Annotated in this window: 49 protein-coding genes (2 of these 49 running past the window's edge); 32 read left to right on the top strand and 17 right to left on the bottom strand. The window is 43.8% G+C overall.

Features of this window, described 5'->3' with window-relative positions:
- Nucleotides 1–2,417, top strand: the 3' portion of a protein-coding gene (locus AC1RM2_RS11650) for a glycosyl hydrolase (RefSeq protein ID WP_492985249.1). The gene continues 589 nt to the left of window position 1, outside the view; the window shows 2,417 of its 3,006 coding nt (coding positions 590–3,006); its start codon lies beyond the left edge, outside the window; its stop codon occupies nt 2,415–2,417.
- Nucleotides 2,418–2,479: 62 nt separating this feature from the next.
- On the opposite strand, the gene AC1RM2_RS11645 is transcribed toward AC1RM2_RS11650, so the two are convergent.
- From AC1RM2_RS11645 to AC1RM2_RS11620, 6 genes are all read right to left on the bottom strand, one after another.
- Nucleotides 2,480–3,025 carry a carboxymuconolactone decarboxylase family protein gene (locus AC1RM2_RS11645; RefSeq protein ID WP_492985248.1) on the bottom strand — a complete coding sequence of 182 codons (546 nt, stop codon included), beginning with the start codon at nt 3,023–3,025 and terminating at the stop codon, nt 2,480–2,482.
- A 23-nt stretch (nt 3,026–3,048) separates the two neighbouring features.
- Nucleotides 3,049–3,597, bottom strand: a complete 549-nt coding sequence (locus tag AC1RM2_RS11640; protein WP_492985247.1) for a carboxymuconolactone decarboxylase family protein — start codon at nt 3,595–3,597, stop codon at nt 3,049–3,051.
- A 76-nt stretch (nt 3,598–3,673) separates the two neighbouring features.
- Nucleotides 3,674–4,930 carry an MFS transporter gene (locus AC1RM2_RS11635; RefSeq protein WP_492985246.1) on the bottom strand — a complete coding sequence of 419 codons (1,257 nt, stop codon included), beginning with the start codon at nt 4,928–4,930 and terminating at the stop codon, nt 3,674–3,676.
- Between the two features lie 5 nt (nt 4,931–4,935).
- Nucleotides 4,936–7,701: a TonB-dependent receptor gene (locus tag AC1RM2_RS11630; protein WP_492985245.1), complete on the bottom strand. Its 2,766-nt coding sequence runs from the start codon at nt 7,699–7,701 to the stop codon at nt 4,936–4,938.
- Nucleotides 7,702–7,735: 34 nt separating this feature from the next.
- Nucleotides 7,736–8,296 (bottom strand): carboxymuconolactone decarboxylase family protein, encoded by a 561-nt coding sequence (locus AC1RM2_RS11625; RefSeq protein ID WP_492985244.1) that lies wholly within the window; start codon nt 8,294–8,296, stop codon nt 7,736–7,738.
- 236 nt (nt 8,297–8,532) lie between these two features.
- Nucleotides 8,533–9,060: a hypothetical protein gene (locus AC1RM2_RS11620; RefSeq protein ID WP_492985243.1), complete on the bottom strand. Its 528-nt coding sequence runs from the start codon at nt 9,058–9,060 to the stop codon at nt 8,533–8,535.
- Between the two features lie 183 nt (nt 9,061–9,243).
- Between AC1RM2_RS11620 and AC1RM2_RS11615 the strand changes: the two genes are divergently transcribed.
- The 3 genes from AC1RM2_RS11615 (at nt 9,244) to AC1RM2_RS11605 (ending at nt 12,292) form a co-directional block, all read left to right on the top strand.
- Nucleotides 9,244–10,755, top strand: a complete 1,512-nt coding sequence (locus AC1RM2_RS11615) for a glycoside hydrolase family 32 protein (RefSeq protein ID WP_492985242.1) — start codon at nt 9,244–9,246, stop codon at nt 10,753–10,755.
- Between the two features lie 131 nt (nt 10,756–10,886).
- Entirely contained in the window at nt 10,887–11,321 is a 435-nt protein-coding gene (locus tag AC1RM2_RS11610; protein ID WP_492985241.1) for a hypothetical protein, read from the top strand.
- Nucleotides 11,318–12,292 carry a wax synthase family protein gene (locus AC1RM2_RS11605; RefSeq protein WP_492985240.1) on the top strand — a complete coding sequence of 325 codons (975 nt, stop codon included), beginning with the start codon at nt 11,318–11,320 and terminating at the stop codon, nt 12,290–12,292. The genes AC1RM2_RS11610 and AC1RM2_RS11605 overlap by 4 nt, the downstream gene beginning before the upstream one ends.
- Nucleotides 12,293–12,357: 65 nt before the next feature.
- Here AC1RM2_RS11605 and AC1RM2_RS11600 read toward each other — a convergent pair whose 3' ends face one another.
- The 5 genes from AC1RM2_RS11600 to AC1RM2_RS11580 all read right to left on the bottom strand — a co-directional run bounded on the left by AC1RM2_RS11600 (nt 12,358) and on the right by AC1RM2_RS11580 (nt 19,399).
- Nucleotides 12,358–13,134 carry a GLPGLI family protein gene (locus AC1RM2_RS11600; RefSeq protein ID WP_492985239.1) on the bottom strand — a complete coding sequence of 259 codons (777 nt, stop codon included), beginning with the start codon at nt 13,132–13,134 and terminating at the stop codon, nt 12,358–12,360.
- 5 nt (nt 13,135–13,139) lie between these two features.
- On the bottom strand, nt 13,140–14,735 hold the full coding sequence (locus AC1RM2_RS11595; RefSeq protein ID WP_492988247.1) for an outer membrane beta-barrel protein: 1,596 nt from the start codon (nt 14,733–14,735) through the stop codon (nt 13,140–13,142).
- Nucleotides 14,736–16,299: 1,564 nt separating this feature from the next.
- Nucleotides 16,300–17,604 (bottom strand): amino acid permease, encoded by a 1,305-nt coding sequence (locus AC1RM2_RS11590; protein WP_492985238.1) that lies wholly within the window; start codon nt 17,602–17,604, stop codon nt 16,300–16,302.
- Between the two features lie 74 nt (nt 17,605–17,678).
- Complete coding sequence (locus AC1RM2_RS11585) at nt 17,679–18,335, bottom strand: DUF4276 family protein (RefSeq protein ID WP_492985237.1); 657 nt, start codon at nt 18,333–18,335, stop codon at nt 17,679–17,681.
- Between the two features lie 8 nt (nt 18,336–18,343).
- Complete coding sequence (locus AC1RM2_RS11580; RefSeq protein WP_492985236.1) at nt 18,344–19,399, bottom strand: AAA family ATPase; 1,056 nt, start codon at nt 19,397–19,399, stop codon at nt 18,344–18,346.
- Nucleotides 19,400–19,601: 202 nt separating this feature from the next.
- On the opposite strand from AC1RM2_RS11580, the gene AC1RM2_RS11575 reads away from it, so the two are divergent.
- From AC1RM2_RS11575 to AC1RM2_RS11565, 3 genes are all read left to right on the top strand, one after another.
- A complete protein-coding gene (locus AC1RM2_RS11575; RefSeq protein WP_492985235.1) occupies nt 19,602–21,374 on the top strand; it encodes a PQQ-dependent sugar dehydrogenase in 1,773 nt (590 codons plus the stop codon).
- A gap of 183 nt (nt 21,375–21,557) precedes the next feature.
- The gene (locus tag AC1RM2_RS11570) at nt 21,558–22,868 is read left to right on the top strand and encodes an amidohydrolase family protein (RefSeq protein ID WP_492985234.1); all 1,311 of its coding nucleotides are present in this window, start codon (nt 21,558–21,560) and stop codon (nt 22,866–22,868) included.
- Nucleotides 22,869–23,038: 170 nt separating this feature from the next.
- Nucleotides 23,039–26,995, top strand: coding sequence for a Pls/PosA family non-ribosomal peptide synthetase (locus AC1RM2_RS11565; protein ID WP_492985233.1), 3,957 nt, complete (start codon nt 23,039–23,041; stop codon nt 26,993–26,995).
- A gap of 54 nt (nt 26,996–27,049) precedes the next feature.
- Here the strand turns inward: AC1RM2_RS11565 and AC1RM2_RS11560 are convergent, their stop codons facing one another.
- The gene (locus AC1RM2_RS11560) at nt 27,050–27,511 is read right to left on the bottom strand and encodes an Lrp/AsnC family transcriptional regulator (RefSeq protein ID WP_492985232.1); all 462 of its coding nucleotides are present in this window, start codon (nt 27,509–27,511) and stop codon (nt 27,050–27,052) included.
- Between the two features lie 126 nt (nt 27,512–27,637).
- Between AC1RM2_RS11560 and AC1RM2_RS11555 the strand changes: the two genes are divergently transcribed.
- Nucleotides 27,638–28,861, top strand: a complete 1,224-nt coding sequence (locus tag AC1RM2_RS11555; RefSeq protein WP_492985231.1) for an aminotransferase class V-fold PLP-dependent enzyme — start codon at nt 27,638–27,640, stop codon at nt 28,859–28,861.
- A 10-nt stretch (nt 28,862–28,871) separates the two neighbouring features.
- On the opposite strand, the gene AC1RM2_RS11550 is transcribed toward AC1RM2_RS11555, so the two are convergent.
- The gene (locus tag AC1RM2_RS11550; RefSeq protein ID WP_492985230.1) at nt 28,872–29,591 is read right to left on the bottom strand and encodes a LytR/AlgR family response regulator transcription factor; all 720 of its coding nucleotides are present in this window, start codon (nt 29,589–29,591) and stop codon (nt 28,872–28,874) included.
- Nucleotides 29,588–30,637, bottom strand: a complete 1,050-nt coding sequence (locus tag AC1RM2_RS11545) for a sensor histidine kinase (protein ID WP_492985229.1) — start codon at nt 30,635–30,637, stop codon at nt 29,588–29,590. The genes AC1RM2_RS11550 and AC1RM2_RS11545 overlap by 4 nt, the downstream gene beginning before the upstream one ends.
- A gap of 186 nt (nt 30,638–30,823) precedes the next feature.
- Here AC1RM2_RS11545 and AC1RM2_RS11540 point away from each other — a divergent pair, with 186 nt between their 5' ends.
- A complete protein-coding gene (locus AC1RM2_RS11540; protein ID WP_492985228.1) occupies nt 30,824–33,040 on the top strand; it encodes a carbohydrate binding family 9 domain-containing protein in 2,217 nt (738 codons plus the stop codon).
- Nucleotides 33,041–33,074: 34 nt separating this feature from the next.
- Here AC1RM2_RS11540 and AC1RM2_RS11535 read toward each other — a convergent pair whose 3' ends face one another.
- From AC1RM2_RS11535 to metK, 3 genes are all read right to left on the bottom strand, one after another.
- Complete coding sequence (locus tag AC1RM2_RS11535; RefSeq protein ID WP_492985227.1) at nt 33,075–33,524, bottom strand: SRPBCC domain-containing protein; 450 nt, start codon at nt 33,522–33,524, stop codon at nt 33,075–33,077.
- Between the two features lie 200 nt (nt 33,525–33,724).
- Entirely contained in the window at nt 33,725–34,762 is a 1,038-nt protein-coding gene (locus AC1RM2_RS11530; RefSeq protein ID WP_492985226.1) for a YncE family protein, read from the bottom strand.
- A gap of 167 nt (nt 34,763–34,929) precedes the next feature.
- The gene (metK, locus tag AC1RM2_RS11525; protein ID WP_492985225.1) at nt 34,930–36,180 is read right to left on the bottom strand and encodes a methionine adenosyltransferase; all 1,251 of its coding nucleotides are present in this window, start codon (nt 36,178–36,180) and stop codon (nt 34,930–34,932) included.
- A 436-nt stretch (nt 36,181–36,616) separates the two neighbouring features.
- Between metK and AC1RM2_RS11520 the strand changes: the two genes are divergently transcribed.
- The 23 genes from AC1RM2_RS11520 to AC1RM2_RS11410 form a co-directional block, all read left to right on the top strand.
- On the top strand, nt 36,617–37,504 hold the full coding sequence (locus AC1RM2_RS11520; protein ID WP_492985224.1) for a diacylglycerol/lipid kinase family protein: 888 nt from the start codon (nt 36,617–36,619) through the stop codon (nt 37,502–37,504).
- 5 nt (nt 37,505–37,509) lie between these two features.
- The gene (locus AC1RM2_RS11515) at nt 37,510–37,845 is read left to right on the top strand and encodes a translation initiation factor (protein ID WP_492985223.1); all 336 of its coding nucleotides are present in this window, start codon (nt 37,510–37,512) and stop codon (nt 37,843–37,845) included.
- Between the two features lie 396 nt (nt 37,846–38,241).
- On the top strand, nt 38,242–39,078 hold the full coding sequence (locus AC1RM2_RS11510; RefSeq protein WP_492985222.1) for a MotA/TolQ/ExbB proton channel family protein: 837 nt from the start codon (nt 38,242–38,244) through the stop codon (nt 39,076–39,078).
- Nucleotides 39,079–39,165: 87 nt separating this feature from the next.
- A complete protein-coding gene (locus tag AC1RM2_RS11505) occupies nt 39,166–39,780 on the top strand; it encodes an ExbD/TolR family protein (protein WP_492985221.1) in 615 nt (204 codons plus the stop codon).
- Nucleotides 39,781–39,786: 6 nt separating this feature from the next.
- Nucleotides 39,787–40,332: an ExbD/TolR family protein gene (locus AC1RM2_RS11500; RefSeq protein WP_492985220.1), complete on the top strand. Its 546-nt coding sequence runs from the start codon at nt 39,787–39,789 to the stop codon at nt 40,330–40,332.
- Nucleotides 40,333–40,371: 39 nt separating this feature from the next.
- Entirely contained in the window at nt 40,372–41,202 is an 831-nt protein-coding gene (locus AC1RM2_RS11495; protein WP_492985219.1) for an energy transducer TonB, read from the top strand.
- 4 nt (nt 41,203–41,206) lie between these two features.
- Nucleotides 41,207–41,446, top strand: coding sequence for a hypothetical protein (locus tag AC1RM2_RS11490; protein ID WP_492985218.1), 240 nt, complete (start codon nt 41,207–41,209; stop codon nt 41,444–41,446).
- Nucleotides 41,439–42,356 carry a PstS family phosphate ABC transporter substrate-binding protein gene (locus AC1RM2_RS11485; RefSeq protein WP_492985217.1) on the top strand — a complete coding sequence of 306 codons (918 nt, stop codon included), beginning with the start codon at nt 41,439–41,441 and terminating at the stop codon, nt 42,354–42,356. Before AC1RM2_RS11490 ends, AC1RM2_RS11485 begins: the two co-directional genes overlap by 8 nt.
- 9 nt (nt 42,357–42,365) lie before the next feature.
- A complete protein-coding gene (locus AC1RM2_RS11480) occupies nt 42,366–44,063 on the top strand; it encodes a tetratricopeptide repeat protein (protein WP_492985216.1) in 1,698 nt (565 codons plus the stop codon).
- Between the two features lie 291 nt (nt 44,064–44,354).
- Nucleotides 44,355–44,723, top strand: a complete 369-nt coding sequence (locus AC1RM2_RS11475) for an NADH-quinone oxidoreductase subunit A (protein WP_492985215.1) — start codon at nt 44,355–44,357, stop codon at nt 44,721–44,723.
- A 120-nt stretch (nt 44,724–44,843) separates the two neighbouring features.
- Nucleotides 44,844–45,386: an NADH-quinone oxidoreductase subunit B gene (locus AC1RM2_RS11470; RefSeq protein ID WP_090651791.1), complete on the top strand. Its 543-nt coding sequence runs from the start codon at nt 44,844–44,846 to the stop codon at nt 45,384–45,386.
- A 2-nt stretch (nt 45,387–45,388) separates the two neighbouring features.
- The gene (locus AC1RM2_RS11465) at nt 45,389–45,892 is read left to right on the top strand and encodes an NADH-quinone oxidoreductase subunit C (RefSeq protein ID WP_492985214.1); all 504 of its coding nucleotides are present in this window, start codon (nt 45,389–45,391) and stop codon (nt 45,890–45,892) included.
- A gap of 64 nt (nt 45,893–45,956) precedes the next feature.
- Entirely contained in the window at nt 45,957–47,168 is a 1,212-nt protein-coding gene (locus AC1RM2_RS11460) for an NADH-quinone oxidoreductase subunit D (protein WP_492985213.1), read from the top strand.
- On the top strand, nt 47,161–47,685 hold the full coding sequence (locus tag AC1RM2_RS11455) for an NADH-quinone oxidoreductase subunit NuoE family protein (RefSeq protein WP_477360103.1): 525 nt from the start codon (nt 47,161–47,163) through the stop codon (nt 47,683–47,685). Before AC1RM2_RS11460 ends, AC1RM2_RS11455 begins: the two co-directional genes overlap by 8 nt.
- Nucleotides 47,686–47,689: 4 nt before the next feature.
- Entirely contained in the window at nt 47,690–49,048 is a 1,359-nt protein-coding gene (gene nuoF, locus AC1RM2_RS11450; RefSeq protein ID WP_492985212.1) for an NADH-quinone oxidoreductase subunit NuoF, read from the top strand.
- 181 nt (nt 49,049–49,229) lie between these two features.
- Nucleotides 49,230–50,219, top strand: coding sequence for an NADH-quinone oxidoreductase subunit G (locus AC1RM2_RS11445; protein ID WP_439699265.1), 990 nt, complete (start codon nt 49,230–49,232; stop codon nt 50,217–50,219).
- Complete coding sequence (gene nuoH, locus AC1RM2_RS11440) at nt 50,219–51,259, top strand: NADH-quinone oxidoreductase subunit NuoH (RefSeq protein ID WP_492985211.1); 1,041 nt, start codon at nt 50,219–50,221, stop codon at nt 51,257–51,259. The genes AC1RM2_RS11445 and nuoH overlap by 1 nt, the downstream gene beginning before the upstream one ends.
- 4 nt (nt 51,260–51,263) lie before the next feature.
- A complete protein-coding gene (locus tag AC1RM2_RS11435; protein ID WP_147053380.1) occupies nt 51,264–51,761 on the top strand; it encodes a NuoI/complex I 23 kDa subunit family protein in 498 nt (165 codons plus the stop codon).
- A 60-nt stretch (nt 51,762–51,821) separates the two neighbouring features.
- Nucleotides 51,822–52,319, top strand: coding sequence for an NADH-quinone oxidoreductase subunit J family protein (locus AC1RM2_RS11430; protein WP_090651869.1), 498 nt, complete (start codon nt 51,822–51,824; stop codon nt 52,317–52,319).
- Complete coding sequence (gene nuoK, locus AC1RM2_RS11425; RefSeq protein WP_090651799.1) at nt 52,319–52,648, top strand: NADH-quinone oxidoreductase subunit NuoK; 330 nt, start codon at nt 52,319–52,321, stop codon at nt 52,646–52,648. Before AC1RM2_RS11430 ends, nuoK begins: the two co-directional genes overlap by 1 nt.
- A 188-nt stretch (nt 52,649–52,836) precedes the next feature.
- Entirely contained in the window at nt 52,837–54,747 is a 1,911-nt protein-coding gene (gene nuoL / locus AC1RM2_RS11420; protein WP_492985210.1) for an NADH-quinone oxidoreductase subunit L, read from the top strand.
- Between the two features lie 22 nt (nt 54,748–54,769).
- Nucleotides 54,770–56,245, top strand: coding sequence for a complex I subunit 4 family protein (locus tag AC1RM2_RS11415; protein WP_492985209.1), 1,476 nt, complete (start codon nt 54,770–54,772; stop codon nt 56,243–56,245).
- A gap of 54 nt (nt 56,246–56,299) precedes the next feature.
- Nucleotides 56,300–57,671: the 5' portion of an NADH-quinone oxidoreductase subunit N gene (locus AC1RM2_RS11410; protein ID WP_492985208.1), read on the top strand. 11 nt of this gene lie beyond the right edge of the window; 1,372 of the gene's 1,383 nt are visible here — the first part of the coding sequence; its start codon is at nt 56,300–56,302; its stop codon lies beyond the right edge, outside the window.

The following is a 57,671-nucleotide window of genomic DNA, read 5'->3' as shown; positions in this document are numbered from 1 at the left end:
AAGATATAGATGAGAAAGCGTTGTATTACCGTGCGCCATACTCATCGGCTCCCGGTGTTAAACAGTTTTTGCCGTCGGTAACAGAGTATGCCGCCCAACCGGCAGGTGCTGCTATAGAAAAAAGTAAGATTATTGATTTAACCGGGAAACTTAAACCAGATGGTACACTGAATTGGGTTGCCCCCGAGGGTAACTGGACAATTATGCGCCTTGGCCGCCGTAATAACGGCGCTATAACCCGCCCCGCGCCGGTACCTGGTTTAGGGTTTGAGGCTGATAAAATGGATACAGTGGCTTTAAATGCCCACCTGGATAATTATGTTGGCAAGCTGCTGCGCAAAACCGGGATGCCAAAACCAACTGATGCTGGCGGCTTAAAAAGATTGCATATGGATAGCTGGGAAATGGGTTCGCAAAACTGGACGGGCCATTTTCGCGAGGAATTTATAAAACGGAGGGGCTATGATCCCCTACCGTATTACCCCGTTTATGCCGGCAACATTGTACAAAGCCAGGAAATAAGCGAACGTTTTTTATGGGATTTACGTCAAACCGCGCAGGAACTGGTATTAGAGAACCATGCGGGGCAGGTTAAAACCTATGCGCACCGTAATGGTATGCAGTTATCTATCGAGCCATATGATATGAACCCAACTGCCGATTTGGAACTGGGTGCGTTGGCGGATGTGCCTATGGCCGAATTTTGGAGTAAGGGACTGGGATTTAATTCGTCGTTCAGCGTTGTCGAAGCAACGTCGATAGGGCATGTGAACGGCAAATCACTGATCCCTGCCGAAGCTTTTACATCGCAGGATAACGAGGGCTGGAAGCAATACCCCGGAGCGATGAAGAACCAGGGCGACTGGGCTTTTGCGGCCGGTGTTAACCGTTTTGTATACCACACCTTCCAGAACCAGTTTTTGCCCGACTCATTGCGCCCGGGAGCAACCATGGGGCCATATGGGGTGCACTGGGACAGGAATCAAACATGGTGGCCTATGGTAGGTGGCTATCATGATTACATATCGCGCTGCTCGTACATTTTACAGCAAGGCCGTACAGTGGCCGATGTATTGTACTTAACGCCCGAGGGGTCACCGCATGTTTTCCGCCCGCCATCATCGGCAATGGACGGAGATGTGGTTTTGCCCGATAGAAAAGGTTATAATTTTGATGGATGCTCGCCGGGGCAGTTGTACACAGCAAGTGTTAAAAACGGGATGGTGGTGTTCCCGGGTGGGGCAACTTATAGGCTACTGGTATTGCCAGCGGTTAAAACCATGACCCCGGCGTTGCTGCAAAAAATAAAATCGCTTGTAAACGATGGCGCGGTGGTAGTGGGCATGCCGCCGGTAAAATCACCAGGATTATCGGGCTACCCGGCCTGTGATGCCCAGGTGAGCGATATGGCCAATGCAATTTGGGGAACTTTGCAGGAACCATCGGCACAAAAGGTACATACCTATGGCAAGGGAAAAATAATTTGGGGCGGCGAGATTGATAAATACATTAATGATCTTTATCCTGAATATGAGCTAACCGCCAAACTGCTCCTATCCATGGGCGTGGAGCAGGATTTTACAGCCGGCGGGCAGCTACGGTATACCCACCGTACGATGGGTGATACGGATATCTATTTTGTATCTAACCGCACAGACCGGATGGTAGAGACATCCGCATCATTCAGGACGGTAACCGGTACCCCGCAAATGTGGGATGCCATCACCGGCAAAATTACAAGGCTGCCAGAGTACAGCATAAAGGGCCAGCTAACTTCTGTACCTTTAAAATTTGCACCTTACCAAAGCTATTTTGTGGTATTTGTTAAAGGCAATATTACAGCATCTGCGGCCCATAAAAACTTTGGAGAAAATGCCATTGTTAAAATCTTAAGCGGTGCGTGGCAGGTGTCGTTTGATCCAAAATGGGGTGGTCCTAAAAATATTAAGTTTGACGAATTGACCGACTGGACATTACGACCAGAGGAGGGCATAAAATACTATTCGGGAACTGCTGTTTATCATAAGGAATTTGATTTGCCGGCCCAAGCCCCAAAAGCAAAAAAACTTTATATAGACTTGGGTGCCGTTAATAACATGGCCCGCATAAAATTAAATGGCCAAGATTTAGGCGTGGTTTGGACTGCCCCCTGGCGTGTAGAGATTGATAAATCGGCACTGAGAAAGCACAACAAACTGGAGATACAAGTAATAAACTTATGGCCAAACAGGCTTATTGGCGACGAAACAAAACCCGATGACGGCATTCAAAATGATGCCTGGCCGCAATGGCTGGTTAAAGGCCTGCCACGCCCAAGCGGAAGGTTTACTTTTTCGAGTTATAAATTTTACAGTAAAGATTCGCCTTTATTAAAATCAGGACTACTGGGCCCGGTAACCATCCAAGGCGAATTTTGAAAAAATAAATAAGGCCCCGCATTACACGGGGCCTTTGTGTTGTAAATCGGATCGGCTAAAAATCACTTTAAAATACTGCCCACATAACCTTCAACTGCCCTTTGCGGGGCGCGGTTAACATAAAATGATCTGTCTTGCGGAGCCCAGGTGCCCAGGCCATCTACATAACGGTTAAACATGCAAAAGGACGCGGCTATCAGCACCGTGTCGTGTATCTCTATATCTGTAGCGCCTTCGCTTCGGGCGGCATCTACCTGTTCAATGGTTACATTTTTGCCCCCTTTTTGAACACTACCGGCAATAGTTAATAAAGCTTTTATTTTAGGCGATATATCGGCGGATGTAAAATCAGTTTTAATAGCATCTATATCGTCTATACTACAGTTAAGATAGTGGCCGGCAACCGCGCCATGCACGTTCTGGCAAAAAAAGCAGTCGTTCAGGTACGATACATAGGTGCCTATCAACTCTCGTTCGCCTCGGGTTAGCGAGTTGTCTTCGCGCAGCAAAAATTCGGCAAGGGCATTCAACGGGGCCTCGGTTTCGGGCCGGTAAAACATCAGGCCTCTTATGCCTGGCAAGTCGTTATTTAATTCAATATGTGCCATGGTATATTTTTTATGGTGAATAATTATTGTTGAGGTTGCGGCGGTAAAGTATAACCTTTTGCCATCCGCACGCCCATTTCGGCATAAGCTTCGGGATCAGTAGGAGTAAGACTGGCAAGGCCATCAACATAACGGTTAAACATGCTGAACGACGCGGCAATCAGTACCGTATCGTGCAGTTCGCGGTCGGTAGCGCCAAGGTTTTTGGCGGCGTCGATATCGGCTTGCTTAACTTCGGTCCCCAGGATTTGCACTTTGCCGGCTATGTTTAACAGTGCTTTCAGCTTATCGCTTACCGGGGCTTCCTGCATATCGCTCAATACCTCGTCAACAATAAGGGCATCGTCTTCATACAGGCACCTTGCCGCGGCGGCGTGGCTGCTGTAGCAAAAGGTGCAGTTGTTGCGGTACGATACATATGCGGCTATCAGTTCGCGCTCAGCGGGCGATAAGGTAGATTCGCCCCGCAGTAGTATCTGCGCCAGCTCATATAAAGGCTTACCTGTTTCGGGCCTGAACATTACCAGCGAGCGGATGCCCGGAACGCCTTCGGGTACATTGATGTGTGCCATATTTTAATTAGTGAATTAGTGAATGACTGAATTATTGAATTGATTCTTTTATTTTTTTGCTTTAAGCCTTCGGCTTTCAGCTTTTAACTTCCCTTTTATGGCCAAATAATACTACCAGCAGGCCTACTATAAATACTAACGAAAAAATGAATATGGCATTGCCATAGCCGCCCAGTGCCGATACCAGTATGCCTACAAACAGTACGGCTGTAGCGGTAAATATTCTGCCGATGTTAAAGCAAAATCCAGTTGCCGTGGCTCTGATGCCGGTTGAAAACAACTGCGGTATATAGGCAGATAATACGCCCTGGCTGGCGCCGAAAAATAACGCCAGTACGCAGATCTCGGCATAAATGACAGGGCTGAAGGTGCTGTTGGTTTTAAACAACACGAACGATAAACCGGCACATACCGCAAAACAAATCAGCATCGACCGGCGTAAAGTAAGCAGGTTTACCAGCCATCCCGATAGGAAACCACCTGTTAGGCCACCCATACCCAAAAACATCATGCTCAGGCCACGCTCTTTGGGGGCATCATGAGTGGTAATAAGGCTTTGCACCCAGGTTGGCAGCCATGAAAATATGGCCCAAAGGCCTATTAACATCGTGCCAAAAGTTAGGGAGCCTACTACCAACTCCCGGCGATGGGCGGGTGATAGTAATTTATTTAGTGGGTTGTTGCGGTTGGCAATATCGTTACGATAGCTAAGCCAGTTTGGCGATTCGGATAAAATCCAGGCGCCTATCAACGCCAGGGCCAGCGGAATAACGCCGATAAGAAAACCTGACCGCCATGACGACACCACGTAATTGATAAGCCCGGCCGAAAAGATACCCACAGGGAAGGCGATGGACAGGATTCCGATAACAACGGCTTTGCTTTTGGCAGGCCAAACTTCGCTTATAAGGGTAATGGTTGTTACCAACACGCCACCTACGCCAAAGCCACTCATAAAACGGCAAAGTACAACGCCCCACCAGGTGGGCATTTGGCCTGTTAAAATGGTGAAGATGCCATAACAGCTAATGGCCATCAGTAAGGCGGTTTTACGGCCCATTTTATCGCTGATAACGCCCCAGGTAAAGCCGCCTAAGGCCCATCCAAAAATGAAGATGGCGTTAATATAGCCACTGATGGAGTTAATTTCATTTGGAGGCAAATTGCCCTGCAAATCTTTAACCACCACCGGCAGATAAACCGACATCAAAGTAGATACTGTACCCCCGAGGGCGCTGCTCAAAAAACAAATAGCAAATAGTATTACCCGGTAGGGTACGCTGATATCTGTTTGCGGTTTTGAACCCGGCTTATCAATTACAAGTGTGCTCATATTGTTTATTTTAAAAGGTCATCAAATACTATGGATACATAATAAATAGCGCCAATGGCCGGCGAACCGTACGACTGGTAGATATGGCGGTTAAAAATATTGCTGCCACCCAGCTTAACCGTCGATTTTAATTTGGGCAATTTTTTGCTGATCTGCGCGTCAACCATCGAGTAAGCATCTACACGGCCCGGGCGCGTTCCGTTAAAAGTACCGTACCAATCAAACGCGCTTTGCCAGTGCCAGGCCAGGTTAAAGCCAAAATTGTTGGCAAAATTGCTGTTGCCAAAAGTGGTATTGGTAGCCCATTTAGGCGTGTTAAAAGCTGCAATATTGTTTGGATTTGCGTTGCGCAGATTGAAAGTTGATAGCGTAGCATTGGCGCCCAGGGCATATCCTTTATCAAACAAATAAGTTAAACCGGCGCTTGCACCCTGTGCCGATACTTTATCGGGCGCGTTGGTGTATAGCTGAAAGGCATGCACCTTGCCACCGGGAATATCACTTGCCGATGCTGTGGTAACTTTACCATCGGCACCTAATATTTGGTCTTGTGGCTGTATTACTACTGTGTTAAGGATAAAGTTGGTGTAGCTGCTGTAGTAATAATTTACATCAACCAGTAATTTATCCATAATTAAACCTTTATAGCCCAGTTCAAAAGCCTTTTGCTGTTCTGGCTTAATGTAGGCCACATTTGATTTTTGCAGTAAACCTTTGTTTTGCTCAACCGCCTGCGGAAAAGGTGTTCCGCCGGCTACAGCCGCGCCAAATGCCGCACCGAACGCACTTACCGATGACGCGGTGAACGAGTTTTCATACACGTTTAACCCAGCGCTGTTTTTGGGTGCGCCACCTAAAATGGTGATAGGGCCTACGTTAAGGTGGATAAACTGATCAACCGGGGTAGGGTTCCGGAAACCGGTTTGGTACGATGCCCTGAAATTATGGGTTTTATCAACGGTATAAACTGCCGAGAAGCGGGGCGTAAAACTTCCTTTAAAGTTTTCGTTTTTATCATAACGGATAGAGGCCGTTAGCTTCAGATTATCGTCAAACAGTTTTTTGGCGGCCTGCATAAATGCGCCGTATTCGGCAATGGTTACGCGGTTGGTTTTATCATCAAACAAACTACCGTTGGTAAACATGCGGTAATCGCGGTAGCTGCCGCCGGCCAGCAATTCAAACACTTTAATAGCGCTCGAGAAATCATACTGCCCATCGGCATGGTAAAATTTACTTGCACTAAACACCCCGGCGCCGCTTAGGCCGTAGTTATGGATAGATACATCTTTGGCAGCGTTGAAGGCAGCTGTGCCCGGTAAAAAACGGCCCTGATCTGCAAAAGCCCGTGCTGCTGCATTATTGTGGGCGGTTACGCCGCTGGCGTTGCCGTTGTAAGCTGTTGAATAACGGGTAAACCAGGTATCGTCGGCTTTATCGGGCGTAACGGTGTTGCCGCTTAAATCCTGCACCCAATCGCGGTTTATGAACTGCGCCAACGAGCGGGTGTTGTATGAATCGTGCGAGTTTTCGGCTACGGAATATCCGCGGATAAAAAAGTTGCTGCCTTTCAGTTCTGCCCTGTGGGTTTGCAGTACAAAGTTATTCAAATCAAAACGGCTGCTGCCGGTATAGCTGGCAGTTCCTTTACCAAAGTTGTACTGGTAAATGGCCTCCAGGTTATTGCTGATGCGGTAATGTAAAGCGCCGTTTAACTTAAGGCTGTATACATTATAATTCATCAGGTTTTTTTCCTCGTAACCGGTTCTTGATACCAGGCCGATGCCGGGAAGGGTGCGCGATACTTCATCGCCGTAAATATTCAGCGCGTCGCGCCCGGGGTTATTGGGGCCCCGTTGGGCAACCGGGGTTGATGCGCTTACATCCGTATAGTTTTCGGCATACCAATCCCTGCCGGTTAAATACGAAGCGTTAATTTTCAAGGCAAATCTGTCATTGAAGGCTTTGGCGTATCGCGCAGCAAAATCATACAAACCCTGTGGTTTTACAGATGACTCACCAAAGTGGTTCATCCCCGTTTTTACCTGTACGGTTAAGCCCTGGTATTTGAAGGGGTCTTTTGTTTTTAACGACAATAAACCATTAAAGGCCACCGGGCCATATAGTGCTGATGCCGCACCTGGTATTACTTCGGCACTCTCGATATCAATATCCGATGCGCCAAAAAGGTTACCTACCGAAAAATTGAGGCCGGGCGTTTGGTTATCAACACCATCAACCAACTGCAAAAAGCGGCCGTTACCAGTGCTGTTAAAGCCACGGGTGTTCACCTGTTTGTAGGTTAAGCTGCTGGTTACCGCAGCTACTCCTTTTAAGCTTTGCAAGCCATCATAAAACGTGAATGAAGGATTTTCTTTAATAGCCTTCAGGCTCATTTTTTCGATACTAACCGGCGATTGTAATATGCTTTGGTTAATACGGGTAGCAGATGATACCACTTCGTTTAGTACGATGGATTTTTGCTGTAATTTGAGGCTTACTTCGCCGGTGGTTGTAACATTACTTTCTATTTGCTCATACCCTACGGCAGATATAATGAGCGTAAAGGGCGTCTTAATTTTATTGAGGTTAAGGCTGTAGTTACCCTTTGAGTCGGTAATGGTACCCGTTAGTTTGCCTTTAACGGTAATGCTGGCACCTACAACAGGCTGGCCGGTTGCGGCATCGGTTAGGGTACCCGTTATTTTGCTTTCCTGCGCAAACAGGTTGATTGTCGAGAGCATTAATATGATAAATAAAAGTTTTTTCATTGTGACTTGGTTTTAAATTAATTAGGATAATGATTTATTTTTTAAGGTGATCATAGCCCTGCGGCAGGCGGGTGTAACCATGGTTAACCAGGCGATCGGCCAGGATGTTATAGTACCCGGCATCGGCAGGCAACGCGGTGGCCAGGCCATCAACGTAACGGTTGTACAGGCAAAAAAGAGCAGCTATTAATACCGTATCGTGAATTTCGATGTCTGTCGCACCTGCGGCCTTAGCCCGGTCAATTTCGGCAGAGGTTACATTTTTACCACTTTGGCCGGTTAGCTTGGCAATGGTGAGCAGTGCTTTCATTTTTTCGTTCACCGGTGCGGTCTCGATGTTTTCTTTGATCTTTTGGGCGGTATCATTTTCGCCTAAATACAAGTCGGCAGCGGCGGTGTGGGCGGTAGTACAAAACTTGCATTGGTTGCCGTGGGATACAATGGTAGCTATCAGCTCGCGGTCGCCCTCGGATAGGGTCGACGGGCCGCGTAGCAAAATTTGGGTCAGGTCGCGAATAGGAGCAGCACTTTCTTTGCTGTACTCCAACAGGCCGGTAATGCCCGGTAAATGGGTTTCAAGAGGTATATAAGGCATGGTAATTTGAAAATTTGAGGATTTGAAAATTAACTACGTTGAGGGCTTTCCGCCGTTTGAAAATTGCCCGGAGAATGAGGTGCCGTTATTGATGTTTATACAACGTTGCTATCGCGTTTGTGCTCTGGCTAAATGCAAAAGCAGCAAACTGCGTTAAAGCGCGCAGGCAAATTCCAATAAAGACAAATCAATGGTACTAACAGCACCGTCCGGAAAAATGAATTAAAAAGAGGGGATTAGCAGGTGGCTTTTGGCGGTTGTTCAGGAATGTCCCGGTGGTAATAAACCAAGGGCTGTACGGGTTGTACAGGATTTTTCTGTAAGTTTTTTATAGGGCAATTAAACTCAATTTGTGCAAAAGAGAAACTTATATTTTCCTGCAAAATGGTTTTGCCGTAGGGTACGTGATCTTTTTGTGGTACCGGGATATCTTTAACGCCTTTGGCATTAACTACATTTTTATCAATATGTTGGGTAGTTTCGTAATTGGGGATGCACATCAGGTGTAAGCCGGTGCGTGTCATCTTCATTTTTACGTAGTTGTAGTTGGTGCTCCCAAACTGGATCTGCCCTGCAATGCTCTCAAAACCTTTCCAATCACGAATATTGGGGAGGTTAACGGGAATAATTATCTCGGTCAGATCTTTGACATTGTAAAGCCCTTTACGGGTTTGCTCGGTATAAAATTTATCTGTTTTGTAAACCAAATATTGATGAAATGCCAGCTGCCCGCCAATATTTAGCAGGTGAATGTTTAGTAACATTAAGGCAATAAATTTTTTCAATATGGTTTAAAGGCAAAAGACTTGTTTAAAGTTGTGACTTTAAAACAAGCTTTCAAAATTTTATTTAACAATAACGCGAATATTTGCGTTGTTTCTGCCCTATTTGCCCGGGAGTTAATTTTTAGTGTACTTTTATGCTGCCAACTTTATAAACAGCCACCTATGTTTAAATATTTTATCTGCTGCCTTGCCTTTTCGATGTTTGCTATTAAGGTGCTTGCCCAGCAAGCACCAACCCCGCAATGGCGGCCTGCGTACCACTTTACGCCGCCCACCGGCTGGACTAATGACCCTAACGGCCTCATCTTCCTGGACGGCAAATATAACCTGTATTATCAGCACAATCCTTTCGAAAATAAATGGGGGCACATGAGCTGGGGGCACGCCACCAGTACCGACCTGCTGCACTGGAAAAACCTGCCGGTTGCCATTCCCGAAATAGTGACCAAGGATACTTTAACCTATATCTACTCCGGCTCGGCAGTGGTGGATAAAAATAATACCAGTGGTTTTGGTAAAAATGGTAAAGCTCCGATAGTTGCCATTTTTACTGCCGATCAGCCCAAACAGAAAAAAGAATCGCAATATATAGCTTACAGTAACGATGGAGGCAAAAGCTATACCCAATACGCCGGCAACCCGGTTATCGATCTGAATAAAAAAGATTTCCGCGACCCCAATGTTTTCTGGCACGAACCAACCAAACAATGGATCATGACGGTAGCCATGGTTGACGAGCATATGGTAAGAATTTACGGCTCTAAAAACCTGAAAGAGTGGACAAGACTCAGCGATTTTGGCCCGGCTGGTTACACTAAAAGCGGCTGGGAATGCCCATCAATGGTGCCGTTGTTGGTAGATGGCAACAAATCGAAAATTAAGTGGGTGCTTTTTGTTTCGGCCTTTACAGACCGCGGTCCATCGATGCAATACTTTATTGGCGATTTTGATGGCACTACTTTTAAAAATAGTTATCCCGGCGCCGCAACCTTGCCGGTTGATGGTGGCGATGCTTTTTATGCTGCTATCCCCTGGCGTTTACCCAATCATAAAACTACTTTATTGGGTTGGTTGGTGCCGGGCAAACCAGATACCTATCCGTGGCGCGGTCAAATGTCTATCCCCCGCGATCTTTCCTTAAAAACTACAAGCCAGGGATTGAGGCTGTTACAACAGCCTACTGTCGATAGTGAAAAGAAACTTGATACAATGGCTGCCAGTGTTATTTTTAAAGATATCCAGATGAAAAAAAGCGATGTACAGTTGCCGGAAGTTGGCAACTGTAATGCTTATTGGATAGATGCCGAATTTGTTATGAGCACAGCTAAACTGGCCGGTTTTAAAATTGCACAAAACAAGGATATGCCAGACAATGATATAATTGTAGGGTACGATGCTGCTAAGCAACAACTGTTTATTGATTGCTCGAATGCCGAAAAAAACAATAAGCCAGCCGTTAATCACATTCAAACTATACCCATGCGGCCTATGAAACTCTTGAATACATTGGTGAAGATCCAGCTACTTGTTGACCGTAATTCAATAGAGATATTTGGCAACAATGGCGAAAAGGTTATTACGACGGCTTTTTACCCTGATGCAAAGTCTACGGGGGTATCAATATTTGGCGAGTACGTGGATGTGAGTTTAAAGATCCGACGAATGGATAAATAGCGCCAATAACAGAAACGACCCTGCCTCTCTTGTTAATTTTGTCAGATATTAAATTTTCAATAAATTTTGAAAATTTAATATTTTATTTAGATTTGTACTATTGAAACAGATGAAAATAGATAGCCGGTAAAATGAAAACCATAGGTTTTAGTATTCAGCAATTGATCTGGTTTGCAGGGTTGGCCCAGGTAGGGCTGGTGGTTGGCAGCCTGGCCATTCCCCGGGTTTTAAACTGGCGGTCCGAGCTGCTAAAAGTGCAGCCCCTGATTAAGCAAATGTTTTGGACTTATGCCGCATACATCCTGGTTATCAACCTTTGCTTCGGCCTGCTTTCGGTCCTGGCATTTAATGACCTTGTTAACGGCTCGCAGCTGGCAACATTGCTTACCGGTTTTATCGCGATATACTGGATCTCCAGGGTGTTGATCCAGTTCTTTTATTTCGACAGGACAAATTTCCCCAAAGGTAAATTGCATAAACTGGCCGAGGCGGTATTGGTTATTCTTTTTGTTTTCCTGAGTATTGTTTATAGCCGGGCCTGTTACTTTAACTATTTACAGTCATGATCACCGCGGCCGTACTATTATCCTTTTTTTATTTCGGCCTTACAAACGTTATTGTTGTACTGTTGGGTTATGCATTTATAAAATACAAAATGGTGTGGCAAAGCTGGGTTTTGCTGATTGTAAGTATCCTTATTGTTCACTTTATATTTTTACAGGCCAACCCAATTTTACGGATGCTGGCCATTATTGCCACAACCTTTACTGCAATGAAGGTTATTGCCGTTGCCCAAAGTTATAAAACCAAAAAACTTACCCTTCAATTTAATCAATGGCTGGTTTTTGCAGGCGGCTGGGCCGGTATGCGTGCCGAGCCTTTTGAAAACCTTGGGCAGGCACCCTTACCCAATGCCTGGGCAATGATTTGGTTTGGTGTAAGCCGGGTAATAGCCGGCGGGGTGCTTATTTTGCTGGGGCGCCAAATGGTATTGCTGCCATTAGGTGCACGGCCGGTTTACTTGTTAACCACCGCTTTTTTGCTGGTTGGGCTAAGTCTTATTCTTCACTTCGGGCTGTTGAGTATTAGCGCGGGTACGTGGCGGCTTAAAGGCGTAAATACCTATTACCTGTTTAAACAACCTGCCAGGGCCATGAGCCTGACTGAATTTTGGGGCAAACGTTGGAATATGGCTTTTAGCGAAATGACTTCCATAACCATCTTTCGGCCCTTGCGTAATAAAATAGGTCCAGGGGCAGCGTTAATGGTTGCATTCGGTTTCTCGGGCCTGTTGCATGAACTGGCGCTTAGTGTACCGGTAAATAGCGGGTATGGTTTGCCCATGATATATTTTATTATCCAGGGAATTATGGTACTGCTGGAAAAGGAATTGACAGATGGTGGTATTGCTTTTTTAAAATACCCGTTCACCGCCCGTTTATGGACATTGTTTTGGGTGATAGCACCAATGCCCTTGCTGTTTCACCCGCAGTTTATCAGGCAAATTGTGTGGCCGATGGTGGGGTTGCATGTGTAAAGTTCTAAAACGCAAACACCCCGCTATGCCGAGCATAACAGGGTGTTGCTTAAGTTTATGATAGGTTACAGGATAAAGGCTTTTAAATAAATATTTGATTGGTTGCCCCAGTTTTTCATTACATCGGTTAGGGTGGCAGTTAGTCCCTTACGGTCTACAGCCTTTCCTTTTTTAGGGGCTGCAAGGGCTTTATCGTCCACCGGTACTTCATTTACTTTGGTAGCAAACCAGGTTACGTTTTCGTGGGGAATGGCAAGGCCCAATATCATGCCTGGCAGGCCGGCAAATGATTCGGGACCACCCGGTACGGTAATGTCGTCGGTATAAAAAGCTACCACATAAACCGAATCAAGTACCAGCGCGTTTGCACGGCGACAGGTAAAACCGGCAATTTCGCGGGTTTCGGTAGTAATCTTCCAGTTTATTTTGCGTACGCTGTCTTTCACCAAAAACAGCGATTCAAAAACCTTTTTTTGGTCAATGCTGGTGTAGGTATTCAGGTCGGTTTGTACGGTATTATTTTGCCCAACCATCGGATTATCCAAAAAGAAAGTATTGCCCTGGCTCTCGGGCTCAATGGGGGTAAACAGGGTTTTGTTGTTGCCAAAGGCTAAAGTACTTTTCAGTTTCCTGAATTGAGGCTGCGTTTTTTTATAGGAGTCAAAAGCGGGCTGCAGCCAGGCTTCGTTGTCCTTATCAATTATCTTCTGAAAAACAGCGTACATGTTTACGCTTTTTTCATATTCAATAATGCCATTGGTAGTAAAGTGCTTGTTTTGGGCAAACAGGGAGCTGCTGCCAAGTACTAATAAAGCTGTTGTAAATAAAATAAACTTTTTCATGTAAATTATTTTTTAGCTGCTGGCGCGGCACCGCCGCCAACATGGTTAAAATCCCAAATAAGTGATAGCATAAAGAACCTGCGGATAGTAGTATACCGCTCCTGCGAAATCTGGTTGGCGTTACCTGTACGGCTGTATCCGGTATTCTGGTTCAGTAAATCGTTGCCGGCCAGGTATATTTTTATACTTTCATCCTTAAGGAAAGTTTTACCGATGGTTGCGTTCAGGATCGTTTTCCTGAAATCCTGGGGAAACGATTGTGTTGCCGCGTTGTATTGGTATGTAGCATCGGAGTTGATACTAAAGTGCAGGGGGAGGTAAATATTAAAGCCGCCGTTTGCCTGCAAGCCCCGGCCGTTGTTATTAATATTAGTTTGTAACGACGAGGAGTTAACCGTATAAGTAGGCCCTACCGAAGCCCACATATCATACTTCTTTTGTTTGTATTTGGATAGCCTGAAATCGAGGCTGTAAGTGTATGATTGTGTTTTATTTAAGGAGCTGGGACCATCGTTGTACTTAACAAAATTGTAATAAGTATTACCGCTTCCGTTAATACCTAAACCAGCGTTTACATCTACTTTGGGGATTTTTCTATCAAAGTAGGCACTTGCATACATATTTACTGTCTGGTTGCCGTTAAGGTTGGTGTACACATAGGTGTTTCTGCCATTTACCGTGGTAACGTTGCTTACAATAGGGTTGTAGGTATTGGAGTAAGAACCATATAACCAAATGGACTGCCCGCTGAGCACTTTATAAGAGTTATAGCTAAAATTTAAACGATTGGTGTATGATGGCCTTAAATTGGGGTTACCAATTGTTCTGTTTACCGGGTCGTTATTTACCAGTACGGGTTGAATTTGGTCAATGGTAGGTTGTGTTGTATTACCATTGTAACTCAATCGTACAGATTCCTGCTGCGAAAAGCGGTATTGGAATGTAGCCTGCGGAAACCAGTTTACAAAATTACGGGTCCTGTCAGGTATATTTCTGATCTCGTCTATTTGTTTAAAGTTTACCACCGACACTCTCGACCCAAAATTGAATGTGGCTTTTTTGCCTTTATAATTAAGGTTAAGCCCAAACTGGTTGGCCACCTGGTTTAATTTATAAAAGTTGCTCACCGTTGTGTCAAGTGTGGTATAGTTCCCGGCCCCCCCCGGATCGTTATAGGAGCGCCTGTCAGAACTGCTGTTGCTTAGGTTGATGCCGTAGTTTACCACCGCCGAAAGCTTTTTGGTAAGCGGTTCTGTATAGGTAAGGTTGGTATTTAACACGTTGCTTTTTATGTTTGATACCTTGCGCTGATCGATGATTGTATCCTGGGTTAATGTAGCAGTTGTATCATATGATTTTGTACGGGCATACAAATAACCCTTTGACTCGCTTTGGTTAAGCGATTCTGATACATTTAACGAAAACGTACGACCCACCTTTTTGAATTTTTTAGTATAAAAAGCGCTTGCGTTAAATATCTTCGATTTTACGTCATTATCAACATTACGCTTACTGGTGTTTTGTAACCCGCCGTTTGCATAATTGCTTACATAATCATATTTGGTATTGGTGATGGCGTCTTTAGATGTACCATCTACCATAAGCTTCAGGTTTTGACTGGTATCTATCTTAACCTGGTAGGTTAAATCCAGTTTTTGGCGGAACATGTGGTTATGAAAAGTTTGATCTGAGCTGTTGGTGTTAAATGTACCGTCGAAGTTATTTTGCGCTATAGTATTTTTGGTACCATCCACATTTAACGATCCTATTTTATAATTGCCGTTGATAGATTCCTTATCGCCATTCCATTTGGTATCGTAATGCGCGCCTGCCGATCTGGCTAACGGGATTCCCTCGCCATCAAATCTTCCGCTGAACGAATCCAGGTCGTCGCCACCACCGCCGTTAAAATATATCTCGCCGCCATCGCCAAATTCAAGGCCGCCGGTGCCGCCGTATTTGCTGTTATCGTCCCAGCCCAAACCTACCTTACCTGTATTACCTAAAGTTCCGTAAACAGAAAATTTCTGCTTGCCTTTAAAGCGATTAAATAAAATCTGCTCCTGGTAATATTTATCGGTACCGCCTTCGGCATCTATTTTACCAAAATAACCGTTCTTTTTATCCTCTTTAAGTTTAATGTTAATGGTTTTATTCTTCACACCATCGTCAATACCGGTAAATGCGGCCTGGTCGCTTTTTTTATCGTAAAGCTGTACCTTGTCTACCATATCGGCACGCAGGTTTTTGGTAACCAGGGTAGGGTCATCGCCAAAAAATTCTTCGCCATCAACCAAAACCTTACTTACGGTTTGGCCCTGGGCGGTAATTTTGCCATCCTTATCAACCTGTATTCCCGGAAGCTCTTTTAACAGGTCTTCTACTTTGGCGTTTGGTTGTACGGTAAATGCTTTGGCGTTAAATTCGGTGGTGTCGCCTTTTATTTTTACGGCCGCAACCTGGGCTTTTATAATAACCTCTTTAAGCAGCTGAGTTTTAAGTATCATGCCTATGTGGCCAAAATCGTGCGTAGTATGTGCCGAATCAAGGGTAAAACGCTCTACAAAATCGGCGTAGCCAGAGTAGCTTATCAGCAAAATGAATTTGCCTTTTTTTAGATCGCTGATGGCAAACTGACCATCGCTTACCCTGGTAAACTTTTGCAAAATGGAATCTTTGGCACTTAAAACAGCAACAGTAGCGTTGGTTAATTTAGAATTTGAAGCCGTATCGGCAACTCCGCCCTTGATAGAATAGGTATTTTGTGCAAAAACGGAAGCTGTACCAAACAGGAGTATTATTAGTGCAGTAATTGTGATTTTCATAAGGTTGTTTATGGAAACCAAGGTATAACTAAGTTTTTAGTAATCAAAACGATTTAACAATTGTACCTGTATATTTAACATTTAAAGCCAAAAATTTAACATTTATGACTTTTTTAAAGCCTACAAGCAATTGATTTCCATCTTAATAAACAGATACGGGTTTGCTGTGTAATAATATTATTACATTTTATTTAAAATACTGGTAATAAAACAGCAGGTATTAGCACTGCCGAGGTACAACGCAGGTTGCTGTACAAGGCAATAGGGTAAAGCGGTAGATGATAAGCTGAATTTTACCCCTTTTTACTGCTAACTTAAGATTGAATGAATTTAAGGGTATCTATTGCTCCTTGTTTTTTTGGTAGGCTACCCAAACGTAAAAAGGCACGCTCATCATCAGCAAAACAAAGCCGTAATAAACGGCATCTTTGCCGGAGCCAACAATATTCCATAGTGCGTAACCAAATGCTACTATGGCCAAAACCACAGCGCCAAGCCAGCCATCTGCCTGTTTGTTTTTTACCTTGATAATAAGATAGGATGCAGCCGATAACAGGTAAGGAATAAGCATCGACAGCAGCGAAAGCATCAGTAAAAACCTGAATTGTTCAACAAATCCTTTGGAGTAATTCATACTCATAAAAACAGAAACAAGCGTACTGCTAAGCAGGATGCCCATGTAAGGCACGCCCTTTTTATTTTGCTTGCTAAATATGGCGGGGAACAATTTATCCCTGGCAACGGCAAAGGGCATTTGCCCCTGCATCAGTGTCCACCCGTTAAGCGCACCAAAAGCGGCAATGGCAACACCTGCGCTTACCCAGTAGCGAATGTTGTTGCCGTAAATTATGGCAGCGGCATCGGCATAAGGCGTTTGCGACTTTGCCAACTCCGCAGCGGGAATAAGCCCCATTACGCTTACACTTCCTAAAATATATACCAATGTAGCAATTAACAGGCCCAGCAATGTTGCACGCGGCACCGTTTTTTGTGGGTTTTCCACACTCCCGGCAGGTATAGTGGCGCATTCAATTCCGATAAAAGAAAAAAGGGTCATGGCCGCGGTGGTGCTTATTGCACTATAGGTACTTGTACCGCTGCTATTAAACGGGCTAAAGTTTTTGGCCTGTAAAAAAAACAGGCCGCCAAATGCCACAAGCACCAGTGGTAAAATTTTGAGTATGGTTGTAACCAGCTGCCATTTGCCGCTGGTTACAACTCCGCGTGTGTTAATATAAGTAAGCAGCCATATAGCGCAAAGGCCGGTGGCTACCGCAGGCAGGCCGCTTGCCAGCGCCGGAAAAAACGTACTTAAGGCGCTCACCAGCGATTTGGTAATGGCCGCGCAGGCGCATGAGGTAGATAGAAAATAACCCCAGGCCACAAGGAAGCCTGCAAAATCGCCCAGTCCATAACGTGTAAAGGCGTAGGGGCCACCCGTAGCATGTGGCAGTAGCTTACTCATGTTACTGAAAACTTTTGCCAGGAAAAACGAGCCCGCTGCCGAAAATACCCAACCCAGCAAACCAATACTCCCGAAACTGGCCATAGCGGCGGGCAGTAAAAAAACACCTGCGCCTATCATATTGCCCGCCACCAGTGAGGTACTTGTCCATAAGCCTAATTTTTTTTCTGAGTTGGGCATTGCTGTAAATAAATTGAGGACGATAAGATAGGATTTTTATTAAATTTGAGGGCGAAAGCCATAATTCTCCATCGTTAGAGCGTTTCCAAAATGGACACCCAATTATGAAATCTCAAGCTTTTACTTCTGATTTTATTTAGCCCGATATTTTCGGCTATAATAGCGCCATATACAATTTTGTTATAACCTTTTATTAACCGGGACAATCTAAATGACGGCGCGTTTTGTGGAGTATCATTAATCATTTCGGGATTGGGGTAATTATTTATTGTATTTTCCAATTCATTTTTATTAATGAAATCGCCTTGTGGAATAAGGTTGTTGAATATTGTTATATCGTTAAATAGCAGCCCCTCGAATTCGTGTAATTGTATATAAGATATAAACCTATTATTTATTGCCTTATTAATGGAAGATTTCATTGAATTTTCTAAAAAAGTCATTCTCTCATTTTTGTCTATTATTTTAATTGAGGTATCCCATCCGGGGAAATTATGCTTCTCGTTGATTCCGTAGTAATCAATCAGTGTTGTCACAAATACACTTCTATCTTGTAAAAGATGAATCTCTATCTGTTTTTTTAAAGCATTCCACGGCACAATTCCACCAGCTGACTTTTTAATTGTTGGACAATGCAAATAAATACCTCTCGAATTGAAATGAGGTTGTAATACATCCTTACAAAATTCCTGCTCGGTTGGGCCTTCGCAAATTATTATGATCCTTTTCATAAGCTGATTTAAGGCTGGCCTCCTTCAAGAATATTTCTTTGCCATAATTCGCCTATTGAGTATTCCTCGAGCCAAATTGATAAATCCTCTTTTAAAAGCCTGTTAAACACGGTCTCGCCATTAACCTGGTTAACCGTTATAATACCATCAGCCTCAAAGTGATTTACAAGATCGGATGATTGTGTAGCAATAATTACCTGTGTGCCCCTTGCTGCTACGCTTTTAATCATGCCTGCTAATTTGGCTATGGCAAATGGATGCAAACCAAGTTCCGGTTCATCAATGATAATGCTACTGGGAAGTGTGGGTTGCATGAATAAGGTAACCAGGGCAATAAACCTAATTGTGCCATCAGAAAGATCAGATGCGCCGTAAATTGTTGAACTATACTTATCCTGCCATTGCAGTCGTAAAAAGCCTTCGTTATTGGGTTGAAGAAAAAAATCAGAAAAATACGGCGCGATACTTTGTATGGTTTTTATAATAAGATTATACACAATTTGATTCGCTTGCCGTATAGCGTAAAGGAAAGCAGCTAAGTTCTCTCCTTTTTCGTATAAAAAGTAACTGTCATTAAGTATATGACTGGTTTGATTGAAGGAGGATTTTCTACCGGTGTCATGAAAATGATATTTTTTGAACCCGTTTAAGTGTCCCCTTACATACTTAGCACGATATTTGCCATCGGTTTTAACGCTGGCTTCACTTTTATATAAAGAAACGTCCCATGGGTTTCCTAAGTACCATAAACTTTCCTTTGTGAAGATGAAGCCGTCATCACCATTTGTTATGGTGAATGAATAAGCATTCACCTCCTTATCAAAAGAAACATAAGCGCTAATTGACTCAGTAGCTTTGCTTCCCTGGTATAGCATTCTTTCCGGGCCGCCATTTAAACCGACATATTCCTTTAAAGTTTGATTATATAAGCGGTTTAAAAATTCAAAAAATGAAATAAAATTACTCTTGCCAGAGCCATTAGCTCCAATAAGTATGTTTATGGGCTTTAATTCTACTTTGGCTTCTCTTATCGACTTGTATCCTTTTATTTCAATATAGTCCATGAAGACAAATTTATTATTAAAATTCACTTGAAATCTAAAATTAATCTTTTTAAAGGTCTTATAAAAATCGCATGCTATGTTGAAACGGTTTTCTGTGTTGTCAATCTTAATATTTGATTTTTTCTTTAAACATTTCCCCTTCAAATTCCTTTTACTACCGGCAATACCTGCTGCCGATTCATAGTCGGCGTATGATTTCCGGATGAAGAAAAATATTTTTTTAGGAGTAAGAAAAACAGTTACGGTGCTTTTGGCCACGGCAATTGCGGCAATAACACTCGCTTTTGTTTTAGTTAAACATCCAGATAAAACGCTAACTGCCGATAAAAACAACGGCGGGCTATACCTGCCCGGTAATTTCAAGGCCGTCATCGCTATTGATAGCCTGGCCGGCAGGGCACGCCACCTGGCCGTAAATACCAATGGCGATATTTATATAAAACTCCGGTTTCCCGATTCTATCGGCGGCAACATTGCGGCAAGGGATACGGATCACGACGGCAAGGTTGATACGATTAAAAAATTTGGCAACTATGACGATAAAGGGCCTTATGGTACCAGTATGCGGGTGCATAAAGGCTACCTGTATTTCAGTTCGGAGGTAAGCGTTTACCGTACCAAATTAAATCCGAATACGTTGGTGCCCGATGGTCCGCTGGAATTGATATTACATGATGCCCACGGCGAGCATGAGCATGACGCCAAGCCCCTGGCTTTTGATGATGCCGGGCATATGTACGTTGCCTTCGGTGCGCCATCCAATGCCTGCCAGGAGCAAAACCGGGTTCCCGGTTCGCCGGGGATAAAAGGCTGCCCCTTGTTGCAGGAGTACGGTGGCATATGGCAATTTGATGAAGCCAAGCCCAACCAGCAGCAAAAAGATGGTATCCGTTACGCCACTGGCCTGCGCAGCGTGGTAGCCATGGATTGGAACACCGCAGATAATTGCCTGTATGTTGTAGCGCATGGCCGCGACGATCTGCGCCTGCTGTTCCCCCAAAAATTCAGCGCCTGGCAAAGCGCCGTTATGCCCGCCGAGGAGTTTTTGAAGATAAAACAAGGAACAGATGTAGGCTGGCCATACTACTATTACGACCCCATTAAACACAAAAAACTGTTAAATCCCGAGTATGGCGGCGACGGCATAAAAGCGGGCGATGGCGCAAAATATGCCCAGCCTTTGATTGCCTTCCAGGCGCATTGGGCACCCAATGATTTATTGTTTTACACCGGCAACCAATTCCCGACCAGGTATAAGAATGGCGCTTTTGTGGCTTTTCATGGTTCAACCAACCGCTCGCCATATCCGCAGGCCGGCTTTTTTGTGGCTTTTGTGCCCTTTAAAAATGGCGTACCGACGGGTAAGTGGGAGATATTTGCCGATGGTTTTGCGGGCCGTAACACCGTGGTAAGCGTAAGCGATGCGCTTTGCCGCCCCATGGGTTTATCCACAGGGCCTGATGGCTCATTATATGTGAGCGATACCGAATTGGGGAGGGTGTGGCGCATTTTTTACCAGGGCGATAAAACTAAATTTACCAGCGCCATGCTGGCTAAAATGGAGTTGCGTAAAAAGCTGCCCAATTTTAAAATACCCGATAAGGCACGCAATAATTTTGCAACCGGGATGCTTAAAGGCGGTGCAAAAATTTACACCACGCACTGTGCCAGCTGTCATCAAAAAAATGGCAAAGGCGATGGTAACCTTTTCCCGCCCCTGGGCGGATCGGAGTGGGTAACCGGCGGCAAATACATGGAAAAGGAGCCCGCCATAAGAGTGTTATTAAGCGGCCTTGAAGGGCCCGTTACCGTTAAGGGCAAGCCATACAACAGTGTAATGCCAAAGCACAATTTTTTGAGCGATGCAGAGATAGCCGGTGTGCTTACCTATATCAGGAGCAATTTTGGTAACAACAGCAGCCTGGTTACCGCATCTGAAGTTAAAAAAATACGGGCAACGTTGTCCGGTAAATAGCCTGGTGTTACCGCTGTTTTCGCGCTGTGGTTGCTAAGGCCACTTCTGCTGTTTCAAGCTGACTGCCGGCATGGGGTTGTAAAAAAGTAAACAAAAGAGGAACGCATTTTAAATGTTATCTTGCGTTGTCCCTAAGCTCGTTTTAAATAAGGCCGCAGGGAAGATAACCGCCTATATACTACAATGAAAAAACTCATCATCCTTGCCTTATCAGTCATCCCTTACTTTGCTTCGGCACAAACCATCCAGAAATACCTTATTAAAACGGGGAAGCTATTTGACAGCGAAGCCGGTCAATTTAAAACAGGACTGGATGTATTGGTTGACGGCAATAAAATAGAAGCGGTAAAAGCCGACAGGGATTTATCCGGTGAAGATAAGAAAGACCGCGAACTGATAGATCTTTCTAAATACACAATTCTTCCCGGCCTGATAGATTCACACACGCATTTGTTATTCAGGGAAGAGTTGCAGGCAGGCATGGATTTTTCAACTCTGTCTTTAGAGAAAGTGTTGACCCAGCAGGGCGATGCATACCGGGCGATATATGGTGCCGTAAGGGCAAAGGCTTATTTAGAAGCAGGTATAACATCTGTACAGGATTTGGGCAACTCGGGCAAGTTTGCCGATATCGCTTTGCGCAAAGCAATTGAAGACGGGTTGGTTGTTGGTCCGCGGATGAGTTGTGCGGGGCAGGGATTATCCAGCGAGGGCGGGCAGTTACCAGGCTTAATTTACCAGCACCGGAACATAGCTAATGACGAATACCGGATAATAACCAGCGCCGATGATGCCATACAGGCCGTACGCGAAAACGTTACCCAGGGTGCCAACGTAATTAAAATTTACTCCAACAATACCCCAAACCGTACTGCCCTTTCTGTTGATGAAATGCGTGCGATTGTAAAGGAGGCACATCGTTATAATTTGCGGGTTACCGCCCACGCAACGGATAATCAGGCAGTATATAACGCGGTAATTGCCGGAGTTGATGGCATTGAACACGGTTACAAGGTAAATGACAGCACCTTGATGCTGATGGCCAAAAAGAAAGTGATCCTGGTACCTACCGATGGCGATAGTACCATATATGCCAACTACGCTGCGATAGCCTATCCCGGCGATAAAAGTGTAGCACCCCAATTAAAAAAGATGACGGATGCCCAGGCCAACCGACTACAGCGCGCGTTAAAGTTTGGCGTTACAGTGGCCGCAGGGTCTGATGATTATATTGATGTGCATATGCCTTATTCCGCATTTTCCAAGCATACGCTTATCGGTTATCATGAAGAGGGGGTAAGCATCCCGCAACTGCTGCAGTTTGCCACTATTAATGCCGCCAAACAACTTAATATGCCTAACAAGATAGGCAATCTGAAACAAGGTTTCCTGGCCGATATTATAGCGGTAGATAGTGATGTAGATACAGATATTCACGCCATCATGAACGTACACTTTGTGATGAAGGACGGTGTGGTGTATGTTAATAAATAAACCGGGTGGATATTTATTTTATTTAATATTATCACAAATTAGTTGCTTATTCGTTATAGGTATCGCCATGCATTATGGTAAAAATTATTGTTGATAAACTTGAAATTTTATCAAAAACTATACTGTAATTTTCGGCATTACCAATACCTATGATATCCCAGAGCCAACTAATGGGTGCCTTTCGCCCAGACCTTATTAAAGATGAGACTATTGCCGATATTTTCAGAAATTCAGCTACACTATATCAGGATAAAACCGCGCTTATTTTTGGCGACAGGCAGCTAACTTACCGCCAGCTTGACCAATGGAGCAACTATATCGCACATTTTATAGCTTCCAAGGGAATAGGCAACGGCCATTCCATCGGTGTATGGCAATCCCGTGGGCTGGAGTTGCATGCGCTTATATTAGGCATAGTAAAATCGGGCGCGGCTTATGTACCGCTGGATAGGGAGATGCCCGAAGAGCGGCTACAGATAGTTTTGCAGGAAGTTGGTGCCTCGGCCTGTTTTAGCGACGGCTCGCCACAACTTTCCTGTCCCGTATTTGAAGTTCCCCTTTTTCAACAGGAGTATGAATATTTTACAGTACCTGCCGGCCCCACAGCTGATGACCGGGCTTACGTTTTATATACATCGGGCAGTACCGGCAAGCCAAAAGGTATCCCGATACTGCACCGCAATATTTGCCACCTCATCCGGTCAGAACAAAGCGTTATCAATATAACTCCCGAAGATAAGGTGTACCAGGGCTTCTCTGTATCCTTTGATATGTGGTGCGAAGAAACCTGGATCAGCCTTTTTGCCGGGGCTACCATCTGGGTGGCCGATGCTACAACTGCCAAATCAATCGACGAACTAAGCGAAACCTTAAAACAGCAACACATCACCATTTTACATGCCGTGCCAAGCTTACTGGCTGTTATTGATGACGATATACCGCTGCTACGATTGGTTAACGCAGGTGGCGAAGCTTGTACGACCGCGGTATTAAACCGCTGGAGCAAGCCAGGCAAAAATGTTTTTTATAACAGTTACGGGCCAACCGAAACTACGGTTACATCAACCATGGTAGCTTTAAAGCCCGGTGATGCCATTACAATAGGCGGTCCGCTGCCCAATTATAACCTGGCAGTTGTTGATGAGCAATTTAATATTTTACCTGTAGGCCAGCAGGGCGAGCTGATTATATCGGGCCCCGGTGTGTGCGAGGGATATGTTAACCGCCCCGAATTAACTAAAGAAAAATTCCTGGATAAGCCAGCCACGCTTGCTGGCCTGCCCGGCGACAGGATTTACCTGAGCGGCGATGCTGTAGTGATGCAGGCCGATGGCAGCATTGATTTTCACGGCCGGCTTGACGACCAGGTGAAGCTGCGCGGATACCGGATAGAACTGGGCGAAATTGAAGTACGCCTTAACCAGCTGGAAGAAGTAGCCACGGCCGCCGTTGCCTTAAAAAAAGATGCCTCGGGACAGGACCAGATGGTAGGCTATATTACCCTGAAAAATGGCCATACCCTGGAAGAGCACCATGCCCGTTTAAAACTGGCCGAAACATTACCGCCCTACATGGTGCCGCTGGTAATTGTTGCGCTTGACAAGTTACCCCGTCTGCCCAGCGGTAAAATTGACCGAAAGGGCTTGCCTGTACCTGATGCTCTTTTACAGGTAAAGGTGCAGGAAGAAATAAAAATAAATGCCGCCGACCCCATTGCCCTGAAGGTAATGGTCGGCCTTAAGCATATTTTCCCCGGCAGGGATATTACGTCCGAATCGGATTTTTTTACTGACCTGGGCGGGCACTCGTTGCTGGCCGCAAGCTTTTCATCATGGCTGCGCAAGGAGGCCGGCGTACAACATGCCTCACTTAAGGATATTTATACCAACAGGCCGGTTAAAAACCTCATCAACGCCTGGGAGCACGCCGAAAAGGAGAAAGAACAAAAGATTCATGTTAAAAAAGAGCTTTTTCAAAAGATACCCCCGTTACGGTACTTTTTATGCGGTATATCGCAGGGTTTTGCGTTGCTGGTTATCTATAGCCTGTTTGCCATACAAATTTTTATCCCTTATCTGGGTTACTACTATGTAGTAGCCGATACCGAAACCGGGCGCGATGATCGTACGATAGCTATTTTAATCGCTTTGTTTTTGTATTGTTTAGTGCCGCCGTTATTATCTTTTATGGCGATAGCTGCCAAATGGCTTTTATTGGGCAAGGTAAAGGAGGGCGATCATCCTTTGTGGGGATTTTATTATTTCAAATACTGGCTGGTTGATAACCTCATCAGGCTGTCGCCCGCGCAATTCATGAACGGGACGCCTATTTACCCGCTATACCTGCGTATGCTGGGTACGCGTATTGCTAAAGATGCGCAGCTGAGCTCAATCACCGTGGGTGCGTATGACCTGCTGGAAATTGGCGGCGATGCCAGCCTGAGCTCGGGCGTAGTACTGGATAATGTGACGGTGGAGAATGGGATGATCAAATTCCGCAAGATAAAAATTGGCGCTCATGCCTATATCGGCAGCAACGCGGTAATATCCGGCGGGGCCGAAGTAGAAGACTGGGGCGAACTCCAGGACCTGAGCCATCTGCAAAGCGGCAAAACCATTAAAGCCTTTGAAGCTTGGAAAGGCAGCCCGGCCGAAAAAACACACACAGCAAAACCCGAAGACCTGCCGCAGCCACTAAAAACGCCTTTTTTAAAAATCAAGACTTATGGCTTTTTGTATAGCCTGCTGCTAATTGTTTTCCCGATAGTAGTATTGCTGCCGCTGCTGCCGGTAATTGAGCTGCTGAACTACATGGACCTTAACTCGCCCGATTATAACTTTAGCTATTTTATACATGTGCCGCTGTTAACACTGCTATACATCGTCATTTATGCTTTTGAAACCGTGTTGCTTTCGCGGGTGCTTTTGTGGGGGATTAAGCCTGGCACCTACCCGGTTTTTAGCAGTACTTATGTGCGTAAATGGTTGTCAGATCAGCTTATCTCCGTAGCGCTGATTGTACTGCACCCGGTTTATGCCACGGTATTTGTTTCGTTTTTCTTTAGGATGCTGGGCGCCAAAATTGGCAAAAACACCGAGATCTCTACAGCAAGCAACGTAACCCATACCATGCTCAGCATCGGTAACGAATCATTTATTGCCGATGCAGTAACCCTGGGTGAAGAGGATATTCGTGCACAACGGCTTATTTTAAATAATACCACAATTGGCAACAGTAGTTTTGTGGGTAACAGCGCCCTCATCCCGCAAGGATATACCCTTGGCGATAATATGCTGATCGGGGTTTTATCTGTACCGCCAACTTTAGAGCAGCAGGCCGATAACCCGTTGGGCGATTGGTTCGGCTCGCCGGCCATTGCCCTGCCGCGCCGGCAAAGCAGCGGCGAGTATCCGCCATCGCTTACTACAACTCCATCATGGGCGCGCAAAATAGCAAGGGGAACCATCGAAGCTATCAGGATTATATTGCCGGAAACGGTTATCATTTGTTGCAGCGTATTGTTTATAGCCTATTTTCACGACCTGGTGAAAGATCGTAACGCATGGCAAATATTGGGGCAATTGCCAAAGCTTCCTTTTTATTACCTGAAATATATGGGGCTTCCCGCCCTGCTGGTTACGCTGGTATTAAAGTGGATATTTGTAGGAAAATACAAAACAGAGCAAAAACCCATGTGGACACATAAGGTTTGGCGCAGCGAGGCTATTACCAGTACTTACGAAGCCCTGGCCGTTCCCTTTATGCTCGATTTTTTAAGGGGGACTCCCTTTTTGCCTATGGTATTGCGCCTGTTTGGTGTTAAAATAGGTAAACGGGTATGGCTTAATACCACCGATATCACTGAATATGATATGGTAAGCATTGGCGACGATACCGCCCTGAACGAAGATTGCGGCCCGCAAACCCATTTATTTGAAGATAGGGTAATGAAGGTAGGAACCATACAGATAGGCGCGCGATGCAGCATTGGCACCCGCAGCATTATTTTGTATGATAGCCAAATTGGCGATGATGTAAAACTGGAGCCACTATCACTGATTATGAAAGGTGAACAACTGGCCCCGCAAACCGAATGGACAGGCAGTCCTATTAAAGCGCTGAATTAGATTTTGAAGGATTGCTTTGTTGTGGCACAAGTGGACTTACAGCAAAGCAATCCCCTATATATAAACCCCATAGCTCATTTTTAACCTATCCATTACTACATGGGTATAAAAGCGCTGCACATCGGGGCTATCCATAAAATATTTTTTGCTGAATTGCTCGTAGTGTTTCATATCCCTGGTGTTAACAATTAACACCAGGTCATAAGTGCCGGTTACGTAGTAGCACTGGGATACTTCGGGGCAATTTTCAATTTCGGCCTTAAACCTTTCGATGGTGCGGGAGCCATCTTCCTGCATACAAATATCTACTATGCAGGTTAGCCCAACGCCAGCTGCCGCGGGCGAAACGATAGCTACATCGGCCTCAATAATTTTTTCATCACGCAGTTTAGCCAGTCGCCTTTGCACAGCCGATGCGCTGAGGTTTACCATTTGGGCCAGGGCCTGGGCGGTAAGGCGGTTGTCTTTTTGTAATAAACGCAGCAGCTTTTTATCGTAATCGTCAAGCGTGTACATAATTTACCCGTTTTAAGGGCTAAATTAATTAAAACATGCACAATACAGGCCAATAAGCGATTTTTATGCAGGGGCTTGTTGGTAGTTTTGAATTATCATCCACAGTAAATAAACGGGTAAATATTTATGAAATTATTAGCCAACAGCATATTCACCGAGGCCGAAATTGAGCAGTTCAGAAACGATACTATCGGCTGTACCTATGTTAACCATTTAAACAACGCCGGGGCGGCATTGATGCCCAATATAGTTACCGATGCCATTACTGCCCACATTAAACTGGAAGCAGAGATAGGCGGATATGAGGCCGCAGCAGCAAAGGCCGGTGCCATTGCCGAATTTTATGTGCTGGCTGCCCAGCTTATCAATTGCAAACCCGGCAACATTGCCTTTACGGCAAGCGCTACCGATTCGTACATCAGGGCTTTATCTGCCATTCCATTTATTGCGGGGGATATTATTTTAACCGATTGCGACGACTACATCTCAAACCAGCTCCATTTTCTATCGCTCAAAAAACGGTTTGGAGTTGATATTGTCCACATAAAAAATGCCGCCGCTGGTGGTATCGATCTTGCCGACCTGGAAGCTAAATTATATGAGCTTAAGCCCCGTTTGCTGGCTATAACCCATATCCCTACCAATTCGGGCCTGGTGCAGCCTGTTAACCAGATTGCAGCCATCTATGCTAAATATTGCCAGGAAAATGGTGACAAAACATGGTATATTTTGGATGCCTGCCAATCGGCAGGGCAAATGAAACTGGATGTACAACAACTTCAATGCGATTTTTTATCGGTAACTAACCGCAAGTTTTTGAGGGGGCCGCGTGGTTCGGGCTTTTTGTATATCTCGGATAAAGCTTTACAGGCCAAACTTGAGCCTTTGTTTATTGATATGCGCGGCGCACGGTGGACAGAAAAAGACCAATATGAGCAACAGCCCGATGCCAAACGTTTTGAAGACTGGGAGTTTGCCTACGCTACCGTAGTTGGCAGCGCCGAAGCTATCAGGTACTGCCTGGCCATCGGCGAAGACAGGATCTGGCAGCAGGTTAAACAGCTATCTGCCTATTTGCGAACACGTTTAGCATCAATACCAAATGTCAGGGTGTTGGATCAGGGTCCCGAATTGAGTTCGTCTGTTACCTTCACGGTTGCAAACTCATCGGCCGAGTACCTGGTGAAGCAGTTTTTACAGCACAATATCAATGTGGTATCGTCCTATCGTGAATTTGCTGTTATCGATTTTGACCAAAAACAGGTAGAGTGGGCCATCAGGGTATCGCCGCATTATTATAATACCGTTGACGAACTTGACGCATTGGTTGATTGCCTGGCCAGTTTTTAAGTGGCACCGATTACCCCTCCAGCTTGCCCAACACCTCTTTGGCATATGAACTACCGATTGGAATACTTTGCCGTCCAATTTCAATATGGCTGCCCGTATAGGCATTAATATGGTTGATGGAAATTATGTAAGAACGATGTACGCGGATGAAATAATTGGCCGAAAGTTTTTCTTCCAGGTAGCCAAGGGTTTGGTAGGTAATAACGGGCTTATCTGTAGTATGTATTTTTACATAATCCTTCAGGCCTTCAATGTACAGGATATCTTTGAGCAGCAACCGCACCATTTTTTTATCAGCCTTTACATAAATAAAAGCATGCTGATCGGGCTTTGATGGTTGAAGTGGTGCGGGCAGGCTTATAACCTCGGGCGTTTTGGCGTTGATGAATTTATCAACAGCTTTTAAAAAGCGTTCAAATGATACGGGTTTCAGCAGGTAGTCAATCACATTAAGTTCGTAACCTTCCAGCGCAAACTCGCGGTAGGCGGTTGTCATGATAACCGGTGGCGGGTTTTTCAGGGTACGCAATAACTCTATCCCGGTTAATTGAGGCATCTGGATATCTAAAAACACCAGGTCGACGTTGTTTGCTTTAAGTGCGTTGTAAACCTCCATGCCATTAGCGCAAATGGCAACCGGGTTTAAGTTGTGAAGTTTGCTTACATGGTTTTGCATAATTTCACGGGCAAGCTCCTCGTCGTCGGCTATGATGCAGTTTATAGGTTTCATAGGTCAAGTTTCAGGTCGGCCTCAAAAATGCCATTGTTTTGGTTTAGTACAAGCTCATAGTGGTCCGGGTAAGTTAGCTCCAGTCGCCGTTTAACATTTTTAAGCCCAAGGCCATAATTATCCGGTTTGGGCAACGGTTGATAACTGTTTTCTACCTTTAAATACAACCGGTTCCCTGTAACTTTCAGGTTAATGGTTATCCAGCCATCGCTTTCGGCCAGGCTGTGTTTAAATGCATTTTCAACAAAAGGCAACAACAAAAGCGGGGCTATCATTTTGCCGGCAATATCGCCCGAGTATTGGAACGATAGTTCGAGCCTGTCGGCAAAGCGCATTTGCTCAATGCCAATGTAGCTTTCCAGGTGTTTGATCTCGTCCTGTAGCAATACCTTGTTTTCGCTTGCTTCATACAACATATAATGCATCAGATCTGACAGCCGAAGCACCACTTTTGATGCCTGTTCGCTGCCCTTTAGTGTAAGCGCATATAAGGTGTTTAAGGTATTGAAAAAGAAATGTGGGTTTATTTGCGCTTTTAGCAGCCCCATTTCGGCGTTAAATTTTTCCTTCTCCATTTCGCGCATGTTTTTTTCATGTTTAAAGGCATTGCGCATTAGCTTAATAAGCATGGTAATGGCAGTTATGGGGATAATATTAGCCGCATTTTTAAATATCCGCACCGGGATCCAGAAGATTGTTTTTTCCATCCGGTACATCGCCTGATCATGCATCTTATCCCAGGGTACCCATATCGCGTAAGCAAAAAAGCGCTGTAAAAGGCCGCCCAGCAGTAATAGTAATAGCATGCCTGCTACATAGCTCCAATATTTTTGGGGATAGTAGAATAGCGGCATCAGCATATACAGGTTTAAGTAGCAGATGAGCATACCAATAGGTACTTCTGTTGATAACTCTGGATCGAGTTTAAATGCAAATACATCTTTATCCTGCCAGCCGTTGTTTATACATTGATACAGGATATAGGCCAGCCAGAACAGCAGGTGCAGTGTTATAGCCTGGTATGGTATCTGCCTGTTTTTTTGCATGTTGTAAAATTGAACATTCTAAGCTATTTGTGTCTGCTTTTTCGACAAATACCCTTTTTTACGCCGTTAATTATACGTTTACCACCTTTAACGGGTTTAAGCCCGGCAAAGGCGTATCGGCGGCTCATAAGCGGCGGTACGTCTAAAAGTACAAAATAGAAGGTTTTAGCTCCATTTATTTGGGGCATGAAAATTTTTAAGGCTGCTAAACTTAGCAGGAGTTTGTGTTTATTGGTAATACTTACGGTAACCGGTTTACAACAGTTATACGCACAGGAAGCGTTTGCCCCGCTGCAGGTAGCAAGCCGCCCGCATTTGCAGGCCACACGCATTACCGGGCCAATAAATATTGATGGCATACCCGATGAGGCCGCGTGGAATAACGCGCCGGTGGCTGCTCATTTTACCACGGCCTACCCACGGCAAGGAGATAAGGCTACCTACGATACCGAAGTAAGATTATTGTATGACGACAAAAACATCTACATCAGCGCCCGCTGTGATTTTCCGCCGGGGAAGAAAAGCCTCCAGGTTCAGGATTTGCGCCGCGATTTCAGCTACAGTAATAACGAGCTTTTTGAAATCCTGATAGATCCTTTTAAAGACCCGCGCATGCCGGTAATGACATTTTGTGTAACGCCCTACGGCACGCAAATGGATATTATGCATTATGCCGATTTTAGTTACGACTATAAATGGGATGCGGTATGGCAGGCCGCCAGCAAAATCCAGGAACATTCATGGACAACCGAAGTGGCTATTCCGTTTACTTCATTGCGGTATCCAAAAAACTCAACGGAGTGGAGCATTAATTTTGCCCGTAACATCCGTTTTATTGGCGAAACCAATGGCTGGTCGCCCTGGCCGCAGGCTTTTAGCGAAACCCAGCTGGCTTATGGCGGCATCCTTACCAACATAGTACCCCCGGATGCCAGCTTCAATTTACGGGTTGAGCCTTATGCTTTGGTAAATGCAAGCAGAGCAGATAAAAGCAAGCCGCATTACAAACCCGAGTTTGGCGGCGAAATTAAGTATGCCATTAACTCCAACACCCTGCTTGAAGGTACCATCAATACCGATTTTGCCCAGGCCGATGTGGATAAGCAGGTAGTTAACCTGAGCAGGTCGAGCGTGTTCTTTCCCGAAAAAAGACAGTTCTTTTTAGAAAATTCAAGCCTGTTTTCTGTAGGTCAAAACAGCATTATTCAGCCGTTTTTTAGCAGGAGGATAGGGTTGAGCGACAATGGCTCGCCTTTAACCATCAATGGCGGCTTAAGGTTTATCCACCAGGATAACAAACAGTCTGCCGGAATACTGGTGATGAAGCAAAATGGCGATACTACGGAAAACGGGGCGTTGTTTGGCGTTTTCAGGTACAAAAGAAGCGTTAGCCAAAGCTTGCAACTGGGCGCAATGGAGGTATTGCGGCAAAACTTTGCCGGCTTAAATCAGCCCGCGTCTGTTAACCCTGTCGAGGTGGTGGATGCTTTTTGGCAGGTAAGCCAGCCGTTATTTATCAGGGGCATGGCATCCTATTCGGGCAACTCGCTAAGCGGGCAAAAGGGGCCGGCCGCCTTTGCCGAATTTAATTACTCGGCTACTCATTTTTTTATCGATTGGTTTCAAACTGCTGTATCTAAAGGCTACCAGGCGCAAACCGGCTTTACCGCCAGAGACAATTTTATCAATACACAACCCACGCTGTATGTTTTTATACATAAAAAATGGTTTCCCAAAAATGTACAGTTTTTTAGCCCGCAATTTACTGCCGATATTTACCATGAGGCATCAAGCGGCAAATTCCAGGAGGCCAGCGTAGTGGTGATGCCGCTGCAATTGTTTTTTACCAATCAATCGCACCTTGATTTTAGTATCACCAGTTCTTGGGAGAATCTGACAGATAATTTTCAACCGGTGCGGAATGTTGACATAGCAGTGGCCAATTATCACTTTAACCGGTACGAATTTTATGGCATTACCAATGCCGCAGCGCCCTTTAGCGCCGAAACCCGGTTGAGTACCGGCTGCTATTATAATGGCAGGCTTAATAGTTATTATTTATCGTTACGTGCTGCCCCTGTGCCCCAGCTGTCGCTTGTAATGAGCTATACCCGCAACGATTTTAAAAATGTAGGCATAAACCAGGCATCAACCACAACACAACTTCTGGCACCCGAATTGCGGGTAGCTGCAAATCCCAAAATGTTGCTCTCGGCATTTTACCAATACAATACTGATACCCGTAACGGATCGTTAAATGCCCGTTTCTCCTGGGAGTACAGACCGCTATCGTTCATTTACCTGGTGGTAAACAGCGTTAATAATTATTATAAAACCCCATTCGGAATTCCGCAGCGACAGCAGGGAGGTATCATGAAGCTTACTTATATCAGGCAGATATAAAGGATAAAGTCTGCCGGTTTTGAAATGGATAATATCATTCTGCCTCGGCTATCGTTTTTACAATATCCAGTGCTTTTGGCCAAACATCTTTAAAAAAGGCGGTTATATCTTTGGGGAAATTGCCGCCGCTAAGTTGAATGGTAAGCAGGGTTTTGCCATTGTTGTTTTTGAGGGTATATTCTTCTAACGAACCTCTGCATACCTTGGCGCCGCTGCTGTCATAATTCTCGATACCATTAACTATTTCGCCAATGCCTTTAATCGCCATAAATTCATTTGGAATGGCCTTATCTATCAAGCCTACCATCCCCGATCCTTTATGATCTAAAAATAAAGCCTTGCTGCCTTCTTGCCAGTCGGTAACGGCGTGCGAGCCTTCACAAAAAACTGCAGTCCACTTTGGGTAATTAGCATCGGTAAAAAGTACGTCCCATACCTTTTGGGGTGATGCGTTAATGTTGATGTTGAATGTCAGGTTTTCCATTATTGTATGTTTAGATAGCACAAAAATGGTTATTGCCCGGCTGGTTAAAAAGGGCAAAAAGCGACAAACTACGGTGGTGATACAGACAATAGCAAACTTTAAGCCGCAAACACCAGATGCGGCGCATAATTAATAAGTGCCCCGTCCGGTGTTTGATCTTATGCCTTATCTGAAATTCTTTGTCTCTTACCCCTGCAAAATCAGTTTTTGCCGACCTCAATAATATGAAACGACCCCGGTATCTGTTTTGGGCGGGGCTTTGGGTTTTCTGCTGTTACCATACCTGGCTCTGTTTTGGCGGCAGGCAGGTACAGTTTGTGGGTTAACAGGTCGATGCCGATGGTACGGGCGCTGGGCTCGGTTGGGATGTTTTCTACAAATTCAAATTTATCGGCGCTAAGCTCTTTTACCACGCTAATAGTTCCCTCGCCGTTTGAAGCATAGGCTAATTTTAGTTTAGGATCAAACACCAGCCCGTCGCAACCACCTATCGGGAATTTGGCTAAGTTTTTACCGTTGGCGGCGTCCATTACCACCATGGTGCTGTTACCACCGCAACCAATAAACAGGCGATTGGTAGCACGGTCAATATCCAGGCCCGATGGCTCATCGCCGCCTTCAATTTTATAACGGGCCTCTACTTTTAAGGTAGTGGCGTTAATAACAACCACCTCGTTAGTAGTTTCGGCATTTACAAATACTTTTCCCTTGCCGTCAGATACTCCTGTTTCGGGTTTGGCATCCAGCGGGATGGTAGCCACAACTTTATCGGTAGCTACATCAATAACGGTAGCATCTTTGCTGCGGCCATTAAACGTATACACTTTTTTTGCAAAGGGTTCATAAAATATAGCGTCGGGGTTGGTGCCTACGGCTATTTCATTTAAAACCTTTAAGGTGGTTAAATCAAAAACAATTACTTTATTGGCACGGCCTGCGCTGATGTAACCCTTATTTAAAGTATTAACCAGTGCAATTCCGTGCACACCGGGGGTATTGGGGATATAGCCGAGAGAATCGCCCGAGATTGAAAGAATATTAACCTGGCTGCCATGCGATGTATAGATACGTTTATTGGCTCCATCTACAGTAATATAATCCCAGCCACCAGGGCTTTTTATGGGGAAGCTTTTTAACATATGGAAGCCTGTTTTTTGTTGGGCCTGGGTATAAATCGGTTTAGCCATTATTAAAATAACTATACAGGCCAATCCGGGTATGAGTTTAGCATTTTTCATAATTAATTGATTTTATGCAATCTACCTGATTGATTCTGTAGAAATGTTGGAGCAGTAAATAAAAATACAGCCAGGGGTTTAGGCGCACAGCGCAAAACAGCGCGCAAAACAAAAAAAGCGACCGGTTTACACCAGTCGCTCTTACTCTATAATTTTTGTTTAAAAGATTACAAGCCGAAGGCGGCATTCACTTTATCAACGTAATCAAGTTTTTCCCAGGTAAATAACTCCACTTCGCGTACCAGTTCACTGCCGTCGTGGGCAATAAAGGTTTTGGTTACGGTTTCGCTTGGTTTACCAAAGTGGCCGTAAGCCGCTGTTTCGCTGTAAATAGGGTTACGCAGTTTAAAACGGGTTTCAATAGCATACGGGGTCATGTTAAACACCTCTTCTACTTTTTTCGCTATCTCGCCGTCATGCAAAGCAACTTTGGCAGTGCCGTAAGTGTTTACGTAAATACCCATAGGCTGGGCAACGCCAATGGCATATGATACCTGTACCAGCACTTCGCTGCAAACACCGGCAGCTACCAGGTTTTTAGCTATATGGCGGGTTGCGTAAGCGGCAGAACGGTCAACCTTTGAAGGATCTTTGCCAGAAAAAGCACCGCCACCGTGTGCACCTTTGCCTCCATAGGTATCCACAATAATTTTACGGCCGGTTAAGCCAGTATCGCCATGCGGGCCACCTATCACAAATTTGCCGGTTGGGTTAATGTGGTATTTAATCTGGTCGTTAAAAAAGTGGGCGTATTTTGGATACTTCGCTTTAACACGAGGGATGAGGATGCTGATGATATCTGAGCTTATTTTGGCCAGCATAACTGTTTCCTCGTCAAAATCATCGTGTTGGGTTGATATAACGATGGCATCTATACGCTGTGGCTGGTTATCGTCGCTGTACTCCAGTGTAACCTGCGATTTTGCATCCGGACGCAGGTATTTGATCTCGCTGTTTTCGCGGCGGATGGCGGCAAGCTCTATCAATAACGCATGGGCAATATCCAATGCCAGGGGCATATAGTTGTCAGTTTCGTTGGTGGCATAGCCAAACATCATGCCCTGGTCGCCAGCGCCTTGTTCTTCGGGGGCCTTGCGTTCAACACCCTGGTTAATATCGGGCGATTGCTCATGAATAGCCGATAGCACACCGCATGAGCTACCATCAAACATATATTCGCCTTTGGTGTAGCCAATTTTATTGATCACCTCGCGGGCTATTTTCTGCACATCTAAATAAGCTTTTGATTTTACTTCGCCGGCTAAAATTACCTGCCCGGTGGTTACCAGTGTTTCGCAGGCTACTTTTGAGTTAGGGTCGAATGCTAAAAAATGATCAATCAGGGCGTCTGAGATCTGGTCGGCAACTTTATCCGGGTGTCCTTCTGATACGGACTCGGAGGTAAATAAATATGGCATATAAATTTTTTATACAATTAACATAAAACAGCCGAGCGGGGATTTTGAGGGATCGTAGTAAAAAGAAGCATGGGTATTAGCACTTTTTTACGTGGTTGCAATCCTTACCTTTTATATAAAGGGTATTAAATCAGTCCACTTTCGGGTTGCAAAAATAAAACAAATTTTACAAAGCCGAAAATACATTTACTTTTGATGAGGGAAATCGAATTAAAAATTTCATTGGCGGATATATTGAATAATTGTTATAATCATATCACGTTTGATGCTAAGTTGGGAGTTTTCTCGCCCAAAGACGCCAGGAAGCAAAGAAAAATGAGTAAATCATTTTGCGTCTTAGCGTCTTTGCGCGAAATGAATTTTCTTTTGATCTATTTTTTAGAAATTTTCGAAAGTGATTTCCTGTACTTTTGATACTTTAAATAATAACAGATAATTGAAACGTAAAGCGTTATTTATAATAAATCCTATAGCCGGGGGTAAGAAGAAGGATGGTGTGCCGGAGCTGATAGATCAACACCTTGATAAAAATGTATTTGATTACCATATAATATTTACCGATGGCGTTTCGCATGCGCAACAGATAGCAAAAGAAGCAGCCGGTAAAGTTGATGTAGTAGCGGCAGTAGGCGGGGATGGCACGGTGAACGAAATTTCGTCGGCCATAGTGGGCAGTACTACGGCTCTGGGCGTTGTGCCGTTTGGTTCGGGGAATGGCCTGGCGCGTTTTTTAGGGATACCAATGGATACTGTGGCATCAATAAAGGCGTTAGGCGGTTATAAGGTTGAAACCATTGATTCGGGGTTGATGAACGGGCAGCCTTTTTTTAACATGGCCGGTATGGGGTTTGATGCCCATATAGCCGAAGTGTTTTCGCATGGCAAAAAGCGGGGGTTTTTAACCTACATTAAATCAAGCATGCAGGAGATTATGAGCTATAAGCCTGAAAAGTATTTGCTTGAAATTGATGGCAAAAAGTATGAGCGTAATGCCTTTATTATAAGCATTGCCAATTCATCGCAATGGGGCAATAATGTGCATGTAGCCCCCAGGGCATCGGTACAGGATGGGTTGCTGGATATTTGTATAATCAGTAAATTTCCGGTTTGGCGCCTGCCCGAGATAGGAGCGCGGTTAATGCTCAAAACAATTGAAGCGTCAACATATATTGAAATTATAAAAGGGAAGGATATTCATGTTACAAGGCTGGCCCCGGGGCCTATACACCTGGATGGTGAGCCGCAGGTAATGCCTGCCGATTTACATATTAATATAATGCCGAATTCGTTAAAGGTTATTGTGGGGCCCAGCTATAAAAATTAATAATCATGGCAAAAAAGAATTTTACCGGGGTGATTTATTCCACCGATCCTGATTTTGAATACCAGGAAAACGGCGGCCCGGATGCGCAAACGCTGCCTCCGCAACAGCAAAACCTCAAAATTTACCTCGATCGTAAAGGCGGCAGCAAACTGGTGACCCGGGTAAGCGGTTTTATAGGCGCCGACGCAGATTTGGAGGCTATTGGCAAAAAATTAAAAACAAAATGTGGAGTGGGCGGTTCGGTAAAAGATGGCGAAATATTGATACAGGGCGATTTCAGAGATAAAATACTCGGCCTGTTGCAAACCGATGGTTATAAAGCAAAAAAAGCCGGGGGATAGTTGCCTAAATAGTTCATAACCTATATATTACACTGGTTGATAGCGTATTTTATACACTAAAACCTCATTATTAAAAGGCTGTTGTGCCTTACCAATTAAAGCACATAACATGTGTGTAACGAAATAGTAGCATAAATTTTATCACTATTGCTTGATAATATTAAAAAAAATGGTTTTCATTGCAAATAATTGTAGTGGCAACACACAATATTTTATTGGTATTACGTTATTTATATCCAATCGCACACAAAATGTAATTTGGTATTAAAAAATTGTAAAGAATAATATAAATGGTTTTTTTATTTAAAGAAAATTCTATTTTTGTTATTCGCATTTAAGAGCACATTTAACTAACTTATAACATAAACAAAAACTAAAACTAAAAATTTAAAAGTAATGGCAAACGCACCAACAAAACCAACTACTCCTGTTAAAAAAGAAAGCTCAAGTGCATCTGGCATGTTTGCTTCTCTAACTATCCCTATTTGTATAGTAGTAGCAATTTGCATATTTATTTTCATCCTTGGCGATCCAAGCCACTTTAAAGGCGGCGACGTTGCAAATGGTAACCCGGCAGATATCTTCGGCACTGTACACAAAGGTGGTGTGATTGTACCTTTGATCATGTCCTTCTTATTAATGGTTATCGTTTTCTCTATCGAGCGCTTTGTGGTAATTAGCAAGGCTTCAGGTACAGGAAGTGTAGATTCTTTCGTAAGGAAAGTACAGGCTTCTTTAAATTCAGGTAACATCGCTGCTGCTGCTGCAGAGTGCGATAAACAAAAAGGTTCGGTAGCAGCGGTTATCAAATCGGCATTGAAAAAATATGGCGAAATGGAAGCAGAACCAAACCTTGATGTTGACCAAAAAACATTAGCTATCCAAAAAGACATCGAAGAAGCAACAGCTTTAGAAATGCCAATGTTAGAGCAAAACTTAACCATCATCGCTACATTAGTATCTATCGGTACATTAACCGGTTTGTTAGGTACAGTAATCGGTATGATCGGTGCGTTCTCTACATTAGCTGCTGCTGGTGCACCAAACCCTTCTGAACTTTCGGCACACATTTCTGAAGCTTTGATAAACACGGCTTTAGGTATCAGTACTTCAGCTATCTCAATTATCATGTACAACGTATTTACATCAAAAATTGATAAACTGACTTACGCTATTGACGAAACTGGTTTTAGCATCGTGCAAACATTTGCTTCGTCACATAAAAACAAATAAGAATATAGTAGTGCACCTGCAGGTGTAGATTAACGCCGGCAGGGTTTAAAAACATTATACACTATATATTTTTAAAAAGATTTTAATATGGCAAGGATAAAAGTTCCAAGAAAGAGTACAGCAATCGACATGACCGCCATGTGCGATGTGGCGTTCCTGCTGCTAACTTTCTTTATATTAACTGCAAAACCAAGAACCGATGATCCGGTTCCAATCGATGTACCAAGGTCTTCTATTCAAGTGCCTGTTCCTGATGAGAATTTTGCTACGATAACTGTGGGTCATAACAAGGCTTTCTTCGGCATCGAAGGAACAGATCTTCGCAAAGAAACTTTAGAGCAAGTGGGAGCGATTTATAAACAGACTTTTACACCGGAGGAAATGAAGAAGTTCTCAAGTTTAGAGTCATTCGGTGTACCTATTGCAAGTATGCATCAATTCCTTAGTTTGTCATCAGAACAGCAAAGACAGTTTGCTCAGCCAGGCATCCCGAGAGATTCGGTAAGCAATGAACTGTTTAACTGGATTCGTGAAGCCCGTAAAGCTACAGCATCGCTGCATAACGTACAGATGCGTATAGCTATAAAAGGCGACAGCAAGGAAGAGTACCCTGTTATAAAGGATGTTGTAGGGATTTTGCAGAAGCAAAAACTTAATAAGTTTAGTTTAATAACTTCAGTTAGCGGCGGCGCAAAAAAATAAGAAATCATGGCAGAATTAGACACCTCCGGGGGAGGGAAACATAAAGGCGGGAAGGTTAGAAGTAAAAAGCAATCGACCCGTATAGATTTAACCGCAATGGTGGATCTGGCTTTCTTATTAATCACTTTCTTTATCATGACAACCACATTGGCCAAGCCTAAAGCGATGGACCTTGCAATGCCTGATAAGGATGAGAAAACTCAGGATCAGTTACCTATTGCCGCTTCGCGTTCATTAACGCTATTATTGGGTAGTAATGATAAACTGGAGTGGTATCTTGGCGAACCAGGCAAATCGGCACCAGAAGTTATTGGTTACGGGCCGGATGGCCTACGCAAATTACTTGTTGAAAAACAAAAAGAGGTGATGGCTAAAACCGGTAAAGCCGTGTTTGTTGTAGTAAAACCAAGTGATAAGTCGAAATACAAAAACATGGTTAGTGTATTGGATGAAATTAATATCACCAATATAACAATGTATGGTATTGTTGATATCACGCCACCAGAGGTTGAGTTGTTAAAAAGAGAAAATTTATACAACGATAACAAATAATAATAAATAACGTTAACTAACATTAAAGCCTGACAAAAAATGTTTGGATCAAAATTAGACATATTAGATCAGAAATGGATCGACGTTGTTTTTAGTAGCAGGAACAAAGCATACGGTGCTTATGAACTGAGAAAGGATAATTCAAAAAATACGAATAGGGCGCTTGTAATTGCCATTATATTGTTTGTATTTATAATTTCTTTGCCTACTATAATCAACAAGCTGAAAGGCTTGATTCCAAAAGCTGATGAAAAAGTAAAGATAACAGACGTAGTGCTGTTACCGCCGCCACCGGTGGATCAAACCAAAAAACCACCTCCGCCGCCACCAGAACCGCCAAAACCAAAAGTTGACCAGGTGCGTTTCCCGCCTCCGATTGTAAAACCGGATAATGAGGTTAAGGAGAAAGATCCGCCAACGGTTAAGGAACTTCAGGTAGCTGACCCTGGTCAGAAAGACCAGAAAGGTGACCCTAACGCAGACATCAGAATTGATGAGCCTGTAGGTAATTCGGATATTAAACAAGTTGTTGAGGAAGACCCTAATAAGATCTTCGCATCAGTTGAAAATTTACCAGAGTTCCCGGGTGGTCAGGATAAGTTTATTGCTTACTTGAGTAAAAATATCCGTTACCCGGCCGTTGATCGTGAAAACGGTACACAAGGTCGTGTTATCCTTACCTTCGTTGTGGAACGTGATGGTTCATTAACCGACATTAAAGTTACCAGGAGCCTTAGCCAGGGTACTGATGCAGAAGCTACGCGCGTGTTAAAATCGTCGCCAAGGTGGAAGCCTGGTATCCAAAATGGTCGCCCGGTACGTGTACAATATAGTGTACCGGTAAGCTTTGCGTTAGCTGCCGATAATTAAGATAATGTCAATTAATTTTAATAAAGAGCAAAAATCGCCCAAAAGGCGGTTTTTGCTTATTATAGGAACTACCGTATTCATTTGCTTTGTGGCTTTTGGATTAATGATTATGTTTTGGGATAAGCTTCAATTATCCTTACAGCCATATCAGCGCATTCTTTTTGGAGCCTTCATTATTGTCTACGCAGGGTTAAGGTTTTCGAGGTTGTTCAAAAAAGATCAGTATGACGAGGAAGATGAATAGGTTAACGTATACATTTCTGGCATTTGGTTTAATAGCAGGTATACAGGCTTGCAAGCAAAAACCTGTAAAGGGGATTGGCAATGATGACTTTACATCAGGTAAGGCAACTTTTGCTGTTGACGATTCATTTGCACCAATTGTAGGGCAGGAGATGTATATTTTTAAAAGCAGGTATCCTGATGCTGATCCAACAGTTTTATACCTGACTGAAAACCGTGTTGTGAATTTGTTGTTGAATGATAGTGTGAGGTTGGCCATACTTTCCCGTGATTTGGATACGGCCGAGATAAATGTGTTCAAGAGACGTCAATTAGACGTTAAGGTGTTGCGCTTTGCTTCTGATGCCGTTACACTCATTGTAAATAAGTCTTCGAATGATACCCTTGCTTCGGTAGGTGAGCTAAAGAAAATGCTTAACGGCCAGGGCGATTTGAATAAAACTATCGTTTTTGATAATCCAAACTCAAGTTTGGTAAGGTATTTGAAAGAGTTGTCTGGTAATAAGGAATTTAAGCAAAAAAATATTTACGCGCTTAAATCAAGCAAGGAAGTTATAAAATATGTGAGTGAGCATCCTGACGCTTTGGGAATAACAGGTTACAGTTGGTTGGTAGATCCGGATAAGGAATATGCTTCCTATGTAGACAATGTTAAAATTGTAGGCGTTAAGGACGAGGCTAATAAGAAGTATCCAAACGAATACTTTAAACCTTCGCAGGAAACGCTTGTCTTAAAACAGTACCCTTTAAGCAGGGGATTGTATATCGTTGACTGTTCAAGCAAAACAGGCTTAGCAATGGGATTTGCAAGCTTTATAGCCGGCGATGTAGGACAGCGAATTATTTTAAGATCGGGTTTATTGCCTGACTCAATGCCACCGAGAGAAATTAATTTAAGAAGTAAATTATAACTAAATAAGATGAAAATGATCAGTAAAATAGCTAAGGCAACATTAGGACTGGTATTAATAGGTTCATCATCAGTTTTTGCGCAAAGTCTAGCCGACGCCAAAAAAGCTATTGACGCCGAACAATATCAGAAAGCCAAATCGATGCTTAAAAACCTTACGACCACGCAGGCCGATAAGGACGAAAATTTCTTTTACCTGGGTTGGGTGTACATTAAACAGGATTATTCAGATTCTGCCAAAACAGCCTTTAACAAAGGCATTGCTGTAAATCCAAAATCGGGTTTAAACTATGCCGGTTTAGGCGCTGTTGCCCGTTTGGATAAAGACAAAGCAGGTGCAACAACAAACTTTAACCAGGCTATTGCCCTTGCAGGCAAAAGCGCTAAACCTTATGTATTTGTAGGTAAAGCTTATTTGCTGCCGGTAACTACAGATGGTAAAGTATCTGTTGACGATGCAAGCGCGGCAATCGCCGTGTTGCAAAAAGGTAAGGTAGTTGCCCCTAAGGATGTGGAACTGTTAATTACTTTAGGTGATGCCTACGCTTCACAAATAAAGAGTAACGAAGCCTATCAGGCTTACTCTGATGCATCAACTATCGACCCTAAAAGTCCTGCTGCTAAAGTGGCTACCGGAGTTTTGTGGAGGTATGCCAATAACTTCGATGATTCTGAAAAACAATTCATGGATGCATTAGCCATCGACCCTAACTATGGTCCGGCTTATCGCGAGTGGGCCGAAACAGATAACCGTTGGGCTAATACTGACCCCAAAGTAGCTTCGGCAAAAATTAAACAAGCAGTTGAGGAATACAAAAAATATATTAGCCTGACAGATCAGTCGCCAGAATCGCAAATGCGTTATGCCGACTTCCTGATAAGCGCCGGTCAATACGCCGAACTACAGCCTGTTGCTTCTGATTTGGTTAAAAACGCAAATTCAAACTTAAGGGCATATCGCTACCAGGCTTATGCCGCTTATGAAAATAAGGATTATCCTGCCGGTTTAACAGCCATGAATACCTGGATGACAAAAGCAGATCCTAAAAGGATTGTACCTCGTGATTATTTATACCTGGGTCGTTTACAGATGAAAACAGGTACCGATTCGGTAGGTATCAATACTTTGAAAAAAGCTTTAACAATGGATTCAACCCAAACAGATGTGTATGGAGAAATTGCGAAGTCATTATTTCAACAGAAAAAATATCTTCAGGCTGGTGATGCTTATAAGTTAGTTACCGTAAAAGGTGGACGTGCTGTGAAATTGACCGACTATTTTTACGAAGGTATCAGCTATTACTACGGTTACGACGAAAAGAAACCAGGTGCTGACTCTGTAATTGCTAAAGCTGATTCGGCATTTAGCTATATTACACAAAAAGCGCCTACTACGGCCGATGCTTACATTTATCGTGCCCGTGTTAACGAGTTGAAAGATAAAGACCGTAATAATATTGTTGGTTACGCCAAGCCTTTTTACGAGAAATACATTGAGGTTGTGACTGCTAAAGGCGCACCTGATGATAAAGCCAAGAAAAACCTTGCAGAAGCCTACGTTTATTTAGGTACTTATGCCGAGTTTAAAGATAAAGATTTGACCAAGGCTACAGATAACTACACCAAAGCAAGGGATAATGACCCTAATAATAAACAGGTGGTAGCTTTCTTCGCCCGCAAAGCAGGCGGAGCCGGCAAAAGCAAATAGCTTTTAGAACCAAGAGTTAAGAATCAAGAGTCAAGACCAGGAAGTGCGATGCTTTTCCTGGTTTTGACTCTTTTTTTGTGCCGGTTTTGAAGCGGACTAAGGGCTAACTTCAAATGCCAACACGCTTAATCGGGACTTGCGAGGTTTTAAAAACTTCGCAAGTTGGATAGTTGCGTGATACTTTCACCCTCATAGGGGCTGTATACTGCTATTTTTTGTCTTAACTCTTGATTCTTGACTCTTGAATCTAATAAGGCTTTTTTATTATCAATCCATTAGTATATTTGCAGCATGGAACCCATTAATTATTTGCCCATTATATTTCAAATGCTTGTTGCATTAGGGTTTGTGGTTACAACTATGTTTGTAACACATAAAATTGGCCCTAAACGTCAAACTAAAGATAAGCTTACCCCATTTGAGTCTGGTATTGAAGTGGTGGGTAATGCCCGTACACCTATTTCTATCAAGTATTTCCTGGTAGCTATCCTGTTTGTATTGTTTGATGTCGAGGTAATATTCATGTACCCGTGGGCAGTTAACTTCAGGGAATTTACCAAAGATGGGATGGGGGGTATGATAGAAATGTTCATCTTTATGGCTACCTTATTATTAGGTTTTATCTACGTTATTAAAAAAGGCGCGTTAGACTGGGATTAGTTTAGAACAATTCTAAATATAGCCGTTGGCTACGCATAGTGTACCTTTTACATCGTTATTTACGTAATTTTGCGCTCGTTACCTGTTAGGTCAGGTAATGTTTTCTATTAACATTATTCAATGAGTGATATTCAAATAGTTAATGCCCCCATGGGGGTTGAAGGTTCCGGTTTTTTTGCCACATCGCTTGATAAGGCGGTTGGCTTGGCCCGCGCTAACTCACTATGGCCATTGCCTTTTGCCACATCATGCTGCGGTATTGAATTTATGGCTACAATGGCTTCTCACTATGATCTTTCGCGTTTTGGTGCCGAGCGTTTAAGCTTTTCGCCACGCCAGGCAGATTTATTGATGGTTATGGGTACCATAGCCAAAAAGATGGCGCCTGTACTGCGCCAGGTTTATCTGCAAATGGCCGAACCCCGCTGGGTTATGGCTGTTGGCGCCTGTGCATCAAGCGGTGGTATTTTTGATACTTACTCGGTGTTGCAGGGGATTGACGAAGTTATCCCGGTAGATGTTTATGTACCCGGCTGCCCGCCACGCCCCGAAGCTATCATTGATGGTTTTATGAACATCCAGGAGCTGGTAAAAACAGAAACAGTGCGCAGAAGGAACGAACCTAAATACCAGGAATTATTAGCTAAATACGGAATCCAATAATAATGGCCCAGATACCCAACGAAGAGCTTTTAAAAAGAATCGGCGAGAAATTTGGCGAGCAGGTTACCTTAGTGGGCGAGCCTTATGGTTTGCTGACTGTAGAAACAAGCCGCGAGCAGATCATTGACCTGTTAACATTCCTGAAAACCGACCCGGCTCTTAAATTTATATTTTTAACAGATATTACCGGCATCCACTATCCTGAGCAAGAAAAGCAGATTGGCATTATTTACCATTTGCACAGCCTTACAACCAATACCCGTATCCGGATAAAGGTATTTTTGGTTGATGGCGATGTACACATCCCGACAGCGACCGTACTATGGGAAGGCGCTAACTGGATGGAACGTGAAACTTACGACTTTTTTGGAGTGATCTTCGATGGTCATCCCGACCTGCGCCGTATTTTGAATGTTGACGATATGACTGCTTTTCCGATGCGTAAGGAATTCCCGCTGGAAGATCCTAACCGTGTGGATAAGAAGGATTACTTTTTTGGAAGATAAATACGTGCCGCGCAGGGTAACCTTATGCGGCATTACTATATAAAAAGAAATATAAATTATACTGATGCAAAACCATCCTGTATATACAGATAACGATCCGCAAAACGAGCTCTCGACCTTAAACCTCGGCCCTACGCACCCTGCAACCCATGGTGTGTTTCAAAACGTGCTGCAATTGGATGGCGAAAGAATTGTAAGCGGCGTATCAACCATAGGGTATATTCACCGCGCGTTTGAAAAAATTGCCGAACACCGCCCTTTTTACCAGATAACCCCGTTAACCGACAGGCTTAACTATTGCTCATCGCCCATCAACAACATGGGTTGGCACATGACGGTAGAAAAACTGTTAGGAATTACCACACCAAAACGCGTTGACTACCTGCGCGTAATTGTGATGGAACTGGCCCGTATTGCCGATCATATTGTTTGTAACGGTGTATTGGGTGTGGATACCGGCGCTTTTACCGGCTTCCTGTACATGATGGAGTTCCGCGAGGCTATTTATGAAATTTACGAAGAAGTTTGCGGCAGCCGCTTAACTACAAACATTGGGCGTATTGGTGGTTTTGAACGTAATTTCAATTCTATCGCTTTTGCCAAACTGCGTAAGTTTTTGGTTGATTTCCCTAAAACATTAAAAGAGTTTGAATCGCTGTTTAACCGTAACCGCATCTTTGTCGACAGGACAAAAGACGTGGCTGCCGTTACCGCCGAGGATGCCTTAGCCTATAGCTGGACAGGCCCGATATTACGTGCCACCGGTGTTGATTACGATGTAAGGGCCATGAACCCATACTCGTCATACGAAGATTTTGAATTTGAAGTACCCGTAGGTACCAATGGCGATGTTTATAGCCGCTTTTTGGTACGTAACGAGGAAATGTGGCAGAGCCTGCGCATTATTGACCAGGCGTTAACCAAACTGGATAAAGAACCATCGGATGTTTTCCATGCTGATGTGCCGGAGTTTTACCTGCCTCCAAAAGAAGAAGTTTATAATAATATGGAAGCCTTGATCTATCACTTTAAAATTGTGATGGGCGAGATACCAACCCCTAACACCGAGGTTTATCATTCGGTTGAAGGTGCCAATGGCGAATTAGGTTTTTATTTGGTGAATGATGGCGGGCGCAGCCCATACCGTTTGCATTTCCGCAGGCCAAGCTTTATCAATTACCAGATGTATGCGCCAATGAGCCGCGGGATGTTATTATCAGATGCGATTATTAATATGAGTAGTTTAAACGTTATAGCCGGAGAGTTAGATGCTTAGAGTTGAAGATACTCAGGTTTCGGTTGAGTTTAGCCCGGAACTGCTGAATAAATTTGCTGATGTGGTTACCCGCTATCCCGCAGGTAAGCAAAAATCGGCATTGTTGCCTATCCTGCACTATGTACAGGCCGAGTTTGGCTGGGTAAGCCCGCAGGCTATGGATAAGGTTGCAGCCTATTTGGATATATTGCCTATTGAGGTTTACGAAGTAGCTACATTTTATACCATGTACCTGCTTAAGCCAAGCGGTAAATACGTATTGGAAGTATGCCGTACAGGTCCTTGCGGTGTTGTGGGTGCCGATAAGATCATGGATCATATTGAACAAACGCTTGGGGTACCCGAAGGCGAAGTTACTGCCGATGGCTTATTTAGCTGGAGAGGCGTAGAGTGCCTTGCGGCATGTGGTTACGGTCCGGTGCTGCAGATTGGCCCCGAATATACTTTTTATGAGAATTTAACTAACCAGTCGGTTGATAAACTGATTGGAGATTTAAAGGCAAAAGCAAAAAATTAAAGCAATGGGACGCAAATTACTTTTAGAACATATAAACGTACCCGGCATCAATACATTTGATGTTTACCGCCAAAAAGGTGGTTATGCATCTGTAGAGAAAGCTTTAAAAACCATGACGCCAGAGGCGATTGTGGAAGAGGTAAAAAAATCAGGCTTACGCGGTCGTGGTGGTGCGGGTTTCCCAACCGGCATGAAGTGGAGCTTTTTGGCTAAACCCGAGGGGGTAGAGCGCTACCTTGTTTGCAATGCCGACGAATCGGAGCCAGGTACTTTTAAAGACCGTTATTTGATGACCTATATCCCTCACTTATTAATTGAGGGGATGATTGTAGCCAGTTTTGCGCTGGGTGCCAAAACATCATACATCTACGTTCGTGGCGAAATGATGCCGCAGATCCGCATCCTGGAAAGGGCCATCGCGGAAGCAAAAGCAAAAGGATTTTTAGGAAAAAATATATTAGGATCGGGCTACGACCTGGAGCTGTACGTGCAACCGGGTGGTGGTGCATACATCTGCGGGGAAGAAACCGCCCTGTTAGAATCATTGGAAGGCAAGCGTGGTAACCCGCGTATAAAACCACCATTCCCGGCTATTGCTGGCTTGTATGGCTGCCCAACAGTGGTAAACAATGTGGAATCAATTGCCGCAGTAGTGCCTATTATCAACGAAGGTGGCGACGAGTATGCTAAAATAGGCATTGGCCGCAGCACTGGCACCAAGCTGATTTCGGCTGGTGGAAACGTGAAAAAGCCAGGCGTTTATGAAATTGACCTTGGCCTGCCTGTAGAAGAATTTTTATACTCTGACGAATATTGCGGTGGTATAGCCAACGGCAAACGCCTAAAAGCGGTTGTAGCGGGCGGTTCATCTGTGCCAATTTTACCGGCTAACTTGTTCCTGAAAACCATTAATAACGAACCACGCCTGATGAGCTATGAATCATTGGCCGACGGGGGATTTGTAAGTGGTACGATGATGGGTTCGGGCGGTTTTATAGCTTATGACGAAGACCAATGTATAGTACGCAATACCTGGAACTTCACCCGTTTTTATCACCACGAAAGTTGCGGGCAATGTTCGCCATGCCGTGAAGGTACCGGATGGATGGAAAAAGTATTGCACCGTTTAGAGCATGGCCATGGCAAAATGAGCGATATGGACCTGCTGGTTGATGTATCTAAAAAGATTGAAGGAAATACCATTTGCCCGTTAGGTGACGCAGCAGCATGGCCCGTAGCCAGTGCTATCCGCCACTTCAGGGATGAGTTTGAATGGCACGTAACTAATGGAGCTGAAGCAGTAACAAGGAATTTTGGGTTGGCACATTATGCGGATCCATTGACCGTGGCGGCGGCGGTATAATACACACGCGTCATTGCGAGGTACGAAGCAATCCCCGACTATGCTGAGCGGATTTGCAAATCGGGGATTGTTTCGTACCTCGCAATGACGGAACTCTTAAACTTTATAATTGAAAAATTAGAGTTTAGGATTTTGTAATTAGGATTTAGAGTTTATACGAGGACGTTATATATAAATGTCGATGAAAGTAACGATTGACGGAATACCCGTTGAAGTAGAACCAGGAACAAGCATACTTAATGCCGCAAGGCAGATTGGTGGCGATATTGTTCCGCCTGCTATGTGCTATTACTCCAAGCTGGAAGGCAGTGGTGGTAAATGCCGTACCTGTTTGGTTAAGGTGACCAAAGGATCTGAAAAAGACCCACGCCCTATGCCAAAACTGGTAGCATCATGCCGTACCGGTGTTATGGATGGCATGGAAGTGCAAAACATTACATCGCCCGAGGTTATCGAGGCCCGTAAAGGTGTGGTTGAAATGTTATTGATCAATCACCCGTTGGATTGCCCCGTGTGCGACCAGGCCGGCGAATGCCACCTGCAGGATTTGGGCTTTGAGCACGGCGCGGCTAAAACCCGTTACGAATTTGACCGCCGTACTTTTGAAAAAATTGATATTGGCGATAAAATTCAGCTGCACATGACGCGTTGCATCCTTTGCTACCGTTGTGTTTTCACTGCCGATCAGATCACCAATACCCGCTTACATGGTATCCTGAACAGGGGTGATCATTCCGAGATATCCACCTACATCAGCAAAGCTGTTGATAACGATTTCTCGGGCAACGTAATTGATGTTTGCCCGGTAGGCGCGTTAACTGATAAAACTTTCCGCTTTAAAAACCGTGTTTGGTTTACTAAGCCGGTAGATGCGCACCGCGATTGTGATAAATGCTGTGGTAAGGTAACTTTATGGTATAAAGGTGAGGATGTGATCAGGGTAACAGGCCGTAAAGATGTTTATGGCGAGGTGGAAGAATTTATCTGCAATACCTGCCGCTTTGATAAAAAGAAAACCGCTGATTGGGTAATTGAAGGCCCGCGTAAGATATCGCACAAATCGGTTATCAGCTCAAATCATTACGAGTTTACGCCGCTGCCGGTTGTTAAAACAAACCCGGTATTACTTGAAGCCAATAAAGAACAATTTGAAAGGGATACAAGATTATAATGGGAGCCGATTTAATATTTAGGATTGTACTGATCGTTGTTATTTTCCTGATCAGTTTGGTTGTGGCCATGTACTCAACCTATGCCGAGCGTAAAATAGCGGCGTTTTTCCAGGATAGGATAGGCCCTAACCGTGCCGGTCCGTGGGGAATATTACAGCCGCTTGCCGATGGTGGTAAGATGTTTTTGAAAGAAGAGATCATCCCTACAAACGCTACCCCGTTTTTGTTCATTGTAGGCCCTTGCCTGGCTATTTTAACAGCCTGTATAGGTTCGGCGGTTATTCCATGGGGTCAAAAAATGGTTATCGGCGGTCACACAATTGATCTGCAGGTTACTGATATCAATGTTGGTGTATTATATATCTTCGGCGTGGTATCATTAGGCGTTTATGGTGTAATGATTGGCGGCTGGGCATCAAACAATAAATATTCATTGTTAGGCGCTATCCGTGCTGCATCACAAAACATCAGTTACGAAATTTCGATGGGCTTATCCATCATTGCCCTATTGATGCTTACCGGTACTTTAAGTTTGAAAGAGATTGCCGAGCAGCAACATGGCTGGAACTGGAATATCATCCGTCAGCCATTAGGCTTTTTGATATTCATCGTATGCGCGTTTGCCGAAACTAATCGGACGCCGTTTGACTTGCCCGAGTGCGAAACCGAGCTTGTAGGTGGTTATCATACGGAGTACTCTTCAATGAAATTAGGTTTCTACCTGTTTGCAGAGTATATCAACATGTTCATTTCATCGGCAGTGATGGCTACCCTTTATTGGGGCGGTTATAACTACCCGGGTATGGATTGGGTATTGGCGCATACAGGCCCTGCTATTGGCCCGCTGATTGGTACAGTAGTGTTGTTCGCGAAAATATTTCTGTTCATCTTCTTCTTTATGTGGGTACGCTGGACTATTCCGCGTTTCCGTTATGATCAGTTGATGGACCTGGGCTGGAAGATATTGATACCATTGGCAATTGCCAACATAGTGCTTACCGGTGTGGTGAGTACAGCACTTAAACACTTTGGATTTTAATTAAATGGAATCATTAAGCAATAAGAAAAAAGTATTGGAAGTAAAGCCGCTCAATTTTCTGGAGCGTGCTTACCTGCCGGCCATTGTTGGCGGTTTGGCCACTACGATGAAGCACTTTTTCAAAAAACCGGTAACCATCAGCTATCCTGAAGAGAAACGCGAGTTTTCTGAAAACTTCCGCGGTATGCACTCGCTTAAGCGCGATGAGGATGGTAAAGAACGTTGTACTGCCTGTGGTTTGTGCGCTTTATCATGCCCTGCAGAAGCTATTACCATGACAGCCGCCGAGCGCCAGAAAGGCGAAGAGCACCTGTACCGCGAAGAAAAATACGCTGCTGTTTACGAGATAAACATGTTACGTTGCATTTTTTGCGGGTTGTGTGAAGAAGCTTGCCCTAAAGAAGCCATTTACCTTGACGGAGATATTGTACCTGCCGACTATTTAAGGAAGGATTTTATTTACGGTAAAGACAAATTAGTAGAGGCACCCTTAAATCAATAAAGAAGTTTTATACCTTTGCCCAACCTTAAAGCAGGGCAAGGGTATTTTGTAAATATAAACATGAGTACATTTTACTTCATCGCGTTTTTGTCCATATTCTTTTCGATATTGGTAATCTCGGCCAAAAATCCGGTACATAGTATCCTTTATCTTATACTTACCTTTTTTACGTTCACCATTCACTATATTTTACTAAACGCCCAGTTTTTGGCTATCGTAAATTTTATAGTGTATATGGGCGCTATCCTGGTATTGTTCCTGTACACCCTGATGCTCATTAACCTGAATAAGGAAAGTGAGCCGGTTAAGCCGTTTATGATAAAAATAGCCGGTGTATTTGGCGGCGGTATTCTTGCTGTTGCAATCGCATCGTCATTAAAACTGGTTGCCACATCAAACCCGGTTGTACTGCAAAACCCCGACCTTGGGTTGGTAAAAAACCTGGGTAAAGTATTGTTTAACGAATTTTTATTGCCGTTTGAAGTATCGTCTGTATTGCTGTTATCGGCAATGGTAGGCGCTGTTTTGCTGGCTACAAAAGACCCTAAAACTACATAATGGAAAGTTTAACAAATACCATGCACGCGGTGCCGCTTAATCATTACATATTGTTAAGTGCCATTATTTTTTCGATTGGTGTAATGGGAGTATTAATACGCCGTAATGCCATCGTGATATTTATGTCGGTTGAGTTGATGCTGAACTCGGTAAACCTGTTGCTAACCGCATTTTCTGTATACAGGGGCGATGCTACCGGCCAGGTTTTCGTATTCTTTATTATGGCGCTGGCCGCTGCCGAAGTAGCAGTAGGTTTGGCTATCATCGTGATGATCTATAGAAATACAAATTCGATAGATATTAATGTGCTGAACAGGCTGAAGTGGTAGTGATTTTGGATTTCGGAATTTCAATTTCGGATTTTAGAATTATAACGAACATATAACAAACCGTCATTGCGAGGTACGAAGCAATCCCCGATAAACAGATCGGATTTGCAAATTGTTTCTTTCTTCGAAATGACGATTAAATAAATAGAAAACGTATAACGTAGTACGTAAAACGTATAACTTAAAACATGAATCAATATATCTGGCTTATTCCCATATTACCGTTAGCCGGTTTTATTATTAACGGACTTGGCCGTAATTCATTATCAAAAGGCGTAATAGGCTTTATTGGCAGTGCGCTTGTTTTGGCATCTTTTGCCTTAAGCATTGCTGTTTTCTTCCAGGTTAAAGCAACCGGCGTAATTAACGTTAATTATTTCGATTGGATTAGCGCAGGTCCTGTAAAAGTGCCTTTCGCGTTTCTTGTAGATCAATTGAGTTCTATCATGCTGTTGATTATTACAGGCGTAGGTTTCCTTATCCACCTGTATTCTATTGGCTATATGCACGATGATAAAGGGTTTGGTAAGTTCTTCGCTTATCTAAACCTGTTTGTTTTCTTCATGCTTTTACTGGTGATGGGTTCAAACTACATCATTATGTTTATAGGCTGGGAGGGCGTTGGTTTATGCTCATACCTGCTTATAGGCTTCTGGTATACCAATCCAAGTTATGCTGATGCCGCCAAAAAGGCATTCATCATGAACCGTATTGGCGATCTTGGCTTTTTGATGGGCGTATTCCTGATCATATACGCTTTTGGCACTGTTGAATTTGCATCCCTTTTCCCTAAAGTAGCGGCAATGAAAGTTGGTGCTGCGCCTCTTACAGCTATTGCTTTACTGCTATTTGTAGGTGCTATGGGTAAATCGGCACAGTTACCGTTGTTTACCTGGTTGCCCGATGCCATGGCTGGCCCTACACCAGTTTCGGCATTAATACACGCTGCAACAATGGTTACCGCCGGTATTTATATGATTGCCCGCTCAAACATTATTTATACACTGTCGCCATTTGCTATGGAAGTGGTGGCAATAGTAGGTTTGGCTACAGCATTGTTTGCTGCACTAATTGCCCTTACGCAAACCGATATTAAAAAGGTATTGGCCTACTCAACCGTATCGCAATTGGGTTATATGTTTTTGGGCTTGGGCGTTGGTGCTTACACCGGTTCTTTCTTCCACGTATTAACCCATGCATTCTTTAAAGCTTTATTATTCCTTGGCGCGGGTTCTGTTATTCACGCAGTAAGCGGCGAGCAGGATATGCGTAAAATGGGTGGCCTGAAAGGCAAACTGCCTGTAACCTTTGTAACCATGCTGATAGGCACCATCGCGATATCCGGTATCCCGCCATTCTCTGGTTTCTTTTCAAAAGACGAAATTTTAGCCCACGCCTACGAACATAGCACTACATTTTATGTAATTGGTGTGTTTACAGCAATGCTAACCTCTTTCTATATGTTCCGGATGATGTACCTTACCTTCTGGGGTAAATTCCGCGGAACCCATGAGCAGGAACATCATTTGCATGAGTCGCCGGCTACCATGACTATTCCTTTGATTGTATTAGCTATATTATCCATCGTAGGTGGTTTAATAGGTGTGCCCGAAGTATTAGGCGGCCACCATGAGTTAGGGCAATACCTCGCGCCGGTATTTAAAGCATCAACTGCCGCGTTGCCAATGCATGAATTATCTGCAGGTACAGAAAAAGCATTGATGATAATTTCGGTAGTGTTAGCATTTGCAGCATTAATTTATGCTTATGTTAAATATGTTAAAAACGGCCGCGTACCGGTGGCTGATACCGAAGAGCGCCCGGCACTAACCAGCTTATCATACCATAAATTTTATGTTGATGAGCTGTATGATTTCCTTATCCGCAAACCCCTGGATTTTCTGTCGACCTTCTTCTACAATGTAGTAGATAAAATGGGTATCGACGGCCTGGTGAACGGGATTGGTAAAGGTACAATTGAAACCAGTAAAGGCTTGCGTTTACTGCAAACCGGTAATGTAGGTTTTTACATATTTGTAATGGTACTGGGTATAATAGGCGTGCTGCTGTATACCGTATTTGGATTAACTAAAGTATAAACGATAGCGTTTAAAACATAAAATGACCGTTAGTATATTAATTTTTTTACCGGTAATTGCCGCAGTTATAGTAGCCTTTTTAAAAGGCAACACAGCCAAATATGCCGCTTTGTTTTTTGCAATAGCCGAGCTTGCGGTAGCAGGCTTGTTTTTAAGCAAGTTTGTACCCGATGCAACTTCGCAGTTTGTTATAGATGCCCCATGGATACCCAGGTTAGGCATTTATTTTGAAGCGGGTATTGATGGGATTAGCATGATTGTAGTGTTACTTACGGTATTGCTTGTTCCGCTTATCATATTAAGTACATTTAAGCACGAGTATAAAAATGCAGGCGCTTTTTATGGCTTGATTTTGTTTATGCAGGCTGGCTTGTTGTTGGTGTTTACTGCGATGGATGGCTTTTTGTTTTACGTAGGATGGGAGGCAGCATTAATTCCAATTTACTTTATATGTGCCCTGTGGGGTGGTGAAAACCGTATCCGTATTACGCTTAAGTTTTTTATCTACACGTTTGCAGGCTCGTTGTTTATGTTGGTGGCCATCATCTACCTCTACCTGCAATCACCAACTAAGACGTTTGATATACATGCCTTTTACACTTTAAAATTAGGCGTTCAGCAACAGTCATGGGTGTTTTTGGCGTTCTTTTTAGCATTTGCTATTAAGATGCCGGTATTCCCGTTCCATACCTGGCAGCCGGATACTTATACCCAAGCCCCAACCGGAGGTACCATGATGCTATCAGGTATTATGCTTAAAATGGGTGTCTATGGCGCTATCCGCTGGATGATACCAAATGCACCTGCAGGTCTTGACCACTGGCAGGCCATTATCACTTCGTTAGCAGTAATAGGGATTGTTTATGCGTCAATTATTGCTTTTAAACAAACTGATGGCAAGCGTTTGGTGGCTTACTCATCTATTGCGCACGTTGGCTTAATTGCGGCAGGTATATTTTCATGGAGTCAGCAAGGCTTACAAGGCGCTATGGTGCAGATGCTTAATCACGGTATCAACGTTGTTGGTATGTTTTTTATCTGGGATATCATCAGCACCCGTTTAAACACCCGCGAAATAGGGAATCTTGGTGGTATTGCCAAAGTAGCCCCTAAATTTTCGATCGCATTTTTAATTATTGTATTGGGTACTGTAGGCCTACCGTTAACCAATGGTTTTGTAGGCGAGTTTTTACTGTTAGATGGCGTGTTTCAGTACAGCGCATTCCATTACATGAATATCGCTTTGGCGGTTATTGCCGGTACAACCATTATTTTAGGTGCGGTTTATATGCTGCGCATGTACAAAAATGTAATGCAGGGCGAAACCAATGAATTAACTACTAATTTTAAAGATATCAGCGGATCTGAGCAATTAGTACTTGGTATTATCTGCGTATTAATAATTGGTATAGGTATTTATCCGCAACCTATTTTGCACATATCCGAGGCGGCTATTACTAATTTGATAAATACTTTAAATACAAAGCCGAGCTTTTAATGCTGGCTTCGCCCTTTAGAGTTTAGAATTTGGCTTTTAGAATTTAACAAGAAAATGACTACTTTAATCATCATATCTGTTTTACCAATAGTGTTGCTGTACCTTGGCTTGTACAAGGTTTCAAAGGCATTATTACCTGTTACCATTGTTGGTTTGCTTGCTGCGCTGGCTTGCGCTGTGGCCGAATACAAAAGGCCCGATACCACAATTCCTACTTTTCATGGTATGATGATGTTCAACAATTTTTCTGTTGTATTTTCATCAATAGCTATTATAACAACTATTTTAATCCTGCTCTTATCAGCCGGTTATTTTGAGAAGATAAGCAACCACGTTGCCGAATATTATGCCATTATCCTTTTCTCGTTGGCAGGCATTATTGTAATGGTTTCTTATTACAACCTAACCATGATGTTTATCGGTATCGAAATCATGTCGGTAAGCTTGTATATACTGGCCGGTATTAAGAAGAGCGATTTTGCCTCAAACGAGGCGGCATTAAAATATTTCCTGATGGGAGCTTTCTCAACAGGTTTCTTGTTATTTGGTATTACTCTGCTTTACGGCACAACAGGCTCTTTTAGCCTCGAGGTTATCAGCGATTGGGTTGTTGCGCATCCACACGCCGATCCTATGTTTTATACCGGTATCGGGCTTATCATTGTAGGCCTTTGCTTTAAAGTGGGTGCTGCGCCATTCCATTTCTGGACACCAGATGTGTACGAGGGTTCGCCGACGCTTATCACTGCTTTCATGTCTACCGTCGTAAAAACCGCTGGCTTTGCGGCATTCCTGCGGTTGTTTTCGGTATGTTTCGCACCACTATCTGATTTTTGGACACCAATTTTACTTGTCATCACTGTAGCAACGTTGTTTATTGGCAACATTACCGCATTATATCAGCAAAGCTTTAAAAGGATGCTTGCTTTTTCAAGTATCTCGCATGCGGGTTACCTGCTTTTTGCAATTGTGGCTTTAGGTGCAAGTTCGGCCAATTCGGTATTTATTTATGCAACCGCCTATTCTGTTGCATCCATTGTAGCTTTTGGTGCCCTTATTTTGGTGCAGCAACAAAGCGGCAGCGATAATTTTGAGAGCTTTAACGGCCTTGCAAAAAAGAACCCTTTCCTGGCATTAGTGCTAACGATAGCAATGCTTTCATTGGCCGGTATCCCGCTTACTGCAGGCTTTATGGGTAAGTTTTATATGTTTACCGGAGCGCTTGCTAAATATCAGTTTTGGCTGGTTATAGTAGCTGTTGTAAACGCCATCATCAGTATTTTCTACTACTTCAGGGTTATTGTGGCCATGTATTTCAGGTCGGCAGACAGGGCCGAGTTGGTGGTGCCGGCTTACTATAAAATTGTTTTTGCTATTTCGGCATTGGCAACTATCATCATCGGTGTTTACCCTGATTTTATTTCCT

This window comes from Mucilaginibacter sp. GW822-FHT03E02 (genome assembly GCF_058801545.1).
This window is presented reverse-complemented; position numbering and strand designations above follow the sequence as displayed.

Bases quoted from the DNA above. Each gene is read 5' to 3' on its own strand.
- nuoL (WP_492985210.1), top strand. From the start codon at position 52,837: ATGAATCAATATATCTGGCTTATTCCCATATTACCGTTAGCCGGTTTT.
- AC1RM2_RS11585 (WP_492985237.1), bottom strand. From the start codon at position 18,335: ATGAAAAGGATCATAATAATTTGCGAAGGCCCAACCGAGCAGGAATTT.
- AC1RM2_RS11580 (WP_492985236.1), bottom strand. From the start codon at position 19,399: ATGGACTATATTGAAATAAAAGGATACAAGTCGATAAGAGAAGCCAAA.
- AC1RM2_RS11435 (WP_147053380.1), top strand. From the start codon at position 51,264: ATGGAATCATTAAGCAATAAGAAAAAAGTATTGGAAGTAAAGCCGCTC.
- AC1RM2_RS11635 (WP_492985246.1), bottom strand. From the start codon at position 4,930: ATGAGCACACTTGTAATTGATAAGCCGGGTTCAAAACCGCAAACAGAT.
- AC1RM2_RS11615 (WP_492985242.1), top strand. From the start codon at position 9,244: ATGTTTAAATATTTTATCTGCTGCCTTGCCTTTTCGATGTTTGCTATT.
- AC1RM2_RS11575 (WP_492985235.1), top strand. From the start codon at position 19,602: ATGAAGAAAAATATTTTTTTAGGAGTAAGAAAAACAGTTACGGTGCTT.
- AC1RM2_RS11510 (WP_492985222.1), top strand. From the start codon at position 38,242: ATGGCAAACGCACCAACAAAACCAACTACTCCTGTTAAAAAAGAAAGC.
- AC1RM2_RS11600 (WP_492985239.1), bottom strand. From the start codon at position 13,134: ATGAAAAAGTTTATTTTATTTACAACAGCTTTATTAGTACTTGGCAGC.
- AC1RM2_RS11505 (WP_492985221.1), top strand. From the start codon at position 39,166: ATGGCAAGGATAAAAGTTCCAAGAAAGAGTACAGCAATCGACATGACC.
- AC1RM2_RS11460 (WP_492985213.1), top strand. From the start codon at position 45,957: ATGCAAAACCATCCTGTATATACAGATAACGATCCGCAAAACGAGCTC.
- AC1RM2_RS11550 (WP_492985230.1), bottom strand. From the start codon at position 29,591: ATGAAACCTATAAACTGCATCATAGCCGACGACGAGGAGCTTGCCCGT.
- AC1RM2_RS11490 (WP_492985218.1), top strand. From the start codon at position 41,207: ATGTCAATTAATTTTAATAAAGAGCAAAAATCGCCCAAAAGGCGGTTT.
- AC1RM2_RS11640 (WP_492985247.1), bottom strand. From the start codon at position 3,597: ATGGCACACATCAATGTACCCGAAGGCGTTCCGGGCATCCGCTCGCTG.
- AC1RM2_RS11495 (WP_492985219.1), top strand. From the start codon at position 40,372: ATGTTTGGATCAAAATTAGACATATTAGATCAGAAATGGATCGACGTT.
- AC1RM2_RS11475 (WP_492985215.1), top strand. From the start codon at position 44,355: ATGGAACCCATTAATTATTTGCCCATTATATTTCAAATGCTTGTTGCA.
- AC1RM2_RS11465 (WP_492985214.1), top strand. From the start codon at position 45,389: ATGGCCCAGATACCCAACGAAGAGCTTTTAAAAAGAATCGGCGAGAAA.
- AC1RM2_RS11565 (WP_492985233.1), top strand. From the start codon at position 23,039: ATGGGTGCCTTTCGCCCAGACCTTATTAAAGATGAGACTATTGCCGAT.
- AC1RM2_RS11645 (WP_492985248.1), bottom strand. From the start codon at position 3,025: ATGGCACATATTGAATTAAATAACGACTTGCCAGGCATAAGAGGCCTG.
- AC1RM2_RS11590 (WP_492985238.1), bottom strand. From the start codon at position 17,604: ATGCCCAACTCAGAAAAAAAATTAGGCTTATGGACAAGTACCTCACTG.
- AC1RM2_RS11470 (WP_090651791.1), top strand. From the start codon at position 44,844: ATGAGTGATATTCAAATAGTTAATGCCCCCATGGGGGTTGAAGGTTCC.
- AC1RM2_RS11445 (WP_439699265.1), top strand. From the start codon at position 49,230: ATGAAAGTAACGATTGACGGAATACCCGTTGAAGTAGAACCAGGAACA.
- nuoK (WP_090651799.1), top strand. From the start codon at position 52,319: ATGGAAAGTTTAACAAATACCATGCACGCGGTGCCGCTTAATCATTAC.
- AC1RM2_RS11595 (WP_492988247.1), bottom strand. From the start codon at position 14,735: ATGGTAGATGGTACATCTAAAGACGCCATCACCAATACCAAATATGAT.
- AC1RM2_RS11415 (WP_492985209.1), top strand. From the start codon at position 54,770: ATGACCGTTAGTATATTAATTTTTTTACCGGTAATTGCCGCAGTTATA.
- AC1RM2_RS11535 (WP_492985227.1), bottom strand. From the start codon at position 33,524: ATGGAAAACCTGACATTCAACATCAACATTAACGCATCACCCCAAAAG.
- AC1RM2_RS11540 (WP_492985228.1), top strand. From the start codon at position 30,824: ATGAAAATTTTTAAGGCTGCTAAACTTAGCAGGAGTTTGTGTTTATTG.
- AC1RM2_RS11570 (WP_492985234.1), top strand. From the start codon at position 21,558: ATGAAAAAACTCATCATCCTTGCCTTATCAGTCATCCCTTACTTTGCT.
- AC1RM2_RS11605 (WP_492985240.1), top strand. From the start codon at position 11,318: ATGATCACCGCGGCCGTACTATTATCCTTTTTTTATTTCGGCCTTACA.
- AC1RM2_RS11625 (WP_492985244.1), bottom strand. From the start codon at position 8,296: ATGCCTTATATACCTCTTGAAACCCATTTACCGGGCATTACCGGCCTG.
- AC1RM2_RS11555 (WP_492985231.1), top strand. From the start codon at position 27,638: ATGAAATTATTAGCCAACAGCATATTCACCGAGGCCGAAATTGAGCAG.
- AC1RM2_RS11530 (WP_492985226.1), bottom strand. From the start codon at position 34,762: ATGAAAAATGCTAAACTCATACCCGGATTGGCCTGTATAGTTATTTTA.
- AC1RM2_RS11630 (WP_492985245.1), bottom strand. From the start codon at position 7,701: ATGAAAAAACTTTTATTTATCATATTAATGCTCTCGACAATCAACCTG.
- AC1RM2_RS11455 (WP_477360103.1), top strand. From the start codon at position 47,161: ATGCTTAGAGTTGAAGATACTCAGGTTTCGGTTGAGTTTAGCCCGGAA.
- AC1RM2_RS11545 (WP_492985229.1), bottom strand. From the start codon at position 30,637: ATGCAAAAAAACAGGCAGATACCATACCAGGCTATAACACTGCACCTG.
- AC1RM2_RS11515 (WP_492985223.1), top strand. From the start codon at position 37,510: ATGGCAAAAAAGAATTTTACCGGGGTGATTTATTCCACCGATCCTGAT.
- AC1RM2_RS11610 (WP_492985241.1), top strand. From the start codon at position 10,887: ATGAAAACCATAGGTTTTAGTATTCAGCAATTGATCTGGTTTGCAGGG.
- AC1RM2_RS11480 (WP_492985216.1), top strand. From the start codon at position 42,366: ATGAAAATGATCAGTAAAATAGCTAAGGCAACATTAGGACTGGTATTA.
- AC1RM2_RS11430 (WP_090651869.1), top strand. From the start codon at position 51,822: ATGAGTACATTTTACTTCATCGCGTTTTTGTCCATATTCTTTTCGATA.
- metK (WP_492985225.1), bottom strand. From the start codon at position 36,180: ATGCCATATTTATTTACCTCCGAGTCCGTATCAGAAGGACACCCGGAT.
- nuoF (WP_492985212.1), top strand. From the start codon at position 47,690: ATGGGACGCAAATTACTTTTAGAACATATAAACGTACCCGGCATCAAT.
- AC1RM2_RS11560 (WP_492985232.1), bottom strand. From the start codon at position 27,511: ATGTACACGCTTGACGATTACGATAAAAAGCTGCTGCGTTTATTACAA.
- AC1RM2_RS11620 (WP_492985243.1), bottom strand. From the start codon at position 9,060: ATGTTACTAAACATTCACCTGCTAAATATTGGCGGGCAGCTGGCATTT.
- AC1RM2_RS11485 (WP_492985217.1), top strand. From the start codon at position 41,439: ATGAATAGGTTAACGTATACATTTCTGGCATTTGGTTTAATAGCAGGT.
- AC1RM2_RS11500 (WP_492985220.1), top strand. From the start codon at position 39,787: ATGGCAGAATTAGACACCTCCGGGGGAGGGAAACATAAAGGCGGGAAG.
- nuoH (WP_492985211.1), top strand. From the start codon at position 50,219: ATGGGAGCCGATTTAATATTTAGGATTGTACTGATCGTTGTTATTTTC.